The following is a 55,399-nucleotide window of genomic DNA, read 5'->3' on the forward strand; positions in this document are numbered from 1 at the left end:
CGCGTGACCGTGCCTTGTTGATTGCGGGTCTGCTGGGATTTGTCGGATTGGCGGTGCTGATCATCGGTTTCATTACGGCCCACGGCATTGCCAGGCGTTTCGGCGCGCCGATCGAGGCGCTGGCGAAAGCGGCGGACAATATCGGCCAAGGCAATTTTGAAGTAACCCTGCCGATTTCCTCGGCGATGGAGATGAATCTGCTGACCAAACGCTTCGGCCTGATGGCTGAAGCGCTGCGTGAGCATCAGGCGACCAACGTCGATGAATTGCTCGCGGGCCAGCAACGCTTGCAGGCGGTGCTCGACAGCATCGATGACGGCTTGCTGATGATCGATCGTCAGGGGAATCTGGAGCACCTCAATCCCGTCGCCCAGCGGCAGTTGGGTTGGGATGATGATCGTCTCGGCCAGGGACTGGGTACGGCGCTTGGGCGGCCCGAGCTGGATGCGCAACTGCAACTGGTCTTGCGCGGCGGCACTCTGGAGCGGGCGCCGGAAGATTTGAGCATCGAGGTCGATGGCGAATCACGGTTGTTGACCTACAGCCTGACGCCCGTCAGCCACACGCAAGGTCATATCCTCGGCGCTGTGATGGTCTTGCACGATGTCACCGAGCAGCGCGCCTTTGAGCGGGTGCGCAGTGAATTCGTCTTGCGCGCCTCCCATGAGCTGCGCACGCCGGTCACCGGTATGCACATGGCGTTCGGTTTGTTCCGTGAGCGGGCGAAGTTTCCAGCGGAATCCCGCGAGGCAGATCTGCTCGACACGGTGAACGAGGAAATGCAGCGTCTGATGCAGTTGATCAACGACTTGCTTAACTTTTCGCGTTATCAGAACGGTCTGCAGAAACTCACGCTGGCGCCGTGCTCCATCGAAGATTTGCTGGAGCAGGCGCAATTGCGTTTTGCCGATTCGGCGGCGGCCAAGGGCATCGCCCTGAATGTCGAAGTACAGGCGCCGCTGCCACGTTTGCAGGCCGATCAGGCGCAGCTCGATCGCGTACTCGACAACCTCATCGACAACGCCCTGCGCCATACCGCCCGTGACGGTCAGATCCGCTTGCAGGCGCGTCGACATGGTGAGCGGGTGATCATCAGTGTTGAAGACAATGGCGAAGGTATTGCTTACGGCCAGCAGGGGCGGATCTTCGAGCCGTTCGTGCAGGTCGGGCGCAAGAAGGGCGGCGCCGGACTGGGTCTGGCGCTATGCAAGGAAATCGTCCAGCTGCATGGCGGGCGGATGGGCGTCTATTCGAGGCCGGGGCAGGGCACGCAGTTCTATATGGCGCTTGCCGTCTAGGCTTCATCATCCATACGGCGCCCGGCAAGGCGTCGCCCGCGCGTAATCAGCTCAATGAACTGCACTGCGCTCAGGGCATGGGCGAACAACCAGCCCTGGCCGAACTTGACGCCTTCGCTGCTGAGCAATTCGGCCTGTGATTCCAGTTCGATGCCTTCGGCAATCACCTTCAGATCCAGAGCCTGGGCCATGTGAATGATGTGCGGGGCGACGCCGCTGCTCGCCGCGTCATGGCCGAGGGCGTCGATAAAGGCTTTGTCGATTTTCAGGCAGTCGACCGGCAGGGTTTGCAGGTAGGCGAGGCTGCAATAGCCGGTGCCAAAATCGTCGATCAACACTTGATGGCCAACATCGCGCAGCGCTTGCAGGTTTTCCCGCGCCACTACCACATCAATCAAGCCACGCTCGGTGACTTCGAAGGCAATCTGCCGTGCGGCCACCCGGTGCAGTGTAAGCAGTCGCGCCATGACCTGGCCGATGCGCGGCACCATCACGTCGCAGGCGGCGAGGTTGACCGAGATATACAGTTGCGGATTGGCCCGCAGCACCGGACCCAGTTGCTCCAGCAAACGCTGGAGGACAAAGTCTGTCATCTGGCGGATCTGCCCGGTATTTTCCGCCATGGGGATAAACAGATCGGGGCTGGTCAGCGTGCCATCCGGGCGGCGCCAGCGCAGCAATGCTTCGGCGCCGACGCAATTGCGACTGTCGAGATCGAAGATCGGCTGATAGAGCACCTGCAACTCGCCTCGACGAATCGCGCCGTGCAGTTCCGCGTCCAGCGACTGGCGCTGGCGCACCAGCAGGAAAACGAAAAACCCCAGAAATGCGCCGAGCAGCACACACGCCGGGATCATCCACCACCAGATAGCGGGAATATGTATTCCGGTCCTGGGTGTGATCAGCACCAGCTGATATTCCGGGTTGTTGGTGGGCATGCGGTAGATCAGCCGGGTTTGCGTGACTTGCAAGGCATCGCGGCTTTTCGGTGGCCAGTGTTCCGTGGGCGGCCAGGCTTGCGCCATGCCGAGCACCGGGATGGCCCGGGTGCCGTGATCGAGTACCACCAGCAGGCTGCTGCCGGGAGACAGATCGACCATGTCGGTCAGGTGCCCGCGCGAGGTGGCCACGCGGAAGTTGCCGCGACCCAGCATCAGGGCTGCGCGGTTTTCATCCGGTTCAGTGGTGGTGTTCAGCCAATAGCTGTAAGTCGGGCCTTTGATGTCCGGCGCGCGGACAACCGACAGGCCTTCCTGACGCGGGCGGTTGGAGCAGATCCGCGAGGCGTCCATGTAAGCCGCTTCGTAGACGAAGCGATAGTTGAAGGTGACTTGCTGCAAGGTGGCGATCATTTCATCGTCACAACTGCGCAGCGGCTGGGCTTCGAGATCGTCGAGACTTTCGCGTAACTGGCCGAACAATTGTTCGAGGCGGGCGAGGAAACGTTCGCCTTGCGCGTTCATTTCCTGACTTTCGCTTTGCTCGACCTGACGCATTGCCACGAACATTCCACCTGCGATCAGCAGGCAGGCACTGAGGACAGCCGCGATCATCGCCAAAAACCACGGGCGATAAAACCAGCTACGCAGTGTCTCTCGGGTAGCAACCATCATGGAATATCCGAAGAATTACCAATGAGTTATAGCTGCTGATTGCGATTTCGCCCTGACCGTCGGGCGGGCGTCATTATTTTGTCTGATTGAGCACAAGCAAGAGTGCTGCCGTTTGCGCATCCGGCGTGCCGTCGAAGCGCGAAGGCCGGAAGTGCATCTGGAAGGCTGCGAGGACGTGGCGCGTCGCAACGTCCAGTTCGCCGGTTTGCGGCGTGTCATAACCCAAGTGCGCCAGTTGTGCCTGGAACCAGCTGATGCTCGGCAGTTCGCTGCTGTTGAACAGCGCTTGCTGGCGCGCCACGGCTTGTTCATTTGGCCACAGGCCCAAACCCTCGGCGGCGAGGCGTTTCCACGGGAACAACGGTCCTGGATCAAGCTTGCGCAGCGGCGCGATGTCGCTATGGCCAATGATGTGTCGCGGGCTGATGCCGTTGCGCTTGCTGATGTCCTTGAGCAGGACGATCAATGATTGAATCTGCGCCTCGCTGTACGGATACCACAGGCGTCCGGTCGGCGTGTCCTTGAAGCCCGGGTTGACGATTTCGATGCCGATCGAACTGGAGTTGAGCCAGGTGCGGCCCTGCCATTGGCTTTCGCCGGCGTGCCAGGCGCGCTGGTTTTCATCCATCAGCTTGTAGACAGTGCCGCTCTTGTCGTCGCCGATCAGGTAATGGCTGCTGACTTCGCCGTGGGTCAGCAATTGCAGCGAGCGCTCCAGCGAGGCCGACGTGTAATGCACGACCACAAACTGAATGCGGCTGTCGTAATTGGCCGAAGGATGGCTGGTGTTGTAGCGCGGGCCGCTGGCACAACCGGCCAGAACGAGCAGCGAAGCGAGGAGGGTAAAGAATTTCATGGCAGAAGGCAGTACACGCAAGACAGTAATGCAACAGTGTAACGTACTGCCTTGCGTCTCGACGGTCAGCGGGCGGATTTAAACAAAATGGAACAATTTGCTCAGCCCAGCTCGACCCGGTTGCGTCCTGCATTTTTAGCGCGGTAAAGCGCCTGATCGGCTCTTTTCAGCACCAGATCGCTGTGTTCTCCAGCGCGGAATGTTGCCAGTCCCATGGAGATGGTGATCGTCACTCGCTCACCCTTGAAGTGAAACGGGCAGGCTTCGATTGCCGCTCGCAACGTTTCCAGCAATTTCGCACCGATTGCAGGCGGAGTGGCCGGTAGCAGCAGTACGAATTCCTCACCACCAAAACGCGCAATGAAGTCGGAGCCGCGCAGGCGTTTGCGCAGCACGGTGGCAACGATTTTCAGCACCTTGTCGCCGGCCAGATGGCCGTAGTTGTCATTGATGCGTTTGAAGTGATCCAGATCGAGCATCGCCAGGCTCAGGGTGTTGCCGTGCTGCTGCCACTGCTTGATTTCATGTTCGAGGCGTTCGCTCCACGCAGCGCGATTGGGCAGGCCGGTGAGCGGATCGATCAGGGCTTTCTGTCTTTGTACTTCAAGATGTTCGCGGAAACCCTGGGCTTCCTGCTCCATATGCGCCACGCGCTCGGACAGGCTTTTCAGCCGCGTTGCGACTTCCTGTTCGCGAGCGTCGCGCTGCTTCTGGTGCTGGTCCATGGTGCCTAGCAGGCCCTCGAGATGGTTCTCCAGCACATGCTTGAGGTCTTCCAGATCCGCCGCTTCCTGCACGCTGGTCTGCAAACCGTCGACTTGCTCGCGGATCTGCGTGTCCATTGCCCGCGCCGCCGAGCTATTGTCGGCATGCCCTTCGCTGGCGGCTTGCAGATTGCTCTGGAACGCTTCGAGGCGCTCGTTGAGCTGTTGCAGGTAGGCTTCGAATTCGTGCTGGCCGCTGTCGGTGATCGCCAGCATCAACGTCGCCAGATCGTCGAGGATCGGGATCAGTTCGTACCAGTTCAAGCCATGTTTCAGTCTTTCACGCATGGCTTCGGCTTGCGGACGGTGGCGCTCCGGCAGGGTCAGGTCGTCGAGGAGGCCGATCAGGGTGTCTTCGATGTGTTTGGCCACGGAGCTGTAAGACGGCTCCGGGGTATCCGGCAAGGCGAACAGGATGTCGTGCTCGGGCTGTTCCGGGTCGATGGCTGCCAGCGCCTGGGCAATCGGTTCGGGCAGCGGCAGGCTGTCGAGGATCAGCGGTGCCGGGTCGCCGGGGTGGATCAGCTCATCAGGATTGATGGCGGCGGGCGCGATGGGCGTCTGAGCTGGAGCTGCGGCGAAAACAGGCTCGGGCTCGATGTGCTCAGCCTGCGGTTCGACCGCAGGGCTACTGACTTTGCTGACGACCGTGGGTGGTACAAAGTTAACCACCTCTGCCGGTTCCGGTTCCAAATGAGCCTGGGCGGCTGGCGTCGTTGTTTCGACGGACACCACAGCTTCGATGGCAGGCGCTGCCGTCATGGCTTCGATCACGGCGACAGGGGCGGGCTGTGCGGCTTCTGGTTCGGGCGCCGGTGGGGCAGGCGGTTGCGGCGGCGTGGCTTGCAGCGGCGCGGGTGATTCTGTCGCTGGCGCTTCGCTGTCACGACTACCGAACAGACGCTGCAACAATCCCGGGCGACCCGGCTCTGCCGGGGTGTCCAACTGACTTAACGCTTTGCCCTGCAAACCACTGAGCTCACTTAACAGCAATGGCATTTCCCGCGCCGAACCGACGCGGCCATCCAGTTGTTTGGCGAATTTCTTCAGCGGCTGGGCGACCTCACGCGGCAGCGGCAAAGCCTGCAACTGGGTGACCAGCGACGTCAGCGCGGTACTGACCTGATCGATGCGGGTTTCGCGGCGCTGCTCGGAATCGAGCACGGCTTTTTCCAGGCGCGGCAGGAGGGCGGCGAGGCCGGCGTCCATGTCATCGGTGCGCACCACGTCGCGCATCTCTTTCATGCACTGATCAACGACTTTATCGGTGCCTTCGGCCGCCAGCGTGCTGCGCACCAGGCCGCGGCGCAGCAAATCGAGCCTGGCGGCCCAGCGGCGTTCGAGTTTGTCCTGTTGTTCGATGCTTTTGAGGTACTTCTCTTTCCAGCGCTGGGCGTCGTCGCTCATTCAGGGGTTCCGCGAGGGGCAGGACTCAACGCGGGCAATGCATCGGCCGTGAGCGAACCCGGCAGACGAATCTCTACCGCGACCGGCAGGTGATCGGAAATCGGTTGTGCCAGCACTTCGACCTTTTCCAGGGTTAGGGTCGGGCTGAGCAAAATATGATCAAGACAGCGCTGAGGGCGCCAGCTGGGGAATGTCGCTTCCACCTGCGGGGCCAGCAGGCCGAGATCGCGTAACGGTGAATGTTGTAGCAGATCGCTGGCATGGGTGTTCATGTCGCCCATCAACACTTGGTGTTTGTAACCGCCAATCAGCTCACGAATATAGGCCAGTTGCAGGCTGCGGGTTCGCGCGCCAAGGGCCAGGTGCATCATCACCACCACCAGCGCTTCCGGGCCTTCGCCGAAACGCAGCAGAATCGCCCCGCGACCTTTCGGCCCGGGCAGCGGGTGATCTTCGATCGCCGACGGTTTCAGGCGACTGAGCACGCCATTGCTGTGCTGAGCGAGTCGGCCGAGGTTGCGATTGAGTTGTTGATACCAGTAGGGAAAGGCGCCGAGCTGCGCCAGATGTTCCACCTGATTGACGTAGCCCGAACGCAGGCTGCCGCCATCGGCTTCCTGCAGGGCGACCAGATCGAAGTCGCCCAGCAAGTCACCGATCTTTTGCAGATTGCCTGAGCGGCCGTTGTGCGGCAGCAGGTGCTGCCAGCTGCGGGTCAGGTAATGTCGATAGCGCTCGGTGCTGATGCCGACCTGGATATTGAAACTGAGCAAGCGCAGACGCTGGTCTGCGGGCAGGCCCGTGGACTCCAGGTGATGCTCGTTGACCTGCGGATCATGCAGGCCAACGATGCGTTCAGACTTCCAGCGGCGCATGGCGGTAGCCGCGCTTAGTTGGCTGCAGCCTTGGTTGCCGCTCGCTCTTTGGCGACCAGTTGGTCAGCCAGTTTCAACGCTTGCTCGGCGCCGCCGGCAGAGCCGATGTCGAAACGGTACTTGCCGTTGACGATCATGGTGGGTACGCCAGTGATCTCATACTTCTTGGCCAGTTCGCGAGCTTTTACGATCTGACCTTTGATGGCGAAAGAGTCGAAGGTGGCGAGGAACTTGTCCTTGTCCACGCCCTGGGTGGCGAGGAAGTCAGCCATGTCGTTCTTGTCGGTCAGCTTTTTGTGTTGTTTCTGGATTGCTTCGAAAACCGCCGCGTGAACCTTGTGCTCGACACCCATGGCTTCGAGGGTCAGGAACATCTGGCCGTGAGCGTCCCATGGGCCGCCGAACATCGCCGGAATACGCACGAAGTTGACGTCGGATGGCAGTTTTTCAACCCACGGGTTGATCACCGGTTCAAAGGCGTAGCAGTGCGGGCAGCCGTACCAGAACAGCTCGACCACTTCGATCTTGCCAGGCTCTGCAACCGGTACCGGGTTGGCCAGTTCCACGTAAGGGGCGGCTGGGGCTTCGGCGGCTTGAGCGGTCACGCCGAACAGGCTGGCAGCGACGAGAGCGGCGCTGATGATCAGATTACGCATGCTTTACTCCTGGACAATTTGGGTCGCCTCGCGCGACCTGTTTTCAGACAGATCCTGGCGGGCATGAGTTCTGTAGTGTAACGGCAGCGGCCACAAAAAAGGGCGGCCAAAGCCACCCTTTTTATACTTGCTGCGACGGATTAATCGAGCGTTAACGTTGCAGGAGATGTCCATCGTCTGCAGCGCTCGATCCGTAGGCCTTAGTGCAGACCCTGAATGTAGCTGGAGACCGCAGCGATATCTTCGTCGCTCAGGCGTTTGGCGATGGTTTGCATGGTCATGGTGTCACCGTCGTTGTTGCGGCCGCCTTCTTCCTTGCGGAAATCAGTCAGCTGCTTGGCGATGTATTGAGCGTGTTGGCCACCCAGGTGCGGGAAGCCGGCAGCTGCGTTGCCGGCGCCGTTCGGCGAGTGGCAACCGGTGCAGGCGGGCAGGCCCTTGGCCAGGTTGCCGCCACGGAACAGCGCTTCACCGCGAGCGACGATCTTCGGATCGGCGGCGCCGACGCTGCCTTTCTGGCTGGCGAAGTAGGCGGCGATGTCGGCCAGGTCCTGATCGCTCAGGTTAGTCAGCAAGCCAGTCATTTCCAGAACGGTGCGCTTGCCCGACTTGATGTCGTGCAGTTGCTTGGTCAGGTAGCGTTCACCTTGACCGGCCAGTTTCGGAAAGTTTGGCGCCATGCTGTTCCCGTCCGGGCCATGGCAGGCTCCACATACGGCGGCTTTTGCCTGGCCTGCTGCGGCATCACCGGCAGCATGGGCGAAGCCTGAGATTCCCACGGTCAACAGCAGACTCACGATCAATTTGTTCATCAGCTAATCCAACTACGGCTAAGGGTTAAGTTATGGACCGGGCTTACTCGCGCTCATCCACAGGATGATGGCTTGGTAATCCTCGGCACTGCAGTCCATGCACAAACCACGCGGCGGCATCGCCTTGAAACCCTGGGTCACGTGTTGCACCAGCGTCCCCATACCTTTCGCCAACCTCGGCGTCCAAGCTTCCTGATCGCCTCTTTCGGGCGCCATGGGTAGTTGGCCGGAATGACAGGCACCACAAACACGGTTGTACACAGCTTCCGGATCCTGTGTAGCCTGTGCGCTGTAAAGCGGCATCAAGACTCCGGCAGCCAGCAGCCATTTCGTCATAAAACGACCTTTTCAGGGTTGAGAGCGTTCTGCGTTCTAATGCGCAATCAAGGTCTGTCGCTCTCGTGAACTTCATCCTACGCTGGGACAAAGCACACACAAAATCTGCGGCATTATATACTGGCGTCACTGAAACGGAAGCGACACCGCGTTCCGCGCCCAATCCCGGCGCCGCCCACATCGGAAATCCCATGCAACTCAAGAATCCCATCCTCGGCCTGTGCCAACAGTCCACGTTCATGCTCAGTGCCGCCAAAGTCGATCAATGCCCTGACGACGAAGGCTTCGAAGTGGCGTTCGCCGGTCGTTCCAACGCCGGCAAATCCAGCGCACTGAACACCCTGACTCACGCCAGCCTGGCGCGCACCTCGAAAACTCCGGGTCGCACACAGCTGTTGAACTTCTTCAAGCTAGACGAAGATCGCCGTCTGGTCGACCTGCCGGGCTACGGTTACGCAAAAGTACCGATCCCGCTGAAGATGCACTGGCAGCGTCACCTTGAGGCGTACCTCGGTGGCCGCGAGAGTTTGAAAGGTTTGATTCTAATGATGGACATCCGTCATCCAATGACCGACTTCGACCTGCTGATGCTCGACTGGGCCGTTGCCGCTGGCATGCCGATGCATATCCTGCTGACCAAGGCCGACAAGCTCACCTACGGCGCCGCCAAGAACACCCTGCTCAAAGTGCAGTCGGAAATTCGCAAGGGCTGGGGCGACCTCGTCACCATCCAGCTGTTCTCCGCGCCAAAACGCATGGGCCTGGAAGAGGCCTACACTGTACTGGCCGGCTGGATGGAACTCGCAGATAAAGGCGCCGAGGCGGCCGAGTAAACAGGGATTAGAAAATTTGCTGTGGTGCGCTCAGGCAAGGCGAAAGCACAGCTAAAAAGCGGAGTTTAGGGTGCCTAAATGAGCATTTTTAGCTGTGCTTTCAACGCAGTCTGAGCGTGCCACAGCCAATTTTCGGGCAAAAAAAGCCCCGGATTTCATTGGGGAGGGAGAAATTCCGGGGTTTAAGTTCCGAACCGCTAGGGCGGGGTTCAGATATCTGCCAACACTTAACACAACATAGGAGCATCGAAGGGCTTCACCAGCCATTCAGTATCTCTGAGTGGTGTCCTTCCAGATTAGTTCAGATTTTTTTCAAAAAGCTTTGGAATAATCTCAAGCGCCTTTCGAAATAAGCAGATTTTCCGCGGCTGCCGCGACGTCATGTCGCGGCAAAATCGTCTTCAAATGGCTCAATGAGCCTCATCCCAATTGTTGCCCACACCCACTTCGACCAGCAGCGGCACATCCAGCTTCGCCGCTTCGCTCATGTGTACTCGAATCTCGGTACTGATCTGTTCCACCAGATCCTCACGAACTTCCAGCACCAGTTCATCGTGTACCTGCAGGATGACTTTGGCGTCCAGCCCGGACGTCGCCAGCCAGTTATCCACCGCCACCATGGCTTTCTTGATGATGTCGGCCGCCGTGCCCTGCATCGGCGCGTTGATCGCCGTGCGCTCGGCGGCGGCGCGTTCCTGCGGCTTGTTCGAGTTGATCTCCGGCAAGTACAGACGGCGACCGAAGAAGGTCTCGACATAACCTTGATCCGCTGCCTGCGCGCGGGTGCGATCCATGTATTCGCGAACGCCTGGATAACGGGCGAAGTAGGTGTCGATGTAAGCCTTGGCGGTCTTGGTGTCGACGCCAATGTCCTTGCCGAGCTTCTGCGCACCCATGCCGTAGATCAGGCCAAAGTTGATCGCCTTGGCGCCACGGCGCTGGTCGGAAGTCACTTCGTTGAGCTCGACCTTGAACACTTCGGCAGCAGTCGCGGTGTGCACGTCGAGATTGTTGCGGAAGGCGTTCATCAGGCCTTCGTCCTTGGACAGATGCGCCATGATTCGCAGCTCGATCTGCGAATAGTCCGCCGCCAGCAGTTTGTAGCCTTTCGGCGCGACGAACGCCTGACGAATGCGTCGACCTTCAGCCGTGCGCACCGGAATGTTCTGCAGGTTCGGATCGCTGGAGGACAAACGCCCGGTCGACGCCACAGCCTGATGATACGAGGTGTGGATACGCCCGGTGCGCGGATTGATCTGCTCCGGCAAGCGATCGGTGTAGGTGCTTTTCAGCTTGCTCATCGAACGGTGCTCCATCAGCACCTTCGGCAAACGGTGATCGTCTTCGGCGAGTTTCGCCAACACTTCTTCAGCAGTGGACGGCTGGCCCTTGGCGGTTTTCTTCAGCACCGGCAGACCGAGTTTCTCGTAGAGAATCACGCCCAATTGCTTCGGCGAGCCAAGGTTGAATTCTTCCCCGGCGATTTCGAACGCTTCGCGCTCCAGCGCAACCATTTTGTTGCCCAGCTCAATGCTCTGGATGCCCAGCAGTTCAGCGTCAACGAACGCGCCCTGGCGTTCGATGCGCGCGAGAACCGGCACCAGCGGAATCTCGATGTCGGTCAGCACGCTGGCCAGGCTCGGGATGGCGCTGAGTTTTTCGAACAAAGTCTGGTGCAGACGCAGGGTGATGTCAGCGTCTTCAGCGGCATACGGCCCGGCCTGTTCCAGCGCGATCTGGTCGAAGGTCAGTTGCTTGGCGCCTTTGCCGGCGATGTCCTGGAAGCTCACGGTGGTGTGATCCAGATACTTCTGCGCGAGGCTGTCCATGTCATGGCGGGTGGCGGTGGAGTTGAGCACGTAGGACTCAAGCATCGTGTCGAAGGCGACACCACGTACGTTGATGCCTTGGCTCTGATCGCCACCGATGGCGCAGTTGGCCAGGATGTTCATGTCGAACTTGGCGTGCTGGCCGACCTTGAGCTTGCTCGGGTCTTCCAGAATCGGCTTGAGTGCGCGCAGCACGGTGTCGCGATCCAGCTGTTCCGGCACGCCGATGTAGGAGTGGGTCAGCGGGATATACGCGGCTTCGTTGGCCTGCACGGCGAACGACAGGCCGACCAGTTGCGCCTGCTGCGCGTCGATGCCGGTGGTTTCGGTGTCGAAGGCGAACAGTTTGGCGTTGTTGAGTTTTTCCAGCCAGACGTCGAAACGCGCCTGATCGAGGATGGTTTCGTACGCGGCTTCAGCAGGCGCGGCGGGCGCTTCCTCTGCTGGCGCGCTGAACAGGTCACCGGCCGGCGCAGGCTCGCTGGCTGCGCTCAGTTCCAGACGTTTGGCGTCGCGATCCAGATCATTGATCCAGCTTTTGAATTCCAGCAGCGAGTACAGCTCGTAGAGCTTGGCCGGGTCTTCTGCGCCCATTTGCAGGTCGTCGAGTTCAACGTCCAGCGGCACATCGACCTTGATGGTCGCCAGTTGATAGGAGAGGAACGCCATCTCCTTGTGCTCTTCGAGCTTGGCCGGCAGGGTTTTCGCGCCGCGAATCGGCAGGGTCGGGACGATGTCGAGATTCGCGTACAGCTCGGTAAGGCCGCCATTGACGCCGACCAACAGGCCGGACGCAGTCTTCGGGCCGATGCCCGGAACGCCGGGAATGTTGTCGGACGAATCGCCCATCAGCGCCAGATAATCGATGATCTGCTCCGGTGCGACGCCGAATTTCTCCTTCACGCCTTCCACGTCCATCGAACTACCGGACATAGTGTTGACCAAGGTAATGTGGCCATCGACCAGTTGCGCCATGTCCTTGTCGCCGGTGGAGATCACCACCGGGCGATCCGCCGCGGCGCTGCTGCGGGCGAGGGTGCCGATCACGTCGTCGGCCTCGACGCCTTCCACGCACAGCAGCGGGAAACCAAGAGCGATCACGCTCTGGTGCAGCGGCTCGATCTGCACGCGCATGTCGTCGGGCATGCTTGGGCGGTTGGCTTTGTATTCGGCGTACATTTCATCGCGAAATGTCCCGCCCTTGGCGTCGAACACCACGGCGAACGGGCTGTCCGGGTACTGCTTGCGCAGACTCTTGAGCATGTTCAGCACGCCCTTGACCGCACCGGTCGGCAGGCCTTTGGAGGTGGTCAGTGGTGGCAGTGCGTGAAAGGCGCGGTACAGGTAAGACGAACCGTCCACCAGGACGAGGGGGGCTTGGCTCATGAGCAGGATCAACCTTTTCGGCGGGTCCGGCGCTAGAATAGCGGGACCGTTGACGACAAAGGGACAAGGTTATCATGCGTACGTTAAATCGCTTGCTGCTGGTCGGTCTGATTGCTGTCTCACCGTTGGCCGCGATGGCGGCGGATGATGCGCCGTCAGGGGATCCTGAAGTCACCATTCGCACGGAAGGCGACAAGACGATTCAGGAGTACCGTCAAAACGGGTTCCTGTACGCGATCAAAGTCACGCCAAAGGGCGCGCCGCCTTACTTTCTGGTGCGTGCAGACGGGACGGATGCAAACTTCATCCGCTCGGATCAGCCGGATATGCTGATTCCGTCGTGGAAGATTTTCGAATGGAAGTAGATTTTTAATTCACCCGGCGCCGCCATTGGCGGCGCCCGTACTGGCAGTTAAAACATGTCTGTGTTCACTCCCCTGGCTCGGCCCGAGCTGGAAACCTTTCTCGCCCCTTACGGGCTAGGCCGTCTGCTTGATTTCCAGGGGATCGCCGCCGGCAGCGAAAACACCAACTTCTTTATCAGCCTGGAGCAGGGCGAGTTCGTTCTGACCCTGGTCGAGCGTGGCCCGGTGCAGGAGATGCCGTTCTTCATCGACCTGCTCGATGTGCTCCACGAAGCCGACTTGCCGGTGCCGTATGCACTGCGCACCACTGACGGTGTGGCGCTGCGTGAGCTGAAGGGCAAACCGGCACTGCTGCAACCGCGCCTCTCTGGCAAGCACATCAAAGTTGCCAATGCCCAGCATTGCGCGCAGGTCGGCGAGTTGCAGGCGCACCTGCACCTGGCGACCCAGGGCGAGCGCATGATCAAGCGCAAGACCGATCGCGGCCTGGACTGGATGCTGGAAGAGGGCACGGAGTTTCTTTCGCACCTGAGCGATGAGCCGCGTGCGCTGCTGCAAAAGGCGTTGGACGAGATCACCGAGCGCAAAGAGAAGATCCTCGCGCTGCCCCGGGCGAACATCCACGCCGACCTGTTTCGCGATAACGCGATGTTCGAAGGCACGCACCTGACCGGGCTGATCGACTTCTACAACGCCTGCTCGGGGCCGATGCTCTATGACGTGGCGATTGCCTTGAATGACTGGTGCTCGGACGAGGACGGTTTGATTGATGGCCCGCGTGCTCGCGCATTCCTTGGCGCTTATGCGGCGCTGCGCCCGTTTACGGCGGCGGAAGCTGAGTTGTGGCCGACCATGCTGCGTGTGGCCTGTGTGCGATTCTGGCTGTCGCGGTTGATCGCGGCGGAGCAGTTCGCCGGGCAGGACGTGTTAATTCACGATCCGCGGGAGTTTGAGCAGCGCTTGGCGCAGCGGCAGCAGGTCAGTACACCGTTGCCTTTCGCCCTTTAAAAGCTTCGCGAGCAGGCTCGCTCCCACAGGATTTCGGTGATCCTGTGGGAGCGAGCCTGCTCGCGAATGGGGGCAACACCGATGCCGGGGGTTACAGAGATTCCAGGCACCCGGCCAAATCGTTACCCAGCTTCTCCAATACCTGCTCATAGCCCTGAGCCGTCGCCGGGGTGTACCCGCCCAACGCATCCAGTTCTGCCAGCTTCACCGGCAGACCGGCCACCAAAGTCTCGGCCAGACGCGGACGCAACGGCGGCTCACTGAACACACACGTCTTGCCCACTTCCTGCAATCGCTTGCGCATCGCCGCAACATGCTGCGCACCGGGCTGCACTTCGGCGGCCACGCTGAACACACCGGCGTGCTTCAGGCCATAAGCCTCTTCAAAGTAATCAAAGGCCTCGTGGAAGACGAAGTAGGGCTTGCCTTCAACACTGGCCAGACGCTTCTTCAAACGCTGATCCAGTGCATCCAGACGTTCATCAAACGCCTTGGCGTTGCTTTGATAACGCTGCGCATTCGCCGGATCAACAGCACTCAAGTCAGCGGCCATTTTGTCGGCAATCACCCGCGCATTCACCGGCGATAGCCACAAATGCGCATCCAGCGTGCCCGGACGATGATCGTGATCATGCTCGTCGGCGTCTTCGGCGTGGGAATGGCTGTCCTCAGCAAAACGCCGCAATTTCATCCCCGGCAAATCCTGCACCGCGACGCTCGGCAGCGTCCGACCATTCAGCACGCGTGGCAGAAAGCCTTCCATGTCCGGGCCGATCCAGTAGAGCAGATCGACCGACTGCACCTTCCGTACGTCGGATGGGCGCAGGGCGTAATTGTGTGGCGACGCACCCGGCGGCAGCAGCACTTCGGGAATCGCCACGCCGTCCTGCACGGCCGCTGCAATCAGTTGCAACGGTTTGATGCTGGTGAGGACTTTGACCTCGGCCTGAGCCGAACCGATCAGCAGAAAACTGGCGACAAAAGCCACAAAAACAGAAAAAAGTCGGGACACGATGACCACTCAAGGAGGCGAGAACGGGTAACATAATAACGTCTCTATCAAAACTCGTCGCCGCCCATGCCTATTACACCGATTGCCAGCCGTCCCCACGACCACTCTCATTGCGTGCACAGCGCTTTGTCCGAGGCCGATACCTTGTGCGCCCAGAAAGGCTTGCGCCTGACCGCGTTGCGCCGCCGGGTGCTGGAACTGGTGTGGCAGAGTCACAAGCCGCTGGGCGCCTACGACATTCTCGCTGTACTCAGCGAGCAGGACGGCCGCCGCGCCGCGCCGCCAACCGTGTACCGCGCGCTGGATTTCCTTCTGGAAAACGGCCTGGTGCACCGCATCTCTTCGCTGAACGCCTTCGTCGGCTGCGTCCATCCGGAGCACGCGCATCAGGGCCAGTTCCTGATCTGCCGCGATTGCCACGCTGCCATCGAGCTTGAGCAAAAAGTGATCAGCGACGCGATCATCAACAGCGCCAAAGACGTCGGTTTCATCGTCGAAGCGCAGACCGTCGAAGTCGTCGGCCTGTGCTCCGGTTGCCAGGGGGCTTGATGAGCAACGCGCTGATCCGTCTGGAGCAGGTCGCCGTCACATTTGCCGGGCAGGCTGTGCTGGACAATATCGAGCTGAGCGTCGAGCCGGGGCAGATCGTCACCCTGATCGGCCCCAATGGCGCCGGCAAGACCACGCTGGTGCGCGCCGTGCTGGGCCTGTTGAAACCGGACAGCGGCAGCGTCTGGCGCAAACCGAAACTGCGCGTCGGTTACATGCCGCAAAAACTCCACGTCGATCCGACTCTTCCGCTGTCGGTGCTGCGTTTTCTGCGGCTGGTGCCGGGCGTTGATCGTCCGCGTGCGCTGGCCGCGCTGAAAGAGGTCGGCGCTGAACACGTCATCGACAGCCCTGTGCAAAGCGTTTCCGGCGGTGAAATGCAGCGTGTGCTGCTGGCGCGGGCACTGCTGCGCGAACCGGAATTGCTGGTGCTCGACGAGCCGGTGCAAGGCGTCGACGTCGCCGGGCAGGCCGAGCTGTACAGCCTGATCACTCGTCTGCGCGACCGCCACGGCTGCGGCGTGTTGATGGTGTCCCACGATTTGCATCTGGTGATGAGCACCACCGACCAAGTGGTCTGCCTCAACCGTCACGTCTGCTGCTCCGGGCATCCCGAGCAGGTCAGCGGCGATCCGGCGTTTGTCGAGCTGTTCGGCAAGAACGCGCAGAGCCTGGCGGTCTATCACCACCATCACGACCACGCCCACGACCTGCACGGTTCGGTGGTCAAAGGGCCGGTTATTGGCCAACCTCACGTTCACGGAGACAACTGCAAGCATGGCTGATTTTCTGTTGTATGCCCTGCTTGCAGGTCTGGCGTTGGCGATCGTTGCAGGTCCGTTGGGTTCGTTCGTGGTCTGGCGGCGCATGGCCTATTTCGGCGATACCTTGTCCCACGCCGCATTGCTCGGCGTGGCGCTGGGCTTTTTGCTGGATGTCAGCCCGACCGTTGCAGTCACCGTAGGCTGCTTGCTGCTGGCGGTGCTTTTGGTGACCTTGCAACAGCGCCAACCGCTGGCGTCTGACACGCTGTTGGGAATTCTCGCACCGAGCACGCTCTCTCTCGGCCTGGTGGTACTAAGCTTCATGCATGAAGTGCGGATCGACCTGATGGCCTATCTGTTCGGCGACCTGCTGGCGATCAGCCCGACCGATCTGGCGTGGATCCTCGGCGGCAGCGCGGCGGTGCTGGTGTTGCTGGTGACGCTGTGGCGGCCATTGCTGGCGATTACCGTGCACGAAGAGCTGGCCAAGGTCGAAGGCCTGCCGGTCGCAGGTCTGCGCATGGCGCTGATGTTGTTGATTGCGGTAGTCATCGCGGTGGCGATGAAAATCGTCGGTGTGTTGCTGATTACCTCGCTGTTGATCATCCCAGCGGCTGCGGCACAGCGTCACGCCCGCTCGCCGGAGCAGATGGCCCTGGGCGCGAGCCTGCTGGGCATGCTCGCCGTGTGTGGCGGGCTGGCGCTGTCGTGGTTCAAGGACACCCCGGCGGGGCCGTCAATCGTTGTGACGGCGGCCGCACTGTTTCTGTTGAGTTTTGTTCTGCCCCGTCGTGGGGTGTAGACTTGGCCGCTTTTTGCGCAAATAGAGAGTCGCAGGAATGAAGCCGTTCGCCTCCCGTTATCTGCTCCTTGTCGCATTTTCAGTGCTACTGGGCGCCTGCCAAAGCACGCCGCCGGTGGCCGAAGTCCCCGATGCGCGGGCTACGGCCATCGCACAGCTGGAGCAAAGCCTGGCCAGCAGCGAACTGGCCACTGCCGAAGACCAATTGGCGGCTTTGCAGAAAGACACCCCCAACGATCAATCCCTTGAGCAATACCAGCGGCAATTGGCCGAGGCGTATCTGCGTCGCAGCCAGATCGTGCTGCAGAAGGGTGATGTGAATGCCGCCGCCACAGCGCTGAGCCGTGCTCGCGCACTGATGCCGAAAGCGCCGGCGCTGACCGGTGGCGTGAATGGCGCCATCACCGAAGCGCGCAAGGCTGAGCTGGAAAAAGCTGAAGCGGCGCTGTTGGCAGCCGAAGCCAAGCCGAAAGCCAAGGTGATCGATCCGACTGCCGAGAGCACCACGGTGGCGCTGAATATCACCGATAGCCGCAAACTTCGCCGGCAACTGGATGCGATCGCCGCTGATGTGGTGAATTACGAGTGTGGGGTGACCATTCAGGCACCACGCACCAATGACTATCCTTGGTTGGCGACGTTGCTGACCAAGCGGGTCAAGAAATTGAATCCGGATTTTGATCTGAAGATTGTGAAGCAGACCGTGCGCACCGTGCCTGCGCAGATGGTTCTCAGTCCGCGTAAACCTTAAAAAGCTTCGCGAGCAGGCTCGCTCCCACAGGGATCTCCAGTGAACACAAAATTCGTGTTTATAGGAGAACCCTTGTGGGAGCGAGCCTGCTCGCGAAAGCGTCCTTTCAGCCAACGAAGATTTTAAGCTGGAATGGCCTTCGCCTTAGGCTCACGATCCCAAACCCGATGCTGCCCGATCGCAGCAAAGAATGGCTTTGTAAGCGCGCCAACATCCTTGCCTTGCAACAACCCTGCATCCGCCTCCAGCTTCAGCAAATCCTGCAATTGCTTGGCATCGCCGTGCAACGCAATCGCCTTCAAATGCTTGTACGCCTCCAGCAGGTAATGCAACGCCACGCCGTCGCCGCTCAGCGCCTTCACCGACGCCGCGCCACCCGGCACGAACACCGCGTCAAAAATCACCGACGGCATGCCTTCCATCGAAGCATCCACTGGCAACATTTTGCCGTCAGCGGTCTTCACCGGCGCTGAAGTCGGGCCGAGCAACTTGGCATGCGCACCCTCAGCGGCCAATGCCTTCTTCATTGCATCAATCGCCGCACCATCGACGCCGTTGGCAGCAAGAATCGCCACTTTTCGAGTTTTGATGTTTTCTGGCAGCAAATTGGCCTGACTCAATGACGGCGAGTGATCAAACGACACCTTGCGCACATCCACCGTACCTTTGCTCGGCGCTGGCAGACCCAGATTAGCCGCCACACGCTTGGCCAGTTCCAGATCGATGTTGGCCAGAATCTCGTTCACTTCCCGCGCACGGATGAACTCGCGCTCAACCTTGCCCAGCTCGAAGCTGTAAGCGGCAATGATGTGCTCCTTCTCGTGATCGCTCATGCTGTTGAAGAATAGCGTCGCCTGGGAGAAGTGATCGCTGAACGACTCGCTGCGCTGGCGGATCTTGTTGGCATCGATGCGCTCTGGATAACTTTCGAAACCACCGTCCTGCGCGGCCGGCGGCGTTTCTTTCGGCCAGCCGCCATCAATCGAGTTCGGCTCGTAAGACGCGCGGCCCTTGTCGATCACCGTGCGGTGCTGCGCATCGCGCTGGCCGTTGTGGAACGGCGCCACCGGGCGGTTGATTGGCAGCTCATGAAAGTTCGGCCCACCGAGTCGGCTGATTTGCGTATCGGTGTAGGAAAACAGTCGGCCCTGCAGCAGCGGGTCATTGGAGAAGTCGATGCCCGGCACGATGTGGCCAGGGCAGAACGCGACTTGCTCGGTCTCGGCGAAGAAGTTGTCCGGGTTGCGGTTCAGCGTCATCTTGCCCAGCGGCGTGATCGGCACGATCTCTTCGGGGATCAGCTTGGTCGGGTCGAGGATGTCGAAATCGAAGTCGTGCTCGTTTTCCTCCTCGATGATCTGCACGCCGAGTTCCCATTCCGGGTAATCGCCCATTTCGATCGCTTCCCAGAGGTCGCGACGGTGGTAGTCGGTGTCTTTACCGGCGAGCTTCTGCGCCTCGTCCCAGACCAGCGAGCACGTGCCGGCGGTAGGGCGCCAGTGGAATTTGACGAAGCGCGATTTGCCTTCAGCGTTGATCAGCCGGAAGGTGTGCACACCGAAGCCCTGCATGCTGCGCAGGCTTTTCGGAATCGCCCGGTCAGACATCGCCCAGATGACCATGTGCGCCGATTCCGGCACCAGCGAGACGAAATCCCAGAAGGTATCGTGGGCTGAGCCACCGGTTGGGATTTCATTGTGCGGCTCGGGCTTCACCGCGTGGACGAAGTCGGGAAACTTGATCGCGTCCTGAATGAAAAACACCGGCATGTTGTTGCCGACCAGGTCAAAGTTGCCTTCATCGGTAAAGAACTTCACCGCGAAACCGCGCACGTCACGCACGGTATCGCCGGAACCACGCGGGCCCTGCACCGTGGAAAAGCGCACGAATACCGGGGTCTTTTTCCCCGGATCCTGTAGGAAACCGGCCTTGGTCAGCGTCGAATGGTTCTCGTACGCCTGAAAGAAACCATGCGCGCCGGTGCCGCGTGCGTGGACGATGCGTTCCGGAATGCGCTCATGGTCAAAATGCGTGATCTTTTCCCGCATGATGAAGTCTTCAAGCAACGACGGCCCGCGCGGGCCGGCCTTGAGCGTGTTTTGGTTGTCGGCGATCTTCACGCCCTGGTTGGTGCGCAGGGCCTGGCCGGTGGCGTCGGAGCGAAACTTTTCCAGGCTGTCGAGTTTGGCGTTGGTGTTGGCGCGATCCGGGGTATCGGTTCCGGCCATCTGGCTTTTATCGGTCGTAGGCTTCTTGCTCATCAGTCGTAAACTCCTCGGTTGACCCCGATGCTGGCCGGGGACTCTTGAGTGGTTCCCGGGCACGGCACCCAGGGTTTTCAAGTCGCTTACTTAGTGACTGATGAGGCGTTGGGGGCGTTCCTTTTTTATGACCTTTGATCTTGTTATTGCCAAATCGAAGGTTAATTGCGAAATAAATGCTAAGAACCTCTATACGGACAGGCTAAAATGCGCGCCCGGCTAACCGCTGATCCTTTTCTAACGCGCCCCACAAGGTTCGCTACGTGATCGAGTTTCAAAACGTCCATAAGACTTACCGCGTCGCCGGTAAGGACATTCCCGCGCTGCACCCGACCAGTCTCGCCATCGAGAACGGGCAGGTGTTCGGCCTCATTGGCCATTCCGGCGCGGGCAAAAGTACCCTGCTGCGGCTGATCAATCGCCTGGAGAACTCCAGCGGCGGCAAGATCATCGTCGACGGCGAAGAAGTCACCGCGCTGGACGCCAACGGCCTGCGCCGTTTCCGTCAGCAAGTCGGGATGATCTTCCAGCACTTCAACCTGCTCGCCTCCAAGACCGTGGCTGACAACGTTGCGTTGCCGCTGACCCTGGCCGGCGAACTGTCGGGCAGCGAGATCGACAAGCGTGTCGCCGAGTTGCTGGCGCGGGTCGGTCTGTCCGACCACGCCAAGAAGTACCCGGCGCAATTGTCTGGCGGCCAAAAGCAGCGCGTCGGCATCGCCCGCGCCCTGGCGACCAAGCCGAAGATTCTGCTGTGCGACGAGGCCACCAGTGCCCTCGACCCGCAGACCACTGCGTCGGTCCTGCAACTGCTGGCCGAGATCAACCGCGAGCTGAAACTGACCATCGTCCTGATCACCCACGAGATGGATGTCATCCGTCGCGTCTGCGATCAAGTGGCGGTGATGGATGCCGGCGTAATCGTCGAGCAAGGTTCGGTGGCCGATGTGTTCCTGCATCCGCAGCACCCGACCACCAAGCGTTTCGTCCAGGAAAGCGAGCAGATCGACGAAAGCGAGCAGCGTGATGACTTCGCGCACGTGCCGGGGCGCATCGTGCGTCTGACCTTCCAGGGCGAAGCGACCTACGCGCCGTTGCTCGGTACCGTCGCCCGGGAAACCGGCGTCGACTACAGCATCCTCGCCGGTCGTATCGACCGCATCAAAGACATTCCGTACGGGCAATTGACCCTCGCCGTCACCGGTGGCGACATGGAAGCGGCCTTCGCCCGCTTCACCGCCGCTGACGTTCACATGGAGGTATTGCGCTAATGGAAGACCTGATCAGTTTCTTCACCAACATCGATTGGTACGAAATCTGGCTGGCCACCGGCGACACCATGCTGATGCTTGGTGGTTCGCTGCTGTTCACCGTGTTGCTCGGCCTGCCGCTGGGCGTGTTGCTGTTCCTCTGCAGCCCGCGTCAGTTGCTGGAAAACCGTGGTCTGTACGCGGTCCTGTCGCTGGCGGTGAACATCCTGCGTTCGTTGCCGTTCATTATTCTGTTGATCGTGATGATCCCGTTCACCGTACTGATCACTGGCACCTCGCTGGGCGTGGCCGGTGCGATCCCGCCGTTGGTCGTCGGTGCCACACCGTTCTTCGCGCGTCTGGTGGAAACCGCCCTGCGTGAAGTCGATCGCGGCATCATCGAAGCGACCCAGTCGATGGGCGCGACCACGCGGCAGATCATCATGAATGCCTTGCTGCCGGAAGCCCGTCCGGGCATCTTCGCGGCGATTACGGTGACGGCGATTACACTGGTGTCCTACACGGCGATGGCCGGTGTGGTTGGCGCTGGTGGTCTGGGTGACCTGGCGATCCGTTTCGGCTACCAGCGTTTCCAGACTGACGTGATGATCGTCACTGTGGTGTTGCTGCTGATTCTGGTGCAAGTGCTGCAGATGGTGGGCGACCGTTTGGTCGTGCATTTTTCGCGCAAATAAGCGGTTTTGTATTGAACAGATGAGCCGGCCATTCGCTGGCAGGCGCCAGACGGGCGCCTCATAAGGAGTTAGCTGAATGAAAAAACTGATCGCTGCTTTTGCTGCCGTTGCAGCATTCTCGGCCCACGCCGAAACCCTGACCGTTGCCGCCACTCCGGTGCCGCACGCGGAAATCCTCGAGTTCGTGAAGCCGGCGCTGGCCAAAGAAGGCGTGGAGCTGAAGGTCAAGGTCTTCACCGACTACATTCAGCCGAACGTACAGGTCGCGGAAAAGCGTCTGGACGCCAACTTCTTCCAGCACCAGCCGTACCTCGATGAGTTCAACAAGGCCAAGGGCACCAGTCTGGTTGCCGTGACCGGTGTGCACCTGGAGCCGCTGGGCGCTTACTCGAGCAAGCTCAAGGATCTGAAGGATCTGCCAAGCGGTGCCAACGTGGTGATCCCGAACGACGCTACCAACGGTGGCCGTGCGCTGTTGCTGCTGGCCAAGGCTGGCGTGATCACGCTGAAGGATCCGACCAACATCCTGTCGACCGTCAAAGACATCGCGACAAACCCGAAAGACCTGAAAATCCGCGAACTGGAAGCCGCGACCATCCCGCGCGTGCTGACCCAGGTCGATCTGGCGCTGATCAACACCAACTACGCGCTGGAAGCCAAGCTCGATCCGTCCAAGGATGCGCTGGTGATTGAAGGCAATGATTCGCCGTACGTGAACATCCTCGTGTCCCGCGCGGACAACAAGGACAGCGACGCGATGAAGAAACTCGCTGCTGCGCTGCACAGCCCGGAAGTGAAGAAATTCATTACCGAGAAGTACAAAGGCGCGGTATTGCCGGCGTTCTGATTTAGATTGCTGCAACGAAAAGGGGACGCCATGAGCGTCCCCTTTTTTGTGTCTGGTGTTCGGCTTGCGACCTGCTGTGAAGCTTCCCCTCACCCCAGCCCTCTCCCGAGGGAGAGGGGGCCGACCGAGGTGTCTTGCGTCATACATCGACCTGAAAGGTCTTGGCGATTATGGATTCAATGCAGGACGTTCAATTCGGTGTAGCTTCCCAATATTCCCCGATCAGTCCCCTCTCCCTCTGGGAGAGGGCTAGGGTGAGGGGCTTTTCGCTCTTCAGCTTTTATTTGCGGTTAAGCATCACCGGCAACTGCGCGACCAGTTTGGCGTTGTTCAGCGGCGCCCGAATAAACCCACGCTGCGTACCATCCGGCCCGATCACCGCGAGATTGCCGCTATGGTCGACGGTGTAATTCGGCTTGCTGGTGTCCGCCGGAATAAACGGAATACTCACCGCATTTGCCACCTTCTGCAGTTCTTCAATCGAAGTCGGTGTCAGGCCAACAAACTGCGGATCAAAGTAACCCAGATACTGCTTCAACTGCTTGGGGTTATCGCGGTTCGGGTCAACGCTGACCAGCACGATCTGCAACTTGTCCACAGCGTCCTTGGGCAACTCGCTCTTGATCTGGCGCAGCTGTGCGAGGGTGGTCGGGCAGATGTCCGGGCAGAAGGTGTAGCCGAAGAACAACAGACTCCACTTACCTTTGAGCTCATTGATCGCCACCGGTTTGCCGTCCTGATCGGTCATCGTCACGTCCGGCAGATTGCGGCTCTGCGGCAGCAGAATAATGCCGGCGTCGATCAGCGCAGTGGGATCGCCCTGGCCCTTGCCGCTCAGCACTTTGTTGACGGTCAGGCCGAGGATCAGCGCGATCACGGCGACGAGGATGAAGACGGTTTTCTGGGTTCGAGTCATAGGTTCAACAGTAAGTAGTGGTCTACGAGCAGGGCGATGAACAGCAGAAACAAGTACCAAATAGAGTACTTGAAGGTGTTGATCGCCGCGTGCGGCCGAGTGCCACGGTACAGCACCACGGCCCATTGCAGAAACCTTGCGCCGAGCGCGAGCGCGCAAATCAGGTAGAGCGCGCCGCTCATGTGGATCACGTACGGCAGCAGGCTCACCGCCAGCAGCGCGAAGGTGTACAGCAGAATATGCACTTTGGTGTAGTGCTCGCCGTGGGTGACCGGCAGCATCGGGATGTCAGCCTTGGCGTATTCCTCTTTGCGATGGATCGCCAATGCCCAGAAGTGCGGCGGCGTCCAGGCAAAGATGATCAGCACCAGCAACAACGGTTCGGCGCTGACGTGGCCAGTGGCGGCGGTCCAGCCAAGCAGCGGTGGCGCGGCGCCGGCGAGGCCACCGATGACGATGTTTTGCGGCGTCGCGCGTTTGAGGAAACCGGTGTAGATCACGGCGTAACCGAGCAGCGAAGCCAGGGTCAGCCACGCCGTTAGCGGATTGGTGAAAGTCAGCAACAAGGCCTGACCGAGCAGCGCCAATACCAATGCAAAGGTCAGCGCCGCGGCCGGTGAAACCCGTCCTTCGGCCAATGGCCGTTTGTGCGTGCGCGCCATCACCGCATCGATGCGCCGATCCACCACATGGTTGACCGCCGCTGCGCCGCCGGCACACAACGCAATCCCCAGATTGCCAAACACCAGCACCGTCCACGGCACCCCGGCGCGAGTTGCGAGGAACATGCCGACCAGCGAGGTGATCAGCATCAGCACCACGACTTTCGGTTTGGTCAGTTCCAGATAATCTCGCCAGATCGCCTGATGCGGGCGTTCGCCAATCAGAATCGCCACGGCGTTTCTCCTTTTATGGTGATGGGCGCGGCCGCGTGTTTACGCGGGCTCAGGCGCCAGCGTGCGAGCACCGGTTGTTTGACCCGGACCAGACTGGTGCGCGCGTGATAGTTGACCAGCACCATGGTCAGCAACAGCGCCGCACCGCCGGCGTTATGCGCAACCGCCACCGGCAGCGGCAGATGGAACAGCACGTTGCTGATGCCCAGGGTGATCTGTGCGGCGAGGGCGACCAGCACCAGACCGGCAAGCCGCGTCATGCCGACCACTTTTAATTGCCAAGCCAGGCCAAGCAAAACCAACGTCACCAGCAAAGCGCCGATCCGGTGAGTCAGGTGAATCGCCGTGCGCGCATCGCTGTCCAGTTGTCCGCCGAGATAATTCGGGCCGATGTGTTGGGTCAGATGAAAACCGTTGGCGAAATCCGCTGGCGGCAACCATTGCCCGTGGCAGGTCGGAAAATCAATGCAGGCCACCGCCGCGTAATTGGAACTGACCCAGCCGCCCAGCGCGATCTGGCCAATCACCAGCAACAATCCCGCCGTCGCCCAATACTGCAAACGCTTGGGCACGGTCAGCGCCGGCAACACTCCGGACAATCGCAACGTCAACAAAAACAACAGACTCAAGGTCGCAAAGCCGCCGAGCAAATGCCCGGTGACCACCTGCGGCCAGAGCTTGAGCGTCACCGTCCACATGCCGAACGCGGCTTGCGCGAACACCACCGCCAGCAGAAACAGCGGCAGCTTCAACGGCTGTCCCGGATGACGTCGATTGACCCACGCGCGCCCGGCGAGAATCGAAATCAGCAGGCCGAGGGTGCCGGCGAAGTAGCGGTGGATCATCTCGTTCCAGCCCTTGTGCGCCTCCACCGGCGAGTCCGGGTAATGCAGTTCGGCATGGGCCAGTTGCGCTTCGCTTTTCGGCACGCTGATAAAGCCGTAGCAGCCCGGCCAGTCCGGACAGCCGAGGCCGGCGTGGGTCAGGCGCGTATAGGCGCCGAGCAGCACCACAATCAGTGCCAGCAGGGTGGCAAACAGCGCGAGGCGAAATCCAGGTTTGGCCATGACGATGCCCTTATCCGATGTTCGACAGTTTCAGCAGGTGCCGCAGGTCGTTGAGCAGATCCTTGCCTTTCACATTCGGCTCGTAACGCAGCACGAGGTTGCCGTGCGGGTCGATGATCCACAGTTGTGGCGTGGCTTTGTCGCCAGTGGTTTTGCTGAACACACCAGCGTCCAGCGGATAGCGTTGCAGTTGTGGATATTCACGGGTCAGCTTGGCTTCGTAATCGGCGCTCACTGGTTGTGCGACGGCGAGGGCATGGCTGGCGCGGCCGGCCTCGCGACCGAGGCCGATCTGGATCTGCCGCGCCAGATACACCAGTTGCTGGCAGTCCACCGCGCAATCCTTCGGCGCGGTGACCAGCATCTGCCAGCGTTCTTCATCGGCTTGTACGCCGAGGTCGGCGCGGGTCTGGCCGTTGCCGATCAGCTCACCGTGATAGCTGCGACCTTCCGGCACCCAGAACTGCAATTTGTACATGCCGGTGGCGAGCAGCATCGGGCCGACCACGCCGAGCACAATCAGCAATAACTGAATGCGCCCGCGACGGCGGCTGGCGGCAGGTTTCGCCTCAGACATGCTGGGTGGATTCATGGCCGTTCCCATGGTGTTTCTCCTTTGCGTTGTGCAAGCCCAAATAGACGTAGAGGCCGAGCAGGGCGGTGGCCATGGCGAACCACTGCACGGCGTAACCGAGGTGTTTTTCCGGGCCCATGGCGACCACCGGCCAATCGGCCTCGTAGCTGGCCGGGCCGGGTTCGACGCGTAATTCGTAGGCGAAGCCGTCGCGCTCGAGGGTTTGCCACAGCTTGGTGGGCTCGACGGCAGTGATGGTTTGCGGCCAGGTGTTGCTGACCGGATCGGCGTGCAACTGGAAAGTAGCGCCGGGGGCGACGTAGACCCAGGCGTCGATATTCAGCGCATCGGCAGGTGTGGAAAATTGTGGCGGCACGCGGCGATCCGGCCACGGCAACCAGCCGCGATTGACCAGCAGCCACAAACCGCTGCGTTGATCCTGAAACGGTTGCAGCAACTCGACGCCGACCTTGCCGTCGCGCTGGCGGTTGTCGAGCAACAGACTGTGCGCGGCATCGAACTGGCCGTGCAGATGCACACGGCGATAGGCCGGATCGGCGCTGCTCAGTAACTCGCTGCTGGCCATCGGTTCGGCGGCGCGGCGTTCGGCGTAACTGGCGAGCAGGGCGGTTTTCTCGGCGCCACGGCTCAATTGCCAGAAACCCAACGACACCAGCAGCGGCAGCAAAAGCGCCACCACCACGGTCGGTATCACGCCCGGGCGAAAACGCTTCATGGCTGCGCCACAAAGTCAGTCGTTGCGATCGCTATACTCAACTGCATCGCCTGTCCCCCGGAGTTCTTCCCATGCTCAAAACAGCGATCGTCCTGATGCTGATTGCCACGGTGATCAGCCTGTTCAGCGGCCTGTTTTTCCTGGTCAAGGACGACAGCAGCTCGAATCGCCTGGTCATCGCCTTGAGTGTTCGGGTGGCATTGGCCGCAGTCACCGTCGGCTTGATCGCCTGGGGCTTTTACAGCGGCCAACTGGTGTCGCATGCGCCTTGGTAATGCTGACCCTCAGAGTACGTAAACGAAGATAAAGAGGCCGATCCACACCACGTCGACGAAGTGCCAATACCAGCTCGCCGCTTCGAAGCCGAACTGGTGCTCGTTGTCGAAATGGCCCCTCATGATGCGCATCAGCATCACAAACAGAATGATCGTGCCGATGGTCACGTGGGCGCCGTGGAATCCGGTGAGCATGAAGAACGTCGCGCCATAAATGCCCGAACCGAGGGTCAGGCCCAGCTCGTGATAGGCGTGAATGTATTCCTCAGCCTGGAAACCGAGAAACGCGCAGCCCAGCAGCACGGTGATCGCCAGCCAGATTTTCAGCGCGCCGCGATGGCCCTTCTTCAAGGCGTGGTGGGCGATGGTGATGGTCACACTGGAGCTGACCAGCAGGATCGTGTTGATCAGCGGCAGGCCCCACGGGCTGATGATGTCCTTGGGCGGCGGGAACAGTTTCGGGTCTGGCGTGTGCAGCAGCGGCCAGGTGAACTGGAAGTTCGGCCAGAGCATGTGCGCGATGCCTTTCGGGCCTTCGCCGCCAAGCGCCGGGCCGGAAATGTGTCGTACGTAAAACAGCGCGCCGAAGAAGGCGATGAAGAACATCACTTCGGAGAAGATGAACCAACTCATGCCCCAGCGGAACGAGCGATCCAGCTGCGCGCTGTAGAGTCCCGCGCGGCTTTCCTTGATCACCGTGCCGAACCAGCCGAACAGCATGTACGCCACCAGCAGGCCGCCGATGAAAAAGATCAGCGGGCCGTGGGATTCCGGGCGCGCGGCCTTCAGATCGTTGAACCAGGTGGCCAGGCCGTACACGGTGACGAGCATCCCGACCGTGGCAATGATCGGCCATTTGCTCTGGGCCGGAACGAAATAATGCTCATGAGTTGCCATTTATTGTTCTCCTTATCGGGCACGCTCAACCGCCAGTGTTTGCAGCCACCGGCGGATGTCGGGCGGTGATATCGAACAGCGTGTAGGACAGCGTCAGGTGCTTCACATCCTTGGGCATGTCGCGGTCAACAATGAAGCGCACCGGCATCTCGATCTGCTGACCGGGCTGCAGCACCTGCTGGGTAAAACAAAAGCATTCGGTCTTGTGGAAATACGCCGCCGCGTTGCTCGGCGCGATACTCGGCACGGCTTGCGCACTCATCGGCTTGTCGGTGGGGTTGCGCGCGATGAAAATCATCTCGTTGACCGCGCCGGGGTTGGCGGTGAGTTCGTCGTGCTTGGGATAGAAATCCCATGGCATATCGGCGGTGTTGGTCGACAGAAACTGCACGCGCACCTGGCGCGAAGTGTCGACCACCTGTTCACCCTCGTACTGTCCGGCAGTCTTGCCGTTGATGCCGAAGGCCTTGCACATCACGTCGTAGATCGGCACCAGGGCAAAGCCGAAGACAAACATCGCCACCACCACCCCGAGCAGGCGAGTGACGAGTTTTTTCATCGAGATCGAGTCAGCCATGATTCATGCCTCCCCACTAAACCCTGTAGGAGTGAGCCTGCTCGCGATGGGTCCACCGCGGTGTGCCTGACACACCGCCATCGCGAGCAGGCTCACTCCTACAAAAGCCAAGCGTTTCATTTCACTTCCGGCGGTGTGGTGAAGGTGTGATACGGCGCCGGTGACGGCACGCTCCACTCCAGACCTTCCGCGCCATCCCAAGGCTTGGCCGGTGCAGGCTCGCCACCCCGAATGGTCTTGATCACGATGAACAGGAAGAAGATCTGCGTGGCACCGAACATGAACGCGCCAATCGACGAGACCATGTTGAAGTCGGCGAACTGTAGGTTGTAGTCCGGGATCCGTCGTGGCATCCCCGCCAGTCCCACGAAGTGCATCGGGAAAAAGGTCAGGTTCATGCCGACGAACGACAGCCAGAAATGCAGCTTGCCGAGGGTTTCGTCGTACATGTGCCCGGTCCATTTCGGCAACCAGTAATAGGCCGAGGCGAAGATCCCGAAGATCGCCCCCGGCACCAGCACATAGTGGAAGTGCGCGACCACAAAGTAGGTGTCCTGATACTGGAAGTCCGCCGGGGCGATGGCCAGCATCAGCCCGGAGAAACCGCCGATGGAAAACAGGATCACGAATGCCACGGCAAACAGCATCGGTGTCTCGAAGGTCATCGAGCCTTGCCACATGGTGCTGGCCCAGTTGAACACCTTGACCCCGGTCGGCACCGCGATGAGCATGGTCGCGTACATGAAGAACAGCTCGCCCACCAACGGAATGCCGACCACAAACATGTGGTGCGCCCAAACGATGAACGACAGGAACGCGATGCTCGCCGTGGCGTAGACCATCGAGGTGTAGCCGAACAGCGGTTTGCGCGCGAAGGTCGGGATGATCTGGCTGACCGCGCCGAACGCCGGCAGGATCATGATGTACACCTCCGGGTGGCCGAAGAACCAGAACACATGCTGGAACAGCACCGGGTCACCGCCACCGGCAGCACTGAAGAAACTGGTGCCGAAGTGGATGTCCATCAGCATCATCGTCACGCACCCGGCCAGCACCGGCATCACCGCGATCAGCAGGAACGCGGTGATCAGCCAGGTCCAGACGAACAGCGGCATTTTCATCAGGGTCATGCCGGGGGCGCGCAGGTTGAGAATGGTGGCGATCACGTTGATCGCGCCCATGATCGAACTGATCCCCATCAGGTGGATGGCGAAGATGAAGAAGGTCACGCTTTCCGGCGCGTAAGTCGTCGACAGCGGTGCGTAAAAGGTCCAGCCGAAGTTCGGCCCGCCACCGGGGCTGAACAGGGTCGAGACCAACAGCAGAAACGCCGCCGGCAACAACCAGAAGCTGAAGTTGTTCATCCGTGGCAGGGCCATGTCCGGCGCGCCGACCATCAGCGGGATCATCCAGTTGGCGAGGCCGACGAACGCCGGCATCACTGCGCCGAAGACCATCACCAGTCCATGCATGGTGGTCATCTGGTTGAAAAACGCCGGTTCGACGATCTGCAAACCGGGCTGGAACAGCTCGGCGCGGATCACCATGGCGAACGAGCCGCCAAGCAGGAACATCAGGAACGCAAACCACAGGTACAGCGTGCCGATGTCCTTGTGGTTGGTGGTCAGTACCCAGCGCATCAGGCCTTTGGCGGGGCCGTGGGCGTGGTCGGCATGACCGTGGTCATCGATGACAGCGCTCATGGCCGGTCTCCTTTACGTGAGTGGGCGGGGCGGGCCGGGGCGTGATGCCCCGGCCGGTTCACGAGGTACGCGATAGACCGGCTCATTTGCTTTCCGCCTGTTTCAGCTCCAGCACTTCTTTTGGCGTGACCATGTCGCCCTTGTTGTTGCCCCAGGCGTTACGTTCGTAGGTCACGACCGCTGCGATATCGACTTCCGACAGCTGTTTGCCGAACGCCGCCATGGCGGTGCCGGGCTTGCCGTGGAAGACAATGCTCAAGTGATCCTTGATCGGGCCGGTGGCAATTTTCGAGCCCTTGAGCGCCGGGAACATCGGCGGCAGGCCTTGGCCTTCGGCCTGGTGACAGGCAACGCAGGTGGTGTGATACACCTTGTCGCCGCGCTCCTTGAGTTCGTCGAGGGTCCAATCCTTGCTGGTCAGCTCTTTAAGCTGTGCGGCCTCGGCCTTGCGCTCGGCCAGCCACTTGTCGTAGTCGGCCTTCTCTTTGACCTCGACCACGATCGGCATGAAGCCGTGATCCTTGCCGCACAGCTCGGCGCACTGGCCACGGTAAAGTCCGGGCTTGTCGACACGCGTCCAGGCCTCATTTACGAACCCGGGGATCGCATCGCGCTTGACCGCAAACGCCGGCACCCACCAGGAGTGGATAACGTCGGCGGAGGTCACGAGGAAGCGCACCTTGGCCCCGGTCGGCAGTACGAGCGGCTTGTCGACCTCAAGCAAGTAGTGCTCGCCCTTGGCTTCCTTGTTGTGGATCTGCTCGGCGGGGGTGGCCAGGTTGCTGAAGAACTCGACGTCCTGGCCCAGGTATTTGTAGTGCCACTTCCACTGGTAGCCGGTGACCTGGATATCAATATCCGGCTCACTGGCGTCGTACATCTTGATCAGGGTGGCGGTCGCGGGTACGGCCATGGCCACCAGAATCAGCAGCGGCACGACGGTCCACATGATTTCGACGCCGGTGCTTTCGTGGAATTTTGCCGCGACCTGCCCGGTAGAACGGCGGTGCACCATCATCGACCAGAACATGGCGCCGAAGACGATGATCCCGATCACCACACAGATCCAGAAAATGGTCATGTGCAGGTCGAATACTGCGTGACTGATTTCAGTCGCTCCAGGCGCCATATTCACAGTCCAGGCGGCGTTGGCCTGGCTGAAAATCGACCACAACAGGAGGCCCATCCAGACGTGTGGATGTCGCATCATTGCGGGTTCCCCTTATCGTTCTTGTTATCCCGCCGGCTTTCGCCTGCGGCAAGGGAGCGGCTGCATCAGACTACGAACTTGAATCGCCGGGCCTTGCTGCGGGTGCAGTCGGGCGTCATCAGCTAACTCCATTCACTGGCGAGTATAGACAGCGACTGAGAATTGCAATGTGAGGACGTAAATCAACTGAAACAGCCGGGACTTGCGTTCAAGGGCACGAATGGAGAAGGATGCAGACGAGTGGTGGCAAACCGATATAACGCAGGTGCATCAAGGATGAAATAATTATGACAAATGCGTCTTAGCATTTTTCGTAAGCCAGCTAAGTTATGTCTTCCCTATTTCATTGCCTTGTTTCCTGGAGTTTTCATGAACACCGCCGCATTGCGCGAGCAGATCCAAAAAGCCCAACAACACGAAAAAGACACCGGCCTGCTGACCCGTCAGCTGGAAAGCAAGCTGCCTCATTTACACCCGGCGATCCAATTGCCGGAAGCCGACGCCAATGGTGTGCTGACGCGTTTTGTCGCCGCCTACATCGATGAAGTGCCAGACCTGCTGGATGCAGCCAATGAAGTCGCCAGGGAAGCGGGAATCGAATCGCAGATCAAACCGGTGCTGAAAATCGCCGAGCAGTATTTCCTCCAGCCGCCAGCCATCATGGCCGGGCACGTTGGCCTGGACAGCCTGCTCGACGAAGCCTATCTGGCGCACCGTTTTGTCGAAGAGGTCAACGACCTGTACATCAAGCATTTCGGCCAGCCACTGATCCCCCTGGACATGACGGTCGCCAACTTGATTGCTCACCAATTGATCGGTGAGGAATTTGCCAACCAACTGGACGAAGCGGTGCATCACGCGATCGACGAGATGCTCAACGACGAAAGTTTTGCCCTGGAATCGGTAGAGGTCTACCGCGACAAACTCAGCAGCCCGGACACCGGCGCCGCGTGGAAACGCTGGCCGTGCATGGGCCGGCGACTGGGTGTGGGTCTGGAGCTGGACCAGCCCGCCGCCTGAGTTACACACAATCGAATGTAGGAGCTGCCGCAGGCTGCGATCTTTTGATCTTTTACAATCAAAATCAAAAGATCGCAGCCTGCGGCAGCTCCTACAGGGGTTGAGTTCAACCAGCAAATTTAGCCGGCCGCGCCGATTCCGGTATTGGTCCGCACCCTGCCTTCAAGCCTGCGCTTCAACCCCCGCGACTCGATCAACAGCTTCGAGCCCTTCGCCGCATTCGCCCGGCCCCATTCTTCCAGCAACTCCAGACACGAATGGTCGATGTAGCTCAGGTTATTGAGCGGCACATGCACCGTCGTCCCCTGCGGAATACTGCCCAGCACTTGCGTCAGCGCCGGCACCTTGAGGAATGTCGCCGCACCGACCAAACGCAACTCCATCTCACCGTCCTGCGGCAGATCGATCAGGCTGATCTTCAACCGTGACGCCTTGAACGCCAGTTTCAACATCGTCAAACCGAAACCGATCAACACGCCTGTCAGCAGGTCAGTGAAGATGATCGCCAGCGCCGTCGCCGCGTAGGTGAACATCGGCATCCGCCCATAACGGCCCAGACCTCGAAACGCCTTGAGATCGACCAGTTTGAAACCGGTGTACACCAGCACACCGGCCAGGCTCGCCACCGGAATGCTTTGCAGCACACTCGACAGCAACAGCACGAACGCCAAAAGCCACAGGCCATGGAAGATCGTCGAGTAACGCGTGGTCGCGCCGGCCTGGACGTTGGCCGAACTGCGCACGATGACCCCGGTCATCGGCAGCGCGCCGAGCAGACCGCAGAGCATGTTGCCGACACCTTGCGCCGACAGTTCCCGGTCGAAATCCGAACGCACGCCGCTGTGCATGCGATCCACCGCTGCGGCGGACAACAACGTTTCCGCGCTGGCGATAAATGCCACGGCAAACGCAGCGATCAACAGCGTCGGATCGGCCAGACTGAGCAGATCTGCCGGCTTCAACCAATCAATGGCTTCCGCCAGATTCGCTGGCACTTCAACGCGCTTCACCTGCAGGGCCAGCAACAGACTTGCCCCGGTCGCCAGACCCACACCGAGCAATGCCCCGGGAACGAAGCGCAGCGAATGCGGGCGAAATTTCTCCCAGAGCCACATCACCGCGATGGTCGACAGCCCGAGCAACCCGGCCTGCCAGCCAAACGACGGCAAGGCCTGCGCCACCGCCGCGGGGAACGCCGTAAGGTTATCCAGCCCCGAGGGCTTCGGTGATGCATCGAGCATCACATGCACCTGCGACAGCACGATCAACACGCCAATCCCCGCCAGCATCCCATAGACCACCGCTGGCGCTGTGACCCGAAACCAGCAACCGAGCTTCAAGCGTCCGGCGACCAGTTGCAGAAAACCGGCAAGCAAAAGAATCGGCCCGAGCATCTCGATGCCGTGCTGGCGCACCAGTTCAAACACCAACACCGCCAGACCCGCCGCCGGCCCACTGACCTGTAACGGCGAACCTGCCAGCCAACCGACCACCAGACCACCGATGATCCCGGTGATCAGCCCTTTGGCCGGCGGCAACCCTGACGCGATCGCAATACCCATGCACAGCGGCAGGGCGACCAGAAACACAACCACTGAAGCGAGCAGCTCCCGTGGCAACACCGCTTTCAATTGAGCCGCACGCATGGCGATTCTCCCGAAGTTTTCTTCAGGCATGGCAAGGCCGGGTCGCTGAATCAGCGACCGGCGTCAAACCACACAGATGTTTAGGAGGATTTAGAAGCGCGCTTTGGGCGTCGCCACCGGAATCGGATGGCTGCCGTCGAGCGGCAGGAAACGTCCCTGATCCGCGTCGTAAGCTTTGATTTCGCTGGTTTCGATATCGTAGACCCAGCCATGGATGAACAAATGACCGTTCGCCATGCGCGAGGCTACCGAAGGATGGGTACGCAAGTGCTGCAATTGGGCGATGACGTTTTCCTCGGTGAGGATCGGCATGCTTTCTTTTTCGTCGGCGCAGTTACAGTTCTCATGCACCATGGTTTTCGCGACTTCAGCGTGGCGCAGCCAGGCTTTGACTGTCGGCATTTTTTCCAGGCTGTCCGGATTGAGCACTGCACGCATGGCGCCGCAATCGGAGTGGCCGCAGATGATGATGTGCTGTACGCCGAGCGCCAGTACCGCGTATTCGATTGCGGTGGAAACGCCGCCGTTCATCTGCCCGTAAGGCGGCACGACGTTGCCGACGTTACGGGTTACGAACAGATCGCCGGGCGAGCTGTGGGTGATCAGCTCGGGGACGATGCGCGAGTCGGCGCAAGTGATGAACATCGCTTTTGGCGCCTGGGCCGTGGCGAGTTTCTTGAAGAGTTCTTCCTGCTGTGGGAAGACCTCATGATGAAAATGCAAAAAGCCGTCTACGATCTGTCGCAGCGCTGCATCGGCGGATTCCGCTTCAGGGGTTTGCGCCGACGCAGCCAACGGCTGTTTATCCTTGTCACTCATGATTCATCCTCTTTGGCGGATTAGGGGAGTCATTCCCATGTATTCCGGTATGAAGCCAGTGGCTGTTTAAAACATCCGGGTCATCCCGACCCGTCAGTCACTCGATGAACAAGGTAGCCGCCGAAACTTAACTCAAACTGAATCAAACGCTCTAGAACGTGTGTTCCAGGTCACAAAAAACGTGACTGGGTGATTTCGGCGGAAGGATTCCAACCCCTCAACCATAGGTCAATTGTCGCTAAATCAACGACATCTGGCGACCCGGCGGACAGAAGGCCGTGCAATCGAGGTTATAGCCCTCGCGGTGATTCAGGCCCAGACGTTTGATTGCCTTGGCGAAACGTTGCGCGAGCAGGTCGGCGAACACCCCTTCACCGCGCATACGCGCACCGAAACGACTGTCGTAGAGCTCACCGCCGCGGCTTTGGCGGATCAGGCTCAGCACATGCGCGGCCCGTTGCGGATAGTGCGCCGCCAGCCATTCTTCGAACAGCGGCGCCACCTCCAGCGGCAGACGCAGCATCATGTAGGCAGCGCTTTGCGCGCCGGCGGCGTGGGCCTCGCTGAGCAGGCTTTCGATTTCGCTGTCGTTGATCATCGGAATCATCGGTGAACACAGCACGCCGACCGGAATGCCGGCCTCGCGCATCACCCGAATGGCGCGCAACCGCGCTTTGGGTGCGGCGGCGCGCGGTTCGAGGATGCGTTTGAGTTCGTCGTCCAGCGTGGTCAGGCTGATCATCACCGCCACCAGCCGTTGCTGCGCCAGTTCGGTGAGCAGGTCGAGGTCGCGCAGAATCAGCGAGCCCTTGGTGACGATGGTCACCGGGTGCTTATAGCGCAGCAGCACTTCGAGGGTCTGGCGGGTGATTTTGTGTTCACGCTCGATTGGCTGATACGGGTCGGTGTTGGAACCCAGATTGATTGGCGCGCATTGATAGCCTTTTTTCCCGAGCTGTTCTTCCAGCACTTGGGCGGCGTTGGTCTTGGCGATCAGCTTGGTTTCGAAATCCAGCCCCGGCGACATGTCCCAATAGGCGTGGCTGGGCCGTGCGTAGCAATAGATGCAGCCGTGTTCGCAGCCTCGGTAGGGGTTGATCGAGCGGTCGAAGGGCAGATCCGGAGAGGTGTTGCGGGTAATGATGGTTTTTGCGGTTTCGAGAATCACCTCGGTGCCTTGGGTCAGCGGCACTTCCTGATACCAGCCGTCATCCTCGGCCACCGAACGGTTCGGCGCGAAGCGGTTATGCGGGTTGCTGGCGGTGCCGCGGCCACGGGGCGGGAGAGGATTGATCATTGGGGCAGGCTCCGTGTCTGTATATGCATACAGTACCTGAGCCAGGCCGGTGCGATCCAGTACCGTTCAGCGTTGGAATAATGGCTGAGTGGCAAAGTTAATATATATGCAAAGGCGAAGTACAACCCGAGATACATATGTTCCGTTGTCGCGACAAGTTATCGAATATAGTCTTTGGCACTTCCAAGGGTTGTTGTCCGGTAATCAGGTTAAAAGGATTTAATTAATGTCTTATCTCAATCAGCGTGGCGTATTCGTGCAAATGATGCTGCCAAATGCTTCGGAACCCAACACCATTGTTTCGATGCAACTGGCGCGCAAGGAGCTGGGCTGGAATGCCGAGCAAGAGCTGTCCACCGAGACGCTGGTCGATTCGATCTACGTGGTGGCGGTGTCCGGTGACCGTGGCAAGACCTTCACTATTCGCAGCAACAAGAAAGATGTCGACGGCGATGGTGATATTGATAACGATGACAAGGCGAAGTTGATTGCACTGGCCAAGGCTTATGTAAGTATCGTTAATCCTTAAAAGCGAAGTTTGTTGCGCTATACGTATAGTAAAAACCCTGCATGAATGATTCATGCAGGGTTTCTGCTTTTAATGATGTTCTGTTACTTGGCCAAGATCATCAGTGGATGTTGTTTTCATATCGTCGCTGCGTAGGCCCGCAACCTCCTTGGCGCTGACCGGCGCGCCTTTGTTACCCCAACTGCCACGGATGAAACTCACCACATCCGCCACTTCCTGATCCGACAGGCGCCAGGCGAAACCGGGCATGGTGAAGGTCGAGGGTGCTGTATGCGTCGCCGGCAATGTGCCGCCCTTGAGCACGATGTGGATCAGCGACGTCGGGTCTTCCGATTGCAGTACCGGATTGCCCGCCAGCGCCGGGAACACCCGGGTGTAGCCATGGCCATCGGTGCGATGGCACGCGGCGCAGTTGTCGATGTATACCGAAGCACCGCGCTGACTGTCATCGCCGTTCCACAGGGCTTTCGCCGCTGTCTCGTCGTACTGATGCGGCTGATCGTTCGGATCAGTGGCCGGCAGTGACTTGAGGTAGCGGGCAATCGCTGTCAGGTCGGCGTCGGTCATGTATTGCATGCTGTGGGTGACCACATCGCTCATGCCGCCGAACACCGCGCTGCGATCGCTGCGACCGGTCTTGAGGAACTGCACCAGTTGCTCTTCGTTCCAGCCGCCGAGGCCATCCTTGTGATCGCCGCGCAGGCTTTTGGCGATCCAGCCTTCCAGCGGCGCACTGCCGGCGAGGAAGGTTGTACCGTCAGCGGCGCTCAGGGATTTCTCCTGCATGGTCAGGGCGCGCGGCGTATGGCACGCGCCGCAATGGCCAAGGCCCTCGACCAGATACGCGCCACGATCGATCACCGGGTCGGTACTCGTCGCTTGGTAATCCTCGACCTTCGGCGCAAACATCCAGCGCCAGCCCATCAGCGGCCAGCGCATGCTGAGTGGCCACGGAATATCGCTGGCCTTGTTCTCTTGCACCACCGGTTCGACGCCGTGCATGAAGTACGCGTACAGCGCTTGCATGTCGGTTTCGCTGACACGCGCGTAGGACGGATACGGCATCGCCGGGTACAACGTACTACCGTTTTTGGCGACGCCATGGCGCACGGCCTGATCGAAGTCTTGGAAGCTGTATTCGCCGACGCCGGTCTTGTCCGGAGTGATGTTGGTCGAGTAAATGGTGCCGATCGGGGTTTCCATCGGCAGGCCACCGGCAAACGGTTTGCCGCCCTTGGCGGTGTGGCACGCCACGCAGTCACCGGCGCGGGCCAGATATTCGCCCTGTTTGATCAGACTTTGATCAACGTCGGCCGCATGAATGGAGGCACTGCCGAGCAGCGCCAGGGTCGCGATAACGAGATTTTTCATGGTCATCGCTCCTTAAGCCTGAACCAGCGGGCCGGGGTTTTTCAGGTATTGCTCGCGGATCGCCTTCGCCGACCAGTAGGTCAGTGCCGCAACCAGGCCGGTCGGGTTGTATCCAAGGCCCTGCGGGAATGCCGAGGCACCCGGCACGAAGACGTTGTGTACGTCCCAGCTCTGCAGATAACGGTTCAGCGCGCTGGTCTTCGGATCGGTGCCCATGATCGCGCCACCGTTAAGGTGCGTGGTCTGGTAGGCCGCAGTGTTGAAGTGGTCGCCGACTTTCTTGCCGATCACCGCGATGGCTTTCGGCCCCATCGCTTCAGCGACCTTGCCCATTTTCTCGACCATGAAGCGGTTCATCTTGATGTCGTTTTCCTGCCAGTCGAAGGTCATCCGCAGCAGTGGCAAACCGTAGGCATCGCGGTACACCGGATCGAGATCGAGGTAGTTGCCACGGTAGGACTGATGCGCGCCGTGGGCATCCATCGACACCTGGTGGGTGTAGTAATCGGCGGTCGCACGTTTCCAGGCACTGCCCCACGCGGGAGTGCCCGGCGGGTTCGAGGTACCGGCAATCGGCCGGCTGCCAGCCTGGTTGACCCACATCGGCGAGCCACCGACGAAGCCGTGCGGGCCGTGGTCGAAGTTGTCGGCGTTGAAATCATCCAGCGCCACGCCGTTGCCGCCGGCGCCGATGAAGTTGTTGGTGTGGGTGTCCTTGTCGAAGAACGCCTTGATGGTCGCCATGTTCTGGTAGGCGAAGTTACGCCCGACCACGCCTTCGCCGCTGATCGGGTCGTACGGTTTGCCGATGCCGGAAAGCAGCATAAGGCGCACGTTGTGTAACTGGAACGCGCCGAGGATCACCAGATCCGCCGGTTGCTCGATCTCGCGACCCTGAGCGTCGATGTAGGTGACGCCGGTGGCTTTGCTTTTCGTGCTGTCGAGGTTGATCCGCAGCACGTGGGCGTTGGCGCGCAGCTCGAAATTCGGCAGCGGTTTCAGCGCCGGCAGAATGTTCACGTTCGGCGAAGCCTTGGAATACATGTAGCACACGTAACCGCTGCAGAAACCGCAGAAGTTGCACGGGCCCATCTGCGCGCCGTAAGGGTTGGTGTAAGGCCCCGACGTATTCGCGGAGGGCAGGTTGTAGGGTTTGTAGCCGACTTCTGTCGCCGCTTTGCCGAACAGCTGTGCGGAAACCGTATTCTTCTGCGCTTCCAGCGGAAACGGGTTGGAGCGATCCGGTGCGTACGGGTTACCGCCCTTGCCCTGGCCGACCAGTTGGCCTTTCACCGTCCACGCCTGACCCGAAGTGCCGAAGACTTTTTCAGCGAAATCGAAGAACGGTTCCAATTCTTCATAGCTGACGCCGAAGTCCTGGATGGTCATGTCCTTGGGGATAAAGCTTTTGCCGTAGCGCTCTTCGTAGTGGCTGCGCATGCGCAACTCGATCGGGTCGACCCGGAAGTGCACGCCCGACCAGTGCAGGCCGGCACCGCCGACCCCATTGCCCGGCAGGAACGCGCCCAACTGGCGGTTCGGCAGGGCGATGTCATTGACGCTGTGGCGGATGGTGACAGTTTCTTTGGATATGTCCTGAAAGAGTTTTTTCCGAACGCTGTAGGTGAGTTCGTCGATCACCTGTGGATAGTTGCCGTCGGGGTAAGTGTCCTGCATCGGCCCGCGCTCCAGCGCCAGCACGTTGAGGCCCGCTTCGGTCAATTCCTTGGCCATGATCGCGCCGGTCCAGCCGAAACCGACGATCACTGCGTCAACCTTCTTCATTACCGTTGCCATGCTTACGCCCTCTCGCCGCGAATCGAAACTGCCGGGAAGGGGTATTGCTCGTTGCGTTCCACCCAATCCATGAAATCGGCGCGGGCGCCGGGGAAGCCGATCATGGTCCAGCCGACCATGCCTTTGTTGCCACCGTGGATCGGGTCGCAGAAGAACCCTTCCTTGGTGTTTTGCAGCAGCAGATTGAAGAAAATCTTCGCTGGAACGGCGTCGAATTGCGGCTTGCCGGCTTCGAGTTGCTTGAGCAAATCGTCTCGGGTAGCGCTGTCTTGCTCAGCAAATATTTTACCGTTGAGGGATTTTGCCCACTGATCCGTGGCGGCGATGCCGAGGCGGTAGATCTCTTTGGGCACCAGTTTGCTCTGCCAGCCCATTTCCGGCGCGGCGTCGGCATTGAACGGGCCTTGCATGTACCAAAGGGCACCGGCGGCGTACGGCGTGTTCATCTGGCGGTCGATGTATTCCGGTACACCGGCTTCCAGCGCGCCCGGGCCTTGGGCATCGCTGGGGATCAGTTGCGCGACGGCGGCATTGATGAACGCCCATTCTTCGGCGGTGAAGTAGTTCGGCTGATACACGCCGGCTTCAGCGCGAGCGGGTTGCGCGACCGGTGCCGCAGGCGCGGCTTCGGGCGCCGCTTGCAGGACGCTGCTGCCCAGGCTGGTGCCAGCCAGGGTGACCACCGGGATCAAGGTCAGGGATTTGCGCAAAAACTCACGCCGCGGGTTGTCTCGATCTTCATCAGACATGGAGAAGCACCTCATCAGGGCATTAGGGGTGGCCGCTTCTGCGAGCGACTTGAAGATTTCTTGTCGAGACGGGACCGGTCTGACCCGGAGAAAAGGGACACGTCTGCAACATCATGTGACAAATGGTAGCAGGCTAAGGATCCGGATAAACCGATTCAGCGGAAAAAAGTCTGGTTTGTCGCCCCGGCGCGCGATGAAAGCACACCGATTCACGTTTCTTTGACCAGCGGCTCACGGGGCTTTGACTGCTAACCATCGAAGCTGCGATTCCTTTCATCGATGAATCCCGAAACGGTCACCCCAGCATGTCCCAAGTTCGTTTTCTTTCTGTTTTGTGCCTGTCGCTTTTCGCTCTGTTGCCGCTGATGCCAGCCCAGGCTGCTGCCGGCGCCGCCACTGGCCGCCCGGCTGATTGGGCGCAGACGGTCGAAGTGCAATACAACTTGTTCCAGATGTCGCCGACCCTGTACCGCAGCGCTTTGCCTGACGCCGGCGCGGTGCCGCTGCTGAAAAATCTCAAAGTCGCCACGGTGATAAACTTTCTTCCGGAAGCCGATAGCAATTGGCTGTCCGAACCTGGCATCAACCAGGTGCAATTGCCCTACCGCACCAATCATGTCGACGACGCTGATGTGCTCAAAACCCTGCGTGCGATTCAGGCTGCCGAAGCCAATGGCCCGGTGTTGATGCATTGCAAGCACGGTTCCGACCGCACCGGCCTGATGGCGGCGATGTACCGAGTGGTGATTCAGGGCTGGAGCAAAGAGGATGCCTTGAGCGAAATGACCCAAGGCGGTTTCGGCGACAGTACCCACTTCAAGGACGGTATTCGTTACATGATGCAGGTGGATGTCGACAAATTGCGTACGGCGTTGGCCAATGGCGATTGCAGTACCAGTGCTTTCGCCACCTGCTCGATGAAAAGCTGGTTCAAGTCCGCCCACGTCGAGTGATCGGTCAGTCCGGTTGCGCTGCCAGATCAGCGGCGACCGGCTGGCCCATAAAGGTTTCCAGCGCGCTGAATAGCGAAGTCGAATCACCAGAGAAGAACGCTTCACGCAGTTCCCGGCCGGTTTGCGCATTGAAGACCCCATCGCGCTCAAAGCGCTTGAACGCTTCGCTGGCCAGTACGCCTGACCATTTGTAGGCGTAGACCGAGGCTTCGTAACCGGTCACCAGATAATCGAAACTGTTGGCAAGGCGGCAATACGCGGGCACTTGCAACTGCGGTATTTGTTGCAGCACCGCTTCGAAGCACTGTTGCGCGTTTCGGCCGTTTTCTTCGCTGCGGTGCAATTCCAGATCGAATAAAGCCTCAAGCAGCAACGTGGCGGTATCGCGGCTGGTGTGCGTGGCGATGGCGGCCAGCGCTGACGTTAGCCGTGTGCGGCTTAGTGGCGCACGGGTTTTGTAGTGTACTGACAGCCACTGAAGCAGCTCCTCTGAAAGACTTAATTGTTCGAACAGTTGCCCGGCGAACTCGCCCGTATCACGCCCCAGTTGCGAGATACCCGACAGGTTGTGATGGGGCGAGCGGGTCAGCACCTGTTGCAGGCAATGCCCGAACTCATGGAAAAGCACGCGCAGGTCTTTATGTGAAAGCAGGCAGGGATGCTCGCTGGTCGCGGACGGGAAGTTGCAGTGGAGGATGGCGATCGGCAGGGCTGGCCGGCCCTCGGCATTGATGCGTCGGTTGCGCACAGTATTGGTCAAGGCAAAGTCAGGGGCGTCCTCGCGATGAAACGGATCAACGTAGATGTACCCCATCACCTGATCGTATTCGCTGACCTCCAACAGGCGCACATCCTCGTGCCAATGGCTGAGGTCTTGCTGCTCTGCCAGTTTGATACCGAACAGGTGTTCATTGAACTGGCAGAACCGGCGCAGCGTTTCATCCAGCGGAAAATACTCGCGAAGTCCTTTCAGTGTGCTCGCCGAGCGTTGCTGGCGTAATTGCTCAGCAAAAAACTCGAAATCCCAGGCCTGCAGTTCTGCGACGCCTTGCGTTGCGGCGAATGCTTGCAGCGCCTGTATGTCCTGCTCCAGTGATGCGCGATTGTGCTCGATCTGCTGCTTTAGAAAATGTTCGACCTGAGCGGGCGAGTTGGCCATGTGATTCGAAAGCCGCAGATGGGCAAAGCTCTCGAAACCCAGCAACCTGGCTTTTTCATGGCGTAACCCGAGTAACTTTTGCAAGACCGGACCGTTGTCGAACCGAAGAGCCTGCGGTCCTTGATCCGAGGCCCGGGTGCAATAAGCGCGGAAATACTCTTCGCGCAAACTCCGGTCTCGCGCATTTTTCATGAAGTATTCGTAAGTGTTGCGATCCAGCGTCAGCAACCAACCGCTTTTTCCCGTTCGACGCGCATTCAGCGCCAGTCGATCCTTGAACGCGGCTGACAAGCCGTCGAGCGTCGCCGCCTGGTCAATCTGCTTGCTCCAGGCGGCATTGCTGCGCTCCAGATTGATCTGGAACAATTGCTCCTGAAACTCGATGTCGAGGTTTATTGCGGTTAACCGCTGTCGCTGATCGGCGGGCAATTCGATGCCCGACCGACGAAAAGCGCGCAGTGTCTTGGCCAGCGACGCTTTGCGAAAGTCATCAAAGCTCTCGGCGATCGGGCTCTGCTGCAGACGTTGATACGTGTGGTAAAGCTCCAGGTTGGCAGCCTTCTGCACCCGATAGCGAGCCGCAGTAATGCTGCACAGGGCGCTTTGCTCTATCCAGTCGATGTCCGTGGTTTTGACGGTCGAGAGCACTTCAATGATGCCCATGGTTTCAGCGAGCCGTGCGTCGGCTTCGGCGACGGCCACCACCAGATCATCCCAATTGGGGTGGTCGGTCTGGGTGGCGATCACTTCGGCGATGATCCGCTGATTATCGGCCACGATGGCATTGATGGCGGGTGCCAGGTGCTCGGCCTTCACGTCGGACCAGGCCGGCAGCTGCCAGCGTTGTAGCAGAGGATTGGTAGGGGGCATCGCGTCTTCCTTGACCGCAGGTTGAAAAAATTCAGCCTACGGAGAAAGCGCAAGGGCAAGGCATTAGATAGATACCACCTCGCACCGCTGATTCGGTGCGAGGTCGTCATGGCTCAATTGGGCTGGTCAGGCTTTTTTTTCAGTTTCGGGTTGGGAAAAAACTGCACGGCCTGCACGGTCTTGTCCGGCGCGGGTTTGTTCAGCGCGCTGGTGTTGACCCGCGTGCCCAATTCTTTCGGTACCGAAAGACCTTGCTCGTTGAGTGTGTCGGAGTAACCGCAAGCCACACATTCACGGTGCGGCACGCTGTCCTCGTTCCACATCATCAACTTGTCCGGCTCGCTGCACGCCGGGCACACAGCCCCGGCGATAAAGCGCTTCTTGGTAATCACAGGCCCCTCACTCATGCTGCCGCGTCCTCACTCAGGCCGCTGTGGCGCAAGAGTGCGTCAATCGACGGCTCACGGCCACGGAAGTCGACGAACAGCACCATCGGTGCCTGCGAACCGCCGCGCGCCAGAATTGCTTCGCGGAAGGCGCGACCGGTGTCAGCGTTGAGCACGCCGTCTTCTTCGAACTTCGAGAAGGCATCGGCCGACAGCACCTCAGCCCACTTGTAGCTGTAGTAACCCGCCGCATAACCGCCGGCGAAGATATGCGCAAAACTGTTGGGGAAGCGGTTGTAGGCCGGTGGACGCATCACCGACACCTCGTCACGCACGCCTTCCAGCACTTGTGCAACGCTGCGGCCGTCACCGTGGGTGGCGTGCAGCTCGAAGTCGAACAGCGAGAACTCCAGCTGACGGACCATCATCAGGCCGGACTGGAAGTTTTTCGCCGCGAGCATTTTTTCCAGCAGGTCCTGCGGCAGCGGCTCGCCGCTTTCGTAGTGACCGGAAATCAGCGCGAGGCCTTCCGGCTCCCAGCACCAGTTTTCCATGAACTGGCTCGGCAACTCGACCGCATCCCATGCCACGCCGTTGATGCCGGAAACACCGGCATGCTCGACACGGGTCAGCAAGTGATGCAGACCATGACCGAATTCGTGGAACAGCGTGGTCACTTCATCGTGGGTCAGCAGCGCAGGCTTGCCGCTGTCGGCCGGGGTGAAGTTGCACACCAGATTGGCCACCGGGCTTTGCAGCACGCCGTCGACGGTACGACGACGGTCGCGCGCGCCGTCCATCCACGCACCGCCTCGCTTGTTGGCGCGGGCATAGAGGTCGAAGAAGAAGCGGCCGACGTGCTGGCCGTTTTCCTTGATCTCGAACAGACGAACATCCGGGTGCCAGGTGTCGAAGCCTTTCTGTTCGGCGATCTCGATGCCGTACAGTCGCTGGACGATGGCGAACAACCCGCCCAGCACTTTATCGATCGGGAAATAGGCACGCAGGGTTTCCTGAGCAACGCTGTAGCGTTGTTCACGCAGTTTTTCACCGTAGAAACCGCTGTCCCAGCTTTGCAGATCGGCGCAGCCCTGTTCGGCGGCGTAGGCGCGCAGCTGTTGCAGATCCTGCTCAGCGAACGGTTTGCTGCGCTTGGCCAGATCGCGCAGGAAGCTCAGCACCTGATCGCTGGACTCGGCCATTTTGGTGGCCAGGCTTAGCTCGGAGAAGCTGGCGAAACCCAAGAGTTTGGCCAGTTCCTGACGCAGGTCGAGGATCTCTTCCATCACCGGGCCGTTGTCGTTCTGGCCGGCGTTCGGGCCTTGATCCGAGGCGCGGGTGCAGTAGGCGGCGTAGACTTCTTCACGCAGCGCACGGTCTTGCGCGTAGGTCATCACCGCGTAGTAACTCGGGAATTCCAGAGTGATCAGCCAGCCTTCGAGGCCTTTGGCTTGCGCCGCTGCTGCCATTTGCGCCTTGGCCGAATCGGTCAGGCCGGCGAGGGCGGCTTCATCGGTGACGTGCTTGGTCCACGCCTGCGTGGCGTCGAGCAGTTGGTTGGAAAAGCGGCTGCCCAGCTCGGACAGTTTGCTCTGCACTTCGGCATAGCGCTTCTGCTCGGCTTCTGGCAGGTCGATACCCGACAGACGGAAGTCACGCAGGGCGTGTTCCAGAATAGTCTTTTGCGCCACGTCGAAGCCGGCGGCTTGCGGGCTGTTGGCCAGCGCTTCATAAGCCTGGAACAGTTCGCGGTTCTGGCCCATCTCGGTGGAGTAGGCGCTCAGGGCTGGCAGGCACGACTCGTAGGCTTCACGCAGTTCGGCGCTGTTGCACACGGCGTTGAGGTGGCTGACCGGGCTCCAGGCAGCGCCGAGGCGATCATTGAGTTCGTCCATCGCCAGTACCAGGCCGGCCCAGGTCGGGTTCTGGACTTGGCTCTTGAGGATTTCGGCGATGGCGGCGCGGTTGTCGGCCAGGATCGTTTCGATGGCGGGCAGGACGTGTTCGGCACGGATCGTGGAGAACGGTGGCAGGTCGTAGGACTGCAGCAGAGGGTTGTTCACGCTCACGGTTGGCACCTTGGCTGGGGAAACATGCAACCATCTTAATTACAATCGGCATTCACCGCAGCTATCGGCGACAGAGAGAGAAATTATCGTGTCCGTTCGCAAGTACCAGAATCACACCCCGCGCTTGAGCAAAGGCGCGTTTGTCGACGGCTCGGCGGTGGTTATCGGCGACGTCGAAATCGGCGAAGACAGCTCTGTCTGGCCGCTAACCGTGATCCGTGGCGACATGCACCGCATCCGTATCGGTGCGCGCACCAGCGTGCAGGACGGCTGCGTGTTGCACATCACCCACGCCGGCCCGTTCAACCCGGACGGTTTCCCGCTGCTGATCGGCGATGATGTGACCATCGCCCACAAAGTCATGCTGCATGGTTGCACCATTGGCAGCCGCGTGTTGATCGGCATGGGCAGCATCGTCATGGACGGCGCGGTGGTCGAGGACGACGTGATCATCGGCGCTGGCAGCCTGGTGCCGCCGGGCAAGCGCCTTGAAAGTGGCTTCCTTTATGTCGGTAGCCCGGTGAAACAGGTCCGTCCGCTCACCGACAAGGAAACAGCCTTCTTCACCTACAGCGCGGCGAATTACGTGAAGCTCAAGGACCTGCATTTGGCCGAAGGCTACGACCAACTCTGAATTGAATTCGCGACTGCTCAGGAATTCCCATGCATTACCAAACCGTATTGTTTGACCTCGATGGCACCCTCACCGACCCGCGTGAGGGCATCACCCGCTCCATCCAGTTCGCCCTCGCCAAGCTCGGTATCGACGAGCCGGATCTGACCAAGCTGGAACACTTCATCGGCCCGCCGCTATTGCAGGCGTTCATGCAGTTCTATGAGTTTGACGAGGCCAAGGCGTGGCAGGCGGTGAATTTCTATCGTGAGCGCTTCAAAGTCACTGGCCTGTATGAAAACCGTGTGTTTGCTGGTGTTACGCCTTTATTGGAAACCCTGAGCGGGCAGGGACGGCAGCTGTATATCGCCACCTCGAAGCCATGGGAATTCGCCCGCGAGATCGCGCGGCACTTCGACTTCGCCCGGCATTTCAAGGTGATTTACGGCAGCGAACTGGATGGCACGCGGACCAACAAGGTTGAATTGATTGCGCATCTAGTGAAGGAAGAAGGGCTGGATCCGGCGGATACGCTGATGATTGGCGATCGCAAGCATGACCTGATCGGCGCGCGCAGCAATGGCCTGGATGCAGCGGCGGTCGGTTACGGGTTTGGCAGTTTTGAAGAGTTGAATGCCGAAGCGCCGGCTTATCACTTTGAAACGCTGGAGGAGTTGCATCAGGCCTTTCTGCGGCGCTGATCAAATTGCTTTCGCGAGCAGGCTCGCTCCCACATTTGGAATGCATCCCCCTGTAGGAGTGAGCCTGCTCGCGATGACTTACTCCCAATCAACTCAACCGTTTGGATCTGCCAACATTTTCAAAGCCGCCTTACGCTCAGCCCCCGGCAACCCACCCAACCGCTCAACCTGCGCATAAAACCTCAGCCAATCCCCCCCAACCTGCCTGAACAACGCCGCAAACGCCGGCACCCACTGGTCATACAGCCCAAACGGCAACAACCGCGCATTGTTCAACGGCGCATTCACCCAAGCGTCATAACGCTTGTCCCCGGCCCACTGGTTGTCCCTCATCATTCGGTATTCGCGGCGAAACAGCTCGAACTCCGCCGCTTTGCGTTCGCGCATTTGTTCAGCGGGCAATGCCTGCGCATACAGCTTCTCCAGCCGTGACCGCACATCAAGCACCAACGCGATGAACTGATCACGCTGCTGTAACCGTGAGTCAGTATCCGCCGGCAACCCGCGAAACGCCCGCCACTGCCGCGTGCCTTCCTGCTCGACAAATGTGGCAAAGGACTCGTTGAACTCGGTGTCGTCCTTCACATAAAAGCGTTGATGCGCCAGCTCGTGAAAGATCAGCGTGGCCAGACGCTCATCGCCCCAACCCATCATCGAATTGAGGATCGGGTCGTTGAACCAGCCGAGCGTCGAGTAAGCCTCAACACCGCCAATCGACACGTCCATGCCCTGCAGGCGCTGGATCGCCGCTTCGCCTCGCGCGGCACTCTGACTGTAATAACCGCGATAGGCCACGCAGCCGGCAATCGGGAAGCAATGGTTCTGTGGCGTCAGGGAGAACTCCTGCGTGGCAAACACATTCCACACCACAAACGGCCGGCCGATGTCGGCATACAGGCGATAGCTCTGGTTATCCGGCAAATGCAGGTGTTCGCTGGCGAAGGCGCGGGCCTTCTGCGATTGCGCCAGGTGTGTGCGCAATTTCGCGTCGCGGCTTGGGTCGGCAATGACTTTTTCCACGGGTTCCCGCGCCCGCAGCAGTTGCAGTTGGCCGCTGGCCAACTGACTGTAATAGCTGACGCTGGCGCAACCGTTGAGCAACAAAAACAACACACCCGGAAACAAAACCCGAAAAACGCGATCAAGTAACCCAAGGCTTGGAAATGGCCTGATCAAAATAAGAAATCCCCCGGAGAGTCTGCCCGCAAGACTATCCCGCCTAAAGGAGCACCGCTATGCGCATATTGATGCTGACAGGGGGCCTGCTGACGCTGGCCGGTTGTGCCAATTTCGGAATGCCCGATCCCGACCCTTCGCAAGCCTGGATCGACCTTGATGCCCGGCAGCAGGACACGTCGTTGCAAGCGCTGAAGGTCGATAGCAGCGTGACCGACGACAAACGTTACTTCGAAGTGCAGCCAGGCAGCCATGAGTTGAAGGTGCGTTATCAGTTTCCGGTGGAGGCGACCAATATCGGTCCCGACGCTGAGCCGCTGTGGCGCGATTGCCAGTTGAGCGTGAAATTCAAGGACTTCAACGCCGGCCAGCGTTATCAGTTGCAGGCCGGCAGTATCGGCTTTCGACCATGGGCCAAGCTTTATGACGAGCAGCGCAAAGTGGTAGGTCAGGGCACACCGGCAGGCTGTCAGCGCACCTGATCGGCGCTATGCTGAGGATTCACATCCTTGGAAATTCATCATGCGCCAGTTGCTGTTGTTGCTCGCTGCCGGTCTTTTGGCCGGTTGTCAGACGCCTTTGCCCCCGGCCGATCCGCACATGGCCTGGGTCGATTTTTCGACGCCGACACCCGGCGGTAAAGTGCTGATGGCCGAGCGTCTCGACAAACAGCGACTGAATGACGGGCGCTACTTTCAGGTCACCCCCGGCAGCCACGAACTGCGCGTGCGGTTCGATTTCGAAGTGTTTGGTGGTGGCGGCAGCTTGATGAACGGCCCGGTGGAGCGGCTGTGCTACCTGTACATCCGCTATGACCATTTCGAGGCCGGGCAGCGTTATGTGCTGGAGGGGCGTTCGCTGGGGTTCACTCCGAGTGCCCGGCTGTACAACGCCAAGCGCGAAATCGTTGCCGAGGATTACGACTACAACTGCATTATCTGAGGCGACTCAGCTGTCGTTCTTCTGATAGATGATTTTCTTGCGGCCATAATCGCAAGTGCCGACAACCATGGCGATATCGTGTTTTGCAGCCTCTTTCTTGCTGACGATTTCCAGCGTGTAGGAGGGCACGGCTTTGGCCTGAATCTTGATTTCGATCTCTTTCTTGAGTTCTTCGCAGTCTTTGGGTGCCGCAATGACAGAAGTGGCCAGTGCACTGCAGAGAATCGCCAAGCCAATACGTTTCATGAGTGAAGCTCCCTGAGGCAGCGCGCACGGGTGTGCGCTGAAGCTGCTGTCATTGATTCGACCATACTTTTACAGCGAGGGTTCTGACTTCGCTCACAAGTTGTGCTGAAGGTTTCAAACCTTGGTTGATCTGCAGATGGCTATCGCGAGCAGGCTCACTCCTACAGGGGATCTTCGTCGCTCACAATAATTGTGTCCGCTGGAGATCAACTGTAGGAGTGAGCCTGCTCGCGATAGCGTCAGACCGGTCAGCGACAAATTAGCTGACCAGCGAAGCGTCTAGCGTAATCTTCGCATTAAGTACCTTGGACACCGGGCACCCTTCCTTGGCCTTGTTGCTCAGCTCTTCGAACTGCGCCTGCGTCGCCCCCGGAATTTTCGCCTTGAGGATCAGTTTCACCGCCGTGATCGCGAACCCGCCCTCTACCTGATCGAGGGTCACTTCAGCCTGAGTGTCGATGCTGTCGGCCTTCAGCCCCGCATCGCCCAGAATCATCGAAAACGCCATGGAAAAACAGCCGGCATGCGCGGCACCGATGAGTTCCTCCGGGTTGGTGCCCTTGCCACCCTCGAAGCGGGCCTTGAAGCCGTACGGTGCTTCTCTGAGGACACCGGTTTCAGTGGAGATCGAGCCAATACCGGTTTTCAGATCACCTGCCCAATGTGCGGATGCTTTCTTAACGATAGCCATGTCTGCCTCCTCAATATCTGGCGCGGAAACGCCGCGTCGTCGTGGTTTTTACTTGCAAGGCTTCTGAGGATAGACGCCGCAGCAAAGTTCAGCCCGGTTGAATAGTTGACTTTTTTAGTAGGAAATTTCGACTCGGCTATTGAAACTCGGGTATATGCCCTCATTGCACAAAACACGCTTATGAATTCGGCAGGTTTTCGTTCGCAAGAAAAACCTGCCTCCCCACTCGGAGACGCAGGTTTATGAAACAACTGTCCGACGTAAAATTTTCCACCCTCGATCTGGTACCGGTGCGCGAAAACGCCAGCCCGGCGCAATCGCTGCGCAACTCGCTGGATCTGGCGCAGCACGTCGAGAAATTCGGCTACACGCGGTTCTGGGTGGCCGAACACCACAACATGGATGGTATCGCCAGTTCCGCGACCTCGGTATTGCTGGGCTATCTGGCTGGTGGTACGTCGACCATTCGTGTCGGCTCCGGCGGCGTGATGCTGCCCAACCATGCGCCGCTGGTGATCGCCGAGCAGTTCGGCACACTGGAAAGCCTGTATCCGGGGCGTATCGACCTCGGTCTGGGCCGCGCGCCCGGTTCCGATCAGATGACTGCTCGAGCGCTGCGCCGTGAACGCTCCGGCAGCGCCGATGATTTCCCCGAAGACGTCGCCGAACTGGTGCGCTACCTCGGCCCGCGTACCCCGGATCAGCGCGTGATCGCCATGCCCGGCACCGGCACCAATGTGCCGATCTGGCTGCTCGGTTCCAGCCTGTTCAGTGCGCAACTGGCCGGTGAGCGCGGCTTGCCTTACGCCTTCGCCTCGCATTTCGCCCCACGTTTCATGCACGAGGCGATCCGCGTTTATCGTAATCACTTCAAGCCGTCGGCGGTGCTCGACAAGCCGTACGTAATGCTCGGCGTGCCGCTGGTGGCGGCGGACACCGATGAGCAAGCCGATTACCTGGCGACCTCGGTGTACCAGCGCATTCTGGCGCTGATGCGTGGGCAGAGTCTGGTGCAGCGTCCGCCGGTGAAAACCATGGATGGCTTGTGGTTGCCCCATGAGCGTGAGGCGGTGGGGGATTTCCTTGGGCTGGCGATGGTGGGTGGCCCGCAGAAGATCCGCGCGAAGCTGGAGGTGCTGATTGAGCAGACCCAGGCGGATGAGCTGATTTTTACCAGTGATCTCTACGAACACGCTGATCGTGTGCATTCCTACGAGTTGTTGGCGCAGGTGATGAAGGGCTGAAAGGCCAAAAAACACCCTCACCCTAGCCCTCTCCCGGAGGGAGAGGGGACTGACCGAGGTGTTCTTGCGCCCAACATCGACCTGAAAACTCCAGTCGTACTCAGGTTCTGAACAACCCCCGATCTGCTCCCTTTCCCCCTCGCCCCCCTGGGGGAGAGGGCTGGGGTGAGGGGGATCAATCTCAAACACACCACAAAACTTTCAGACACAAAAAAGCCGACGCCTTCACGTCGGCTTTTGCATTTCAGGCACGACCAGTCTACTTCGTGTAGACGATGACCTTGGCGCCGCCTTCGCAGGTGCCAACAACCTTGCCACCAGCTGCCGCACCCTTATCAACAATCTCCAGCGAATACCCGGAAACGCCCTTGGCATCCAGCTTCGCCGCAATCTCGCTTTTCAGCTCTTCACATGGCTTGCCGGCAGCAAACGCACCACCCGCAAGGCTCAACAAACCTACTGCCAACATGAACTTCTTCATCGGTCGCACTCCCTGGTCGGATTAAAAGAGGCGGGCATCGAGTCGTTCACTCGATGCAGCCACCCTGTAGCGCTTTGCCATTCCTATGGCACTCGGCCAGCGCGCAAGTTCAGAAGACTAGACCAAACTCAGCTGCTGGCAATCCTGAAGCCGACTTTCAGCGTCACCTGAAAGTGCGCAGCCTTGCCGTCCTTGATGTGGCCGCGGGTATCGACCACTTCAAACCACTCAAGATGCTTGATGCTCTTGTTGGCTTCGGCCAGCGCGTTGTTGATGGCGTCTTCGATGCTGCTGGCGGACGAACCGACCAGCTCGACTTTCTTGTACGTGTGATGGTCACTCATAACGATCTCCTTGGCGTGTGGAATTGAGACTAGCAGTGAATCTGCACTGTTGATTTCGGTGGCTGTGCGCGGACGAAGTTCAGATTTTCTGCACTTTCTCAAACCGCTGAAGTCCCAACCAACACACGCCACTCATCACCAATGCAGGAGAGCCACCATGGCCAACACCTCTTTACGTAAAGCCTCGTTGCAAAGCATGGAAGCCGAGATCGAGAGTCTGCTCAAATCGTTGGAAAGCTTGAAGGACGACGCTTCGGACGAGTCGCGCAAGACCCTCAAGGCGCTGAAAAGCAATGCCGAAAGTGCGCTGAAACATTCACGTCACTTGCTCAGCGATGCCTATGAAGAAGTCAAAGTGAAAACCCGCGAAACCGGGATCGCCACCCGTGATTACGCCCAGGAACATCCGTGGACGACGGCCGGTGTGGCAGTCGGTGCGATCGGTCTGCTCGCGGCTTACTTGCTGTTCAAGCGCGGCGAGTGATCGCTCTGGCGCAGCTCGTTCTTGAGCCATTGCGCCAGTTGCCGGGCGCGTCCGTCTGCGGCGCGCTTGGGTAGCCACAACGCCAGTTGCGCCGGGGTTTCACAGAAACCCCATGGCGCAACCAGGCGACCGGCCTTCAAATCTTCCGTCACCAGTGGCTCCGGCGCGATGGCCACGCCGAGGCCAGCAACGGCTGCTTCCAGCAAATAATATAAATGCTCAAAACCTTGCCCGAGCTTCAACGCTTTTGCGTCGAGGTCGCTTTGCTGTGCCCAGCTTGGCCAGGCTTGTGGGCGCGAGGTGGTGTGCAGCAGCGGTTCATCGAGCAGCGCTGAGGCTGGCGCTGTTTGCAGGCGCGGATAGCCGCTGAACAGCGGACTCATCACTGGGCCGATGCGTTCTGCGGCGAGTTCGTAGACCTGCATGTCTGCCGGCCAAGGTGGCTCGGCGAATAGCAGCAAGGCATCCAGTCCTGGACGACGGGGGTCAAGATCGCCTTCTCCCGCCGACAGGTGCAGACGCAAATCCGGCAGATCGGCATTCAATCGCCCCAAGCGCGGAATGAACCAGCGTGCCAGCAGACTTCCGGAGCAACCCAGGACGAACGGCGCATCGGCGGTGCTCTGCGTGAGTTCAGCACAAACACTGCGCAACCGGTCAAACGCCTCACCGCTGGCATCGCGTAAACGCATGCCGGCATCTGTGAGTTTTAAGCCGCGTCCGTCCTTGACGAACAGACTGACAGCGAGATGTTCTTCAAGCGCTTTGAGCTGGCGACTGACCGCGCCATGGGTGACGTGCAGCTGTTCCGCGGCTTGGCTGACGCTGTTCAGCCGGGCGGTAGCTTCGAACGCGCGCAGGGCGTTCAGCGGAGGAAGATCGTGGCTCATGGTATCTGTGAGTTTTCCTGACAGGTTGTGGCGATCTTATCGGTTTTCAGCTTAGAAGGTCAGGGGTAGAGTGGTCGTCATTGTCTTTTGACCCGAATTCACCTGGAGCGACTCATGACCCAGACTTCGAACACCTCTGATCTGCGTAACGGCCCGGACGATAACGGCCTGTTCGGCGCGTTCGGTGGCCGCTACGTGGCGGAAACCCTGATGCCGTTGATCCTCGATCTGGCCCGCGAATACGAAGCGGCCAAGGAAGATCCGGCGTTCAAAGAAGAATTGGCCTACTTCCAGCGCGATTACGTCGGACGTCCGAGCCCACTGTATTTCGCCGAGCGCCTGACCGAGTTTTGCGGCGGCGCCAAGATTTATCTCAAGCGCGAAGAGCTGAACCACACCGGCGCGCACAAGATCAACAACTGCATCGGCCAGATCCTGCTGGCGAGGCGCATGGGCAAGAAACGCATCATCGCCGAGACCGGCGCCGGCATGCACGGCGTTGCCACTGCCACCGTCGCCGCACGTTTCGGTCTGGATTGCGTGATCTACATGGGCACCACTGACATCGAACGTCAGCAGGCCAACGTCTTCCGCATGAAGCTGCTCGGCGCTGAGGTGATTCCGGTCGTGGCCGGCACCGGTACCCTGAAAGACGCGATGAACGAAGCGCTGCGTGACTGGGTGACCAACGTCGACAACACCTTCTACCTGATCGGCACCGTGGCCGGCCCACATCCATACCCAGCGATGGTTCGCGACTTCCAGGCCGTCATCGGCAAGGAAACCCGTGATCAGTTGCAAGCGCAGGAAGGTCGTCTGCCGGACAGCCTGGTGGCGTGCATCGGTGGCGGTTCCAACGCCATGGGCCTGTTTCACCCGTTCCTCGATGACAAGAGCGTCGAGATCATCGGCGTTGAAGCGGCCGGTTACGGCATCGAAACCGGCAAGCACGCGGCGAGCCTGAACGGCGGCGTTCCGGGTGTGCTGCACGGCAACCGTACTTTCCTGCTGCAGGACGACGATGGCCAGATCATCGACGCCCACTCGATTTCCGCCGGCCTCGACTATCCAGGCATCGGCCCGGAACACGCGTGGTTGCATG

At 59.8% G+C, this 55,399-nt stretch carries 56 protein-coding genes (2 of these 56 running past the window's edge); 22 read left to right on the forward strand and 34 right to left on the reverse strand.

Features of this window, described 5'->3' with window-relative positions; genetic code table 11:
• Positions 1-1,298, forward strand: partial view of an ATP-binding protein gene (locus PspS49_RS00265; protein WP_137218428.1) — the 3' portion only. It extends 493 nt beyond the left edge of the window; only the last 1,298 of its 1,791 coding nucleotides appear in the window; its start codon lies beyond the left edge, outside the window; its stop codon occupies positions 1,296-1,298.
• On the opposite strand, the gene PspS49_RS00270 is transcribed toward PspS49_RS00265, so the two are convergent.
• The 7 genes from PspS49_RS00270 to PspS49_RS00300 all read right to left on the reverse strand — a co-directional run bounded on the left by PspS49_RS00270 (position 1,295) and on the right by PspS49_RS00300 (position 8,617).
• Entirely contained in the window at positions 1,295-2,908 is a 1,614-nt protein-coding gene (locus tag PspS49_RS00270; protein ID WP_174245092.1) for an EAL domain-containing protein, read from the reverse strand. The two genes, PspS49_RS00265 and PspS49_RS00270, sit on opposite strands and share 4 nt — an antisense overlap.
• A 76-nt stretch (positions 2,909-2,984) precedes the next feature.
• Positions 2,985-3,767, reverse strand: a complete 783-nt coding sequence (locus PspS49_RS00275; RefSeq protein ID WP_127925307.1) for an N-acetylmuramoyl-L-alanine amidase — start codon at positions 3,765-3,767, stop codon at positions 2,985-2,987.
• A 101-nt stretch (positions 3,768-3,868) separates the two neighbouring features.
• A complete protein-coding gene (locus PspS49_RS00280; RefSeq protein ID WP_160037658.1) occupies positions 3,869-5,938 on the reverse strand; it encodes a diguanylate cyclase in 2,070 nt (689 codons plus the stop codon).
• A complete protein-coding gene (locus tag PspS49_RS00285; protein WP_007911779.1) occupies positions 5,935-6,813 on the reverse strand; it encodes an endonuclease/exonuclease/phosphatase family protein in 879 nt (292 codons plus the stop codon). Before PspS49_RS00285 ends, PspS49_RS00280 begins: the two co-directional genes overlap by 4 nt.
• Before the next feature lie 14 nt (positions 6,814-6,827).
• On the reverse strand, positions 6,828-7,469 hold the full coding sequence (locus tag PspS49_RS00290) for a thiol:disulfide interchange protein DsbA/DsbL (protein ID WP_122604722.1): 642 nt from the start codon (positions 7,467-7,469) through the stop codon (positions 6,828-6,830).
• Between the two features lie 200 nt (positions 7,470-7,669).
• On the reverse strand, positions 7,670-8,281 hold the full coding sequence (locus tag PspS49_RS00295; RefSeq protein ID WP_016986443.1) for a c-type cytochrome: 612 nt from the start codon (positions 8,279-8,281) through the stop codon (positions 7,670-7,672).
• A gap of 30 nt (positions 8,282-8,311) precedes the next feature.
• Entirely contained in the window at positions 8,312-8,617 is a 306-nt protein-coding gene (locus tag PspS49_RS00300) for a c-type cytochrome (protein WP_045123119.1), read from the reverse strand.
• A gap of 191 nt (positions 8,618-8,808) precedes the next feature.
• Here PspS49_RS00300 and yihA point away from each other — a divergent pair, with 191 nt between their 5' ends.
• A complete protein-coding gene (gene yihA / locus PspS49_RS00305; protein ID WP_007911767.1) occupies positions 8,809-9,450 on the forward strand; it encodes a ribosome biogenesis GTP-binding protein YihA/YsxC in 642 nt (213 codons plus the stop codon).
• A 410-nt stretch (positions 9,451-9,860) separates the two neighbouring features.
• On the opposite strand, the gene polA is transcribed toward yihA, so the two are convergent.
• On the reverse strand, positions 9,861-12,665 hold the full coding sequence (polA, locus tag PspS49_RS00310; RefSeq protein WP_160037660.1) for a DNA polymerase I: 2,805 nt from the start codon (positions 12,663-12,665) through the stop codon (positions 9,861-9,863).
• A gap of 74 nt (positions 12,666-12,739) precedes the next feature.
• Between polA and PspS49_RS00315 the strand changes: the two genes are divergently transcribed.
• A complete protein-coding gene (locus tag PspS49_RS00315; protein WP_127925310.1) occupies positions 12,740-13,030 on the forward strand; it encodes a DUF2782 domain-containing protein in 291 nt (96 codons plus the stop codon).
• A gap of 54 nt (positions 13,031-13,084) precedes the next feature.
• Positions 13,085-14,038: a homoserine kinase gene (locus PspS49_RS00320; protein WP_129387093.1), complete on the forward strand. Its 954-nt coding sequence runs from the start codon at positions 13,085-13,087 to the stop codon at positions 14,036-14,038.
• A gap of 91 nt (positions 14,039-14,129) precedes the next feature.
• Here the strand turns inward: PspS49_RS00320 and PspS49_RS00325 are convergent, their stop codons facing one another.
• Complete coding sequence (locus PspS49_RS00325) at positions 14,130-15,050, reverse strand: zinc ABC transporter substrate-binding protein (RefSeq protein ID WP_160037662.1); 921 nt, start codon at positions 15,048-15,050, stop codon at positions 14,130-14,132.
• 66 nt (positions 15,051-15,116) lie between these two features.
• Between PspS49_RS00325 and PspS49_RS00330 the strand changes: the two genes are divergently transcribed.
• From PspS49_RS00330 to PspS49_RS00345, 4 genes are read left to right on the forward strand one after another with little or no spacing between them, the layout of a single operon-like run.
• Positions 15,117-15,599, forward strand: a complete 483-nt coding sequence (locus PspS49_RS00330; protein ID WP_007911760.1) for a Fur family transcriptional regulator — start codon at positions 15,117-15,119, stop codon at positions 15,597-15,599.
• On the forward strand, positions 15,599-16,384 hold the full coding sequence (gene znuC, locus PspS49_RS00335; RefSeq protein ID WP_007911759.1) for a zinc ABC transporter ATP-binding protein ZnuC: 786 nt from the start codon (positions 15,599-15,601) through the stop codon (positions 16,382-16,384). The genes PspS49_RS00330 and znuC overlap by 1 nt, the downstream gene beginning before the upstream one ends.
• Positions 16,377-17,165 (forward strand): zinc ABC transporter permease subunit ZnuB, encoded by a 789-nt coding sequence (znuB, locus tag PspS49_RS00340; protein WP_007911758.1) that lies wholly within the window; start codon positions 16,377-16,379, stop codon positions 17,163-17,165. Before znuC ends, znuB begins: the two co-directional genes overlap by 8 nt.
• Positions 17,166-17,202: 37 nt before the next feature.
• Positions 17,203-17,916 carry a PA5502 family lipoprotein gene (locus tag PspS49_RS00345; RefSeq protein WP_127925314.1) on the forward strand — a complete coding sequence of 238 codons (714 nt, stop codon included), beginning with the start codon at positions 17,203-17,205 and terminating at the stop codon, positions 17,914-17,916.
• 122 nt (positions 17,917-18,038) lie between these two features.
• Here the strand turns inward: PspS49_RS00345 and katE are convergent, their stop codons facing one another.
• Positions 18,039-20,180 (reverse strand): catalase HPII, encoded by a 2,142-nt coding sequence (gene katE / locus PspS49_RS00350; protein WP_160042440.1) that lies wholly within the window; start codon positions 20,178-20,180, stop codon positions 18,039-18,041.
• Between the two features lie 260 nt (positions 20,181-20,440).
• Here katE and PspS49_RS00355 point away from each other — a divergent pair, with 260 nt between their 5' ends.
• The 3 genes from PspS49_RS00355 to PspS49_RS00365 all read left to right on the forward strand — a co-directional run bounded on the left by PspS49_RS00355 (position 20,441) and on the right by PspS49_RS00365 (position 22,969).
• Positions 20,441-21,448, forward strand: coding sequence for a methionine ABC transporter ATP-binding protein (locus PspS49_RS00355; RefSeq protein WP_127925315.1), 1,008 nt, complete (start codon positions 20,441-20,443; stop codon positions 21,446-21,448).
• Positions 21,448-22,122 (forward strand): methionine ABC transporter permease, encoded by a 675-nt coding sequence (locus PspS49_RS00360; protein ID WP_127925316.1) that lies wholly within the window; start codon positions 21,448-21,450, stop codon positions 22,120-22,122. The genes PspS49_RS00355 and PspS49_RS00360 overlap by 1 nt, the downstream gene beginning before the upstream one ends.
• Positions 22,123-22,198: 76 nt before the next feature.
• A complete protein-coding gene (locus PspS49_RS00365; RefSeq protein WP_095125096.1) occupies positions 22,199-22,969 on the forward strand; it encodes a MetQ/NlpA family ABC transporter substrate-binding protein in 771 nt (256 codons plus the stop codon).
• A gap of 280 nt (positions 22,970-23,249) precedes the next feature.
• Here PspS49_RS00365 and PspS49_RS00370 read toward each other — a convergent pair whose 3' ends face one another.
• From PspS49_RS00370 to PspS49_RS00390, 5 genes are read right to left on the reverse strand one after another with little or no spacing between them, the layout of a single operon-like run.
• Complete coding sequence (locus tag PspS49_RS00370; protein ID WP_007911741.1) at positions 23,250-23,885, reverse strand: SCO family protein; 636 nt, start codon at positions 23,883-23,885, stop codon at positions 23,250-23,252.
• Positions 23,882-24,781, reverse strand: coding sequence for a heme o synthase (gene cyoE, locus PspS49_RS00375; RefSeq protein ID WP_160037665.1), 900 nt, complete (start codon positions 24,779-24,781; stop codon positions 23,882-23,884). Before cyoE ends, PspS49_RS00370 begins: the two co-directional genes overlap by 4 nt.
• Complete coding sequence (locus PspS49_RS00380) at positions 24,769-25,848, reverse strand: COX15/CtaA family protein (RefSeq protein WP_160037667.1); 1,080 nt, start codon at positions 25,846-25,848, stop codon at positions 24,769-24,771. The genes cyoE and PspS49_RS00380 overlap by 13 nt, the downstream gene beginning before the upstream one ends.
• Positions 25,849-25,858: 10 nt before the next feature.
• Positions 25,859-26,452 (reverse strand): hypothetical protein, encoded by a 594-nt coding sequence (locus tag PspS49_RS00385; RefSeq protein ID WP_150749947.1) that lies wholly within the window; start codon positions 26,450-26,452, stop codon positions 25,859-25,861.
• Complete coding sequence (locus PspS49_RS00390) at positions 26,418-27,158, reverse strand: SURF1 family protein (RefSeq protein WP_150776522.1); 741 nt, start codon at positions 27,156-27,158, stop codon at positions 26,418-26,420. Before PspS49_RS00390 ends, PspS49_RS00385 begins: the two co-directional genes overlap by 35 nt.
• Positions 27,159-27,229: 71 nt before the next feature.
• Here PspS49_RS00390 and PspS49_RS00395 point away from each other — a divergent pair, with 71 nt between their 5' ends.
• Positions 27,230-27,433: a twin transmembrane helix small protein gene (locus tag PspS49_RS00395; RefSeq protein ID WP_127925322.1), complete on the forward strand. Its 204-nt coding sequence runs from the start codon at positions 27,230-27,232 to the stop codon at positions 27,431-27,433.
• A gap of 9 nt (positions 27,434-27,442) precedes the next feature.
• Here the strand turns inward: PspS49_RS00395 and PspS49_RS00400 are convergent, their stop codons facing one another.
• The 4 genes from PspS49_RS00400 to coxB form a co-directional block, all read right to left on the reverse strand.
• Positions 27,443-28,330, reverse strand: a complete 888-nt coding sequence (locus PspS49_RS00400; protein WP_127925323.1) for a cytochrome c oxidase subunit 3 — start codon at positions 28,328-28,330, stop codon at positions 27,443-27,445.
• Between the two features lie 25 nt (positions 28,331-28,355).
• Entirely contained in the window at positions 28,356-28,907 is a 552-nt protein-coding gene (locus PspS49_RS00405) for a cytochrome c oxidase assembly protein (protein ID WP_102902574.1), read from the reverse strand.
• A gap of 116 nt (positions 28,908-29,023) precedes the next feature.
• Positions 29,024-30,610, reverse strand: a complete 1,587-nt coding sequence (gene ctaD, locus PspS49_RS00410) for a cytochrome c oxidase subunit I (protein ID WP_095119635.1) — start codon at positions 30,608-30,610, stop codon at positions 29,024-29,026.
• A gap of 82 nt (positions 30,611-30,692) precedes the next feature.
• A complete protein-coding gene (coxB, locus tag PspS49_RS00415; RefSeq protein WP_160037669.1) occupies positions 30,693-31,820 on the reverse strand; it encodes a cytochrome c oxidase subunit II in 1,128 nt (375 codons plus the stop codon).
• Positions 31,821-32,189: 369 nt separating this feature from the next.
• Between coxB and PspS49_RS00420 the strand changes: the two genes are divergently transcribed.
• A complete protein-coding gene (locus PspS49_RS00420; protein ID WP_127925325.1) occupies positions 32,190-32,840 on the forward strand; it encodes a hypothetical protein in 651 nt (216 codons plus the stop codon).
• Between the two features lie 119 nt (positions 32,841-32,959).
• Here PspS49_RS00420 and PspS49_RS00425 read toward each other — a convergent pair whose 3' ends face one another.
• The 3 genes from PspS49_RS00425 to PspS49_RS00435 all read right to left on the reverse strand — a co-directional run bounded on the left by PspS49_RS00425 (position 32,960) and on the right by PspS49_RS00435 (position 36,602).
• Entirely contained in the window at positions 32,960-34,486 is a 1,527-nt protein-coding gene (locus tag PspS49_RS00425; protein WP_122604742.1) for a SulP family inorganic anion transporter, read from the reverse strand.
• A 90-nt stretch (positions 34,487-34,576) separates the two neighbouring features.
• Positions 34,577-35,305, reverse strand: a complete 729-nt coding sequence (locus PspS49_RS00430) for a carbonic anhydrase (protein ID WP_007911720.1) — start codon at positions 35,303-35,305, stop codon at positions 34,577-34,579.
• A 238-nt stretch (positions 35,306-35,543) separates the two neighbouring features.
• Complete coding sequence (locus tag PspS49_RS00435) at positions 35,544-36,602, reverse strand: PA0069 family radical SAM protein (RefSeq protein ID WP_127925326.1); 1,059 nt, start codon at positions 36,600-36,602, stop codon at positions 35,544-35,546.
• Between the two features lie 226 nt (positions 36,603-36,828).
• Here PspS49_RS00435 and PspS49_RS00440 point away from each other — a divergent pair, with 226 nt between their 5' ends.
• Positions 36,829-37,131 (forward strand): hypothetical protein, encoded by a 303-nt coding sequence (locus PspS49_RS00440; protein WP_127925327.1) that lies wholly within the window; start codon positions 36,829-36,831, stop codon positions 37,129-37,131.
• Positions 37,132-37,200: 69 nt separating this feature from the next.
• Here the strand turns inward: PspS49_RS00440 and PspS49_RS00445 are convergent, their stop codons facing one another.
• The 3 genes from PspS49_RS00445 to PspS49_RS00455 are packed head-to-tail and all read right to left on the reverse strand — an operon-like array spanning position 37,201 to position 41,048.
• Positions 37,201-38,502: a cytochrome c gene (locus PspS49_RS00445; protein ID WP_160037671.1), complete on the reverse strand. Its 1,302-nt coding sequence runs from the start codon at positions 38,500-38,502 to the stop codon at positions 37,201-37,203.
• Positions 38,503-38,514: 12 nt separating this feature from the next.
• Positions 38,515-40,299: a GMC family oxidoreductase gene (locus PspS49_RS00450; protein WP_160037673.1), complete on the reverse strand. Its 1,785-nt coding sequence runs from the start codon at positions 40,297-40,299 to the stop codon at positions 38,515-38,517.
• Positions 40,300-40,301: 2 nt separating this feature from the next.
• Complete coding sequence (locus PspS49_RS00455; RefSeq protein ID WP_160037675.1) at positions 40,302-41,048, reverse strand: gluconate 2-dehydrogenase subunit 3 family protein; 747 nt, start codon at positions 41,046-41,048, stop codon at positions 40,302-40,304.
• A 305-nt stretch (positions 41,049-41,353) separates the two neighbouring features.
• Here PspS49_RS00455 and PspS49_RS00460 point away from each other — a divergent pair, with 305 nt between their 5' ends.
• On the forward strand, positions 41,354-42,001 hold the full coding sequence (locus PspS49_RS00460) for a dual specificity protein phosphatase family protein (RefSeq protein ID WP_127925331.1): 648 nt from the start codon (positions 41,354-41,356) through the stop codon (positions 41,999-42,001).
• Positions 42,002-42,005: 4 nt separating this feature from the next.
• On the opposite strand, the gene PspS49_RS00465 is transcribed toward PspS49_RS00460, so the two are convergent.
• The 3 genes from PspS49_RS00465 to prlC form a co-directional block, all read right to left on the reverse strand.
• Positions 42,006-44,030: a M3 family metallopeptidase gene (locus PspS49_RS00465; protein WP_160037677.1), complete on the reverse strand. Its 2,025-nt coding sequence runs from the start codon at positions 44,028-44,030 to the stop codon at positions 42,006-42,008.
• Between the two features lie 113 nt (positions 44,031-44,143).
• Positions 44,144-44,437, reverse strand: coding sequence for a YheV family putative zinc ribbon protein (locus PspS49_RS00470; protein ID WP_127925333.1), 294 nt, complete (start codon positions 44,435-44,437; stop codon positions 44,144-44,146).
• Positions 44,434-46,485, reverse strand: coding sequence for an oligopeptidase A (gene prlC / locus PspS49_RS00475; protein ID WP_160037679.1), 2,052 nt, complete (start codon positions 46,483-46,485; stop codon positions 44,434-44,436). The genes PspS49_RS00470 and prlC overlap by 4 nt, the downstream gene beginning before the upstream one ends.
• An 88-nt stretch (positions 46,486-46,573) precedes the next feature.
• Here prlC and PspS49_RS00480 point away from each other — a divergent pair, with 88 nt between their 5' ends.
• Together PspS49_RS00480 and PspS49_RS00485 are read left to right on the forward strand one after the other, a co-directional pair.
• Positions 46,574-47,119, forward strand: coding sequence for a gamma carbonic anhydrase family protein (locus tag PspS49_RS00480; RefSeq protein WP_127925335.1), 546 nt, complete (start codon positions 46,574-46,576; stop codon positions 47,117-47,119).
• 29 nt (positions 47,120-47,148) lie between these two features.
• Complete coding sequence (locus PspS49_RS00485) at positions 47,149-47,799, forward strand: HAD family hydrolase (protein ID WP_127925336.1); 651 nt, start codon at positions 47,149-47,151, stop codon at positions 47,797-47,799.
• A gap of 93 nt (positions 47,800-47,892) precedes the next feature.
• Here PspS49_RS00485 and PspS49_RS00490 read toward each other — a convergent pair whose 3' ends face one another.
• Positions 47,893-48,975 (reverse strand): aminopeptidase, encoded by a 1,083-nt coding sequence (locus tag PspS49_RS00490; RefSeq protein WP_160037681.1) that lies wholly within the window; start codon positions 48,973-48,975, stop codon positions 47,893-47,895.
• Between the two features lie 59 nt (positions 48,976-49,034).
• On the opposite strand from PspS49_RS00490, the gene PspS49_RS00495 reads away from it, so the two are divergent.
• On the forward strand, positions 49,035-49,457 hold the full coding sequence (locus PspS49_RS00495) for a hypothetical protein (RefSeq protein WP_095113091.1): 423 nt from the start codon (positions 49,035-49,037) through the stop codon (positions 49,455-49,457).
• 40 nt (positions 49,458-49,497) lie between these two features.
• A complete protein-coding gene (locus tag PspS49_RS00500) occupies positions 49,498-49,917 on the forward strand; it encodes a hypothetical protein (RefSeq protein WP_127925339.1) in 420 nt (139 codons plus the stop codon).
• A gap of 6 nt (positions 49,918-49,923) precedes the next feature.
• Here the strand turns inward: PspS49_RS00500 and PspS49_RS00505 are convergent, their stop codons facing one another.
• Positions 49,924-50,163, reverse strand: coding sequence for a DUF1161 domain-containing protein (locus tag PspS49_RS00505; protein WP_122596915.1), 240 nt, complete (start codon positions 50,161-50,163; stop codon positions 49,924-49,926).
• Between the two features lie 259 nt (positions 50,164-50,422).
• Positions 50,423-50,854: an OsmC family protein gene (locus tag PspS49_RS00510; protein ID WP_127925340.1), complete on the reverse strand. Its 432-nt coding sequence runs from the start codon at positions 50,852-50,854 to the stop codon at positions 50,423-50,425.
• A 242-nt stretch (positions 50,855-51,096) separates the two neighbouring features.
• Here PspS49_RS00510 and PspS49_RS00515 point away from each other — a divergent pair, with 242 nt between their 5' ends.
• Entirely contained in the window at positions 51,097-52,098 is a 1,002-nt protein-coding gene (locus PspS49_RS00515; protein WP_150776273.1) for an LLM class flavin-dependent oxidoreductase, read from the forward strand.
• Positions 52,099-52,357: 259 nt separating this feature from the next.
• Here the strand turns inward: PspS49_RS00515 and PspS49_RS00520 are convergent, their stop codons facing one another.
• A complete protein-coding gene (locus tag PspS49_RS00520) occupies positions 52,358-52,579 on the reverse strand; it encodes a DUF1161 domain-containing protein (protein WP_150749954.1) in 222 nt (73 codons plus the stop codon).
• A 128-nt stretch (positions 52,580-52,707) separates the two neighbouring features.
• Positions 52,708-52,923 (reverse strand): dodecin, encoded by a 216-nt coding sequence (locus tag PspS49_RS00525; protein WP_007911688.1) that lies wholly within the window; start codon positions 52,921-52,923, stop codon positions 52,708-52,710.
• A gap of 157 nt (positions 52,924-53,080) precedes the next feature.
• Here PspS49_RS00525 and PspS49_RS00530 point away from each other — a divergent pair, with 157 nt between their 5' ends.
• A complete protein-coding gene (locus tag PspS49_RS00530; protein WP_007911686.1) occupies positions 53,081-53,407 on the forward strand; it encodes a DUF883 family protein in 327 nt (108 codons plus the stop codon).
• Here the strand turns inward: PspS49_RS00530 and PspS49_RS00535 are convergent.
• Positions 53,380-54,297, reverse strand: coding sequence for a LysR family transcriptional regulator (locus tag PspS49_RS00535; RefSeq protein WP_160037683.1), 918 nt, complete (start codon positions 54,295-54,297; stop codon positions 53,380-53,382). The genes PspS49_RS00530 and PspS49_RS00535 overlap by 28 nt on opposite strands.
• A 114-nt stretch (positions 54,298-54,411) precedes the next feature.
• Between PspS49_RS00535 and trpB the strand changes: the two genes are divergently transcribed.
• Positions 54,412-55,399 carry the 5' portion of a tryptophan synthase subunit beta gene (trpB, locus tag PspS49_RS00540; RefSeq protein ID WP_150749956.1) on the forward strand. The gene runs 245 nt beyond the window's last position, so 988 of the gene's 1,233 nt are visible here — the first part of the coding sequence; the start codon lies at positions 54,412-54,414; its stop codon lies off the right edge, out of view.

Origin of the sequence: Pseudomonas sp. S49 (genome assembly GCF_009866785.1) — a bacterium.
GTDB lineage: Bacteria > Pseudomonadota > Gammaproteobacteria > Pseudomonadales > Pseudomonadaceae > Aquipseudomonas.

What these genes read in the sequence shown, in the direction of transcription:
- PspS49_RS00270 (WP_174245092.1), bottom strand. Translation starts at nt 2,908, where the DNA reads ATGGTTGCTACCCGAGAGACACTGCGTAGCTGGTTTTATCGCCCGTGG.
- PspS49_RS00275 (WP_127925307.1), bottom strand. Translation starts at nt 3,767, where the DNA reads ATGAAATTCTTTACCCTCCTCGCTTCGCTGCTCGTTCTGGCCGGTTGT.
- PspS49_RS00280 (WP_160037658.1), bottom strand. Translation starts at nt 5,938, where the DNA reads ATGAGCGACGACGCCCAGCGCTGGAAAGAGAAGTACCTCAAAAGCATC.
- PspS49_RS00285 (WP_007911779.1), bottom strand. Translation starts at nt 6,813, where the DNA reads ATGCGCCGCTGGAAGTCTGAACGCATCGTTGGCCTGCATGATCCGCAG.
- PspS49_RS00290 (WP_122604722.1), bottom strand. Translation starts at nt 7,469, where the DNA reads ATGCGTAATCTGATCATCAGCGCCGCTCTCGTCGCTGCCAGCCTGTTC.
- PspS49_RS00295 (WP_016986443.1), bottom strand. Translation starts at nt 8,281, where the DNA reads ATGAACAAATTGATCGTGAGTCTGCTGTTGACCGTGGGAATCTCAGGC.
- PspS49_RS00300 (WP_045123119.1), bottom strand. Translation starts at nt 8,617, where the DNA reads ATGACGAAATGGCTGCTGGCTGCCGGAGTCTTGATGCCGCTTTACAGC.
- yihA (WP_007911767.1), top strand. Translation starts at nt 8,809, where the DNA reads ATGCAACTCAAGAATCCCATCCTCGGCCTGTGCCAACAGTCCACGTTC.
- polA (WP_160037660.1), bottom strand. Translation starts at nt 12,665, where the DNA reads ATGAGCCAAGCCCCCCTCGTCCTGGTGGACGGTTCGTCTTACCTGTAC.
- PspS49_RS00315 (WP_127925310.1), top strand. Translation starts at nt 12,740, where the DNA reads ATGCGTACGTTAAATCGCTTGCTGCTGGTCGGTCTGATTGCTGTCTCA.
- PspS49_RS00320 (WP_129387093.1), top strand. Translation starts at nt 13,085, where the DNA reads ATGTCTGTGTTCACTCCCCTGGCTCGGCCCGAGCTGGAAACCTTTCTC.
- PspS49_RS00330 (WP_007911760.1), top strand. Translation starts at nt 15,117, where the DNA reads ATGCCTATTACACCGATTGCCAGCCGTCCCCACGACCACTCTCATTGC.
- znuC (WP_007911759.1), top strand. Translation starts at nt 15,599, where the DNA reads ATGAGCAACGCGCTGATCCGTCTGGAGCAGGTCGCCGTCACATTTGCC.
- znuB (WP_007911758.1), top strand. Translation starts at nt 16,377, where the DNA reads ATGGCTGATTTTCTGTTGTATGCCCTGCTTGCAGGTCTGGCGTTGGCG.
- PspS49_RS00345 (WP_127925314.1), top strand. Translation starts at nt 17,203, where the DNA reads ATGAAGCCGTTCGCCTCCCGTTATCTGCTCCTTGTCGCATTTTCAGTG.
- PspS49_RS00360 (WP_127925316.1), top strand. Translation starts at nt 21,448, where the DNA reads ATGGAAGACCTGATCAGTTTCTTCACCAACATCGATTGGTACGAAATC.
- PspS49_RS00365 (WP_095125096.1), top strand. Translation starts at nt 22,199, where the DNA reads ATGAAAAAACTGATCGCTGCTTTTGCTGCCGTTGCAGCATTCTCGGCC.
- PspS49_RS00370 (WP_007911741.1), bottom strand. Translation starts at nt 23,885, where the DNA reads ATGACTCGAACCCAGAAAACCGTCTTCATCCTCGTCGCCGTGATCGCG.
- PspS49_RS00380 (WP_160037667.1), bottom strand. Translation starts at nt 25,848, where the DNA reads ATGGCCAAACCTGGATTTCGCCTCGCGCTGTTTGCCACCCTGCTGGCA.
- PspS49_RS00385 (WP_150749947.1), bottom strand. Translation starts at nt 26,452, where the DNA reads ATGGGAACGGCCATGAATCCACCCAGCATGTCTGAGGCGAAACCTGCC.
- PspS49_RS00390 (WP_150776522.1), bottom strand. Translation starts at nt 27,158, where the DNA reads ATGAAGCGTTTTCGCCCGGGCGTGATACCGACCGTGGTGGTGGCGCTT.
- PspS49_RS00395 (WP_127925322.1), top strand. Translation starts at nt 27,230, where the DNA reads ATGCTCAAAACAGCGATCGTCCTGATGCTGATTGCCACGGTGATCAGC.
- PspS49_RS00400 (WP_127925323.1), bottom strand. Translation starts at nt 28,330, where the DNA reads ATGGCAACTCATGAGCATTATTTCGTTCCGGCCCAGAGCAAATGGCCG.
- PspS49_RS00405 (WP_102902574.1), bottom strand. Translation starts at nt 28,907, where the DNA reads ATGGCTGACTCGATCTCGATGAAAAAACTCGTCACTCGCCTGCTCGGG.
- ctaD (WP_095119635.1), bottom strand. Translation starts at nt 30,610, where the DNA reads ATGAGCGCTGTCATCGATGACCACGGTCATGCCGACCACGCCCACGGC.
- coxB (WP_160037669.1), bottom strand. Translation starts at nt 31,820, where the DNA reads ATGATGCGACATCCACACGTCTGGATGGGCCTCCTGTTGTGGTCGATT.
- PspS49_RS00420 (WP_127925325.1), top strand. Translation starts at nt 32,190, where the DNA reads ATGAACACCGCCGCATTGCGCGAGCAGATCCAAAAAGCCCAACAACAC.
- PspS49_RS00425 (WP_122604742.1), bottom strand. Translation starts at nt 34,486, where the DNA reads ATGCGTGCGGCTCAATTGAAAGCGGTGTTGCCACGGGAGCTGCTCGCT.
- PspS49_RS00430 (WP_007911720.1), bottom strand. Translation starts at nt 35,305, where the DNA reads ATGAGTGACAAGGATAAACAGCCGTTGGCTGCGTCGGCGCAAACCCCT.
- PspS49_RS00435 (WP_127925326.1), bottom strand. Translation starts at nt 36,602, where the DNA reads ATGATCAATCCTCTCCCGCCCCGTGGCCGCGGCACCGCCAGCAACCCG.
- PspS49_RS00440 (WP_127925327.1), top strand. Translation starts at nt 36,829, where the DNA reads ATGTCTTATCTCAATCAGCGTGGCGTATTCGTGCAAATGATGCTGCCA.
- PspS49_RS00445 (WP_160037671.1), bottom strand. Translation starts at nt 38,502, where the DNA reads ATGAAAAATCTCGTTATCGCGACCCTGGCGCTGCTCGGCAGTGCCTCC.
- PspS49_RS00450 (WP_160037673.1), bottom strand. Translation starts at nt 40,299, where the DNA reads ATGGCAACGGTAATGAAGAAGGTTGACGCAGTGATCGTCGGTTTCGGC.
- PspS49_RS00455 (WP_160037675.1), bottom strand. Translation starts at nt 41,048, where the DNA reads ATGTCTGATGAAGATCGAGACAACCCGCGGCGTGAGTTTTTGCGCAAA.
- PspS49_RS00460 (WP_127925331.1), top strand. Translation starts at nt 41,354, where the DNA reads ATGTCCCAAGTTCGTTTTCTTTCTGTTTTGTGCCTGTCGCTTTTCGCT.
- PspS49_RS00465 (WP_160037677.1), bottom strand. Translation starts at nt 44,030, where the DNA reads ATGCCCCCTACCAATCCTCTGCTACAACGCTGGCAGCTGCCGGCCTGG.
- PspS49_RS00470 (WP_127925333.1), bottom strand. Translation starts at nt 44,437, where the DNA reads ATGAGTGAGGGGCCTGTGATTACCAAGAAGCGCTTTATCGCCGGGGCT.
- PspS49_RS00485 (WP_127925336.1), top strand. Translation starts at nt 47,149, where the DNA reads ATGCATTACCAAACCGTATTGTTTGACCTCGATGGCACCCTCACCGAC.
- PspS49_RS00495 (WP_095113091.1), top strand. Translation starts at nt 49,035, where the DNA reads ATGCGCATATTGATGCTGACAGGGGGCCTGCTGACGCTGGCCGGTTGT.
- PspS49_RS00500 (WP_127925339.1), top strand. Translation starts at nt 49,498, where the DNA reads ATGCGCCAGTTGCTGTTGTTGCTCGCTGCCGGTCTTTTGGCCGGTTGT.
- PspS49_RS00505 (WP_122596915.1), bottom strand. Translation starts at nt 50,163, where the DNA reads ATGAAACGTATTGGCTTGGCGATTCTCTGCAGTGCACTGGCCACTTCT.
- PspS49_RS00510 (WP_127925340.1), bottom strand. Translation starts at nt 50,854, where the DNA reads ATGGCTATCGTTAAGAAAGCATCCGCACATTGGGCAGGTGATCTGAAA.
- PspS49_RS00515 (WP_150776273.1), top strand. Translation starts at nt 51,097, where the DNA reads ATGAAACAACTGTCCGACGTAAAATTTTCCACCCTCGATCTGGTACCG.
- PspS49_RS00520 (WP_150749954.1), bottom strand. Translation starts at nt 52,579, where the DNA reads ATGAAGAAGTTCATGTTGGCAGTAGGTTTGTTGAGCCTTGCGGGTGGT.
- PspS49_RS00525 (WP_007911688.1), bottom strand. Translation starts at nt 52,923, where the DNA reads ATGAGTGACCATCACACGTACAAGAAAGTCGAGCTGGTCGGTTCGTCC.
- PspS49_RS00530 (WP_007911686.1), top strand. Translation starts at nt 53,081, where the DNA reads ATGGCCAACACCTCTTTACGTAAAGCCTCGTTGCAAAGCATGGAAGCC.
- PspS49_RS00535 (WP_160037683.1), bottom strand. Translation starts at nt 54,297, where the DNA reads ATGAGCCACGATCTTCCTCCGCTGAACGCCCTGCGCGCGTTCGAAGCT.